33 protein-coding genes are annotated in these 47,168 nt (G+C 70.6%); 11 read left to right on the top strand and 22 right to left on the bottom strand.

Annotated features, from left to right (window positions below; translation table 11 throughout):
• The 4 genes from ACFWX1_RS35440 to ACFWX1_RS35455 form a co-directional block, all read right to left on the bottom strand.
• Positions 1 to 1,151 (bottom strand): DUF222 domain-containing protein (locus ACFWX1_RS35440; protein ID WP_378394153.1); only part of this gene is annotated, 1,151 nt, incomplete at its 3' end.
• Positions 1,152 to 1,439: 288 nt separating this feature from the next.
• Positions 1,440 to 2,306, bottom strand: coding sequence for an ANTAR domain-containing protein (locus ACFWX1_RS35445; RefSeq protein WP_378394154.1), 867 nt, complete (start codon positions 2,304 to 2,306; stop codon positions 1,440 to 1,442).
• Between the two features lie 196 nt (positions 2,307 to 2,502).
• The gene (locus tag ACFWX1_RS35450) at positions 2,503 to 4,164 is read right to left on the bottom strand and encodes an FAD-binding dehydrogenase (RefSeq protein ID WP_378394155.1); all 1,662 of its coding nucleotides are present in this window, start codon (positions 4,162 to 4,164) and stop codon (positions 2,503 to 2,505) included.
• Complete coding sequence (locus tag ACFWX1_RS35455; RefSeq protein ID WP_378394156.1) at positions 4,161 to 4,781, bottom strand: TetR/AcrR family transcriptional regulator; 621 nt, start codon at positions 4,779 to 4,781, stop codon at positions 4,161 to 4,163. The genes ACFWX1_RS35450 and ACFWX1_RS35455 overlap by 4 nt, the downstream gene beginning before the upstream one ends.
• A gap of 341 nt (positions 4,782 to 5,122) precedes the next feature.
• Between ACFWX1_RS35455 and ACFWX1_RS35460 the strand changes: the two genes are divergently transcribed.
• From ACFWX1_RS35460 to ACFWX1_RS35480, 5 genes are all read left to right on the top strand, one after another.
• Positions 5,123 to 6,157, top strand: a complete 1,035-nt coding sequence (locus ACFWX1_RS35460; protein ID WP_378394157.1) for a zinc-binding dehydrogenase — start codon at positions 5,123 to 5,125, stop codon at positions 6,155 to 6,157.
• 34 nt (positions 6,158 to 6,191) lie between these two features.
• The gene (locus ACFWX1_RS35465; RefSeq protein ID WP_378394158.1) at positions 6,192 to 7,115 is read left to right on the top strand and encodes a competence/damage-inducible protein A; all 924 of its coding nucleotides are present in this window, start codon (positions 6,192 to 6,194) and stop codon (positions 7,113 to 7,115) included.
• Between the two features lie 41 nt (positions 7,116 to 7,156).
• A complete protein-coding gene (locus ACFWX1_RS35470; RefSeq protein ID WP_378394159.1) occupies positions 7,157 to 8,056 on the top strand; it encodes an HAD hydrolase family protein in 900 nt (299 codons plus the stop codon).
• Entirely contained in the window at positions 8,050 to 9,285 is a 1,236-nt protein-coding gene (locus ACFWX1_RS35475; protein ID WP_378394160.1) for an MFS transporter, read from the top strand. Before ACFWX1_RS35470 ends, ACFWX1_RS35475 begins: the two co-directional genes overlap by 7 nt.
• 73 nt (positions 9,286 to 9,358) lie before the next feature.
• Positions 9,359 to 12,415: an amino acid adenylation domain-containing protein gene (locus tag ACFWX1_RS35480; RefSeq protein ID WP_378394161.1), complete on the top strand. Its 3,057-nt coding sequence runs from the start codon at positions 9,359 to 9,361 to the stop codon at positions 12,413 to 12,415.
• Here the strand turns inward: ACFWX1_RS35480 and ACFWX1_RS35485 are convergent.
• Positions 12,398 to 12,979 (bottom strand): TetR/AcrR family transcriptional regulator, encoded by a 582-nt coding sequence (locus ACFWX1_RS35485; RefSeq protein WP_378394162.1) that lies wholly within the window; start codon positions 12,977 to 12,979, stop codon positions 12,398 to 12,400. The two genes, ACFWX1_RS35480 and ACFWX1_RS35485, sit on opposite strands and share 18 nt — an antisense overlap.
• Positions 12,980 to 13,094: 115 nt before the next feature.
• On the opposite strand from ACFWX1_RS35485, the gene ACFWX1_RS35490 reads away from it, so the two are divergent.
• Positions 13,095 to 13,979 (top strand): LLM class flavin-dependent oxidoreductase, encoded by an 885-nt coding sequence (locus ACFWX1_RS35490; RefSeq protein WP_378394163.1) that lies wholly within the window; start codon positions 13,095 to 13,097, stop codon positions 13,977 to 13,979.
• 3 nt (positions 13,980 to 13,982) lie between these two features.
• Here ACFWX1_RS35490 and ACFWX1_RS35495 read toward each other — a convergent pair whose 3' ends face one another.
• From ACFWX1_RS35495 to ACFWX1_RS35550, 12 genes are all read right to left on the bottom strand, one after another.
• The gene (locus ACFWX1_RS35495; protein WP_378394164.1) at positions 13,983 to 15,188 is read right to left on the bottom strand and encodes a beta-ketoacyl-[acyl-carrier-protein] synthase family protein; all 1,206 of its coding nucleotides are present in this window, start codon (positions 15,186 to 15,188) and stop codon (positions 13,983 to 13,985) included.
• Positions 15,188 to 15,418, bottom strand: coding sequence for an acyl carrier protein (locus ACFWX1_RS35500; protein WP_378394165.1), 231 nt, complete (start codon positions 15,416 to 15,418; stop codon positions 15,188 to 15,190). Before ACFWX1_RS35500 ends, ACFWX1_RS35495 begins: the two co-directional genes overlap by 1 nt.
• Positions 15,419 to 15,423: 5 nt before the next feature.
• Positions 15,424 to 16,449, bottom strand: a complete 1,026-nt coding sequence (locus ACFWX1_RS35505; RefSeq protein WP_378394166.1) for a beta-ketoacyl-ACP synthase III — start codon at positions 16,447 to 16,449, stop codon at positions 15,424 to 15,426.
• The gene (locus ACFWX1_RS35510; protein WP_378394167.1) at positions 16,446 to 16,925 is read right to left on the bottom strand and encodes an SRPBCC family protein; all 480 of its coding nucleotides are present in this window, start codon (positions 16,923 to 16,925) and stop codon (positions 16,446 to 16,448) included. Before ACFWX1_RS35510 ends, ACFWX1_RS35505 begins: the two co-directional genes overlap by 4 nt.
• Positions 16,907 to 18,592: an aldehyde dehydrogenase family protein gene (locus ACFWX1_RS35515; RefSeq protein ID WP_378394168.1), complete on the bottom strand. Its 1,686-nt coding sequence runs from the start codon at positions 18,590 to 18,592 to the stop codon at positions 16,907 to 16,909. Before ACFWX1_RS35515 ends, ACFWX1_RS35510 begins: the two co-directional genes overlap by 19 nt.
• Positions 18,593 to 18,898: 306 nt before the next feature.
• The gene (locus tag ACFWX1_RS35520) at positions 18,899 to 19,735 is read right to left on the bottom strand and encodes a fructosamine kinase family protein (protein WP_378394169.1); all 837 of its coding nucleotides are present in this window, start codon (positions 19,733 to 19,735) and stop codon (positions 18,899 to 18,901) included.
• Positions 19,736 to 19,800: 65 nt separating this feature from the next.
• The gene (locus ACFWX1_RS35525; protein WP_378394170.1) at positions 19,801 to 21,801 is read right to left on the bottom strand and encodes a WD40/YVTN/BNR-like repeat-containing protein; all 2,001 of its coding nucleotides are present in this window, start codon (positions 21,799 to 21,801) and stop codon (positions 19,801 to 19,803) included.
• An 83-nt stretch (positions 21,802 to 21,884) separates the two neighbouring features.
• Entirely contained in the window at positions 21,885 to 23,495 is a 1,611-nt protein-coding gene (locus ACFWX1_RS35530; protein WP_378394171.1) for an AMP-binding protein, read from the bottom strand.
• A gap of 176 nt (positions 23,496 to 23,671) precedes the next feature.
• A complete protein-coding gene (locus tag ACFWX1_RS35535; protein WP_378394172.1) occupies positions 23,672 to 24,586 on the bottom strand; it encodes a LysR family transcriptional regulator in 915 nt (304 codons plus the stop codon).
• A 4-nt stretch (positions 24,587 to 24,590) separates the two neighbouring features.
• On the bottom strand, positions 24,591 to 25,790 hold the full coding sequence (locus ACFWX1_RS35540) for a glycine C-acetyltransferase (protein WP_378394173.1): 1,200 nt from the start codon (positions 25,788 to 25,790) through the stop codon (positions 24,591 to 24,593).
• 37 nt (positions 25,791 to 25,827) lie between these two features.
• Positions 25,828 to 26,856: an L-threonine 3-dehydrogenase gene (gene tdh / locus ACFWX1_RS35545; protein ID WP_378394174.1), complete on the bottom strand. Its 1,029-nt coding sequence runs from the start codon at positions 26,854 to 26,856 to the stop codon at positions 25,828 to 25,830.
• Positions 26,857 to 27,159: 303 nt separating this feature from the next.
• Positions 27,160 to 27,960, bottom strand: coding sequence for a sulfite exporter TauE/SafE family protein (locus ACFWX1_RS35550; RefSeq protein WP_378394176.1), 801 nt, complete (start codon positions 27,958 to 27,960; stop codon positions 27,160 to 27,162).
• Between the two features lie 88 nt (positions 27,961 to 28,048).
• Between ACFWX1_RS35550 and ACFWX1_RS35555 the strand changes: the two genes are divergently transcribed.
• Together ACFWX1_RS35555 and argG are read left to right on the top strand one after the other, a co-directional pair.
• A complete protein-coding gene (locus ACFWX1_RS35555; RefSeq protein WP_378394177.1) occupies positions 28,049 to 28,825 on the top strand; it encodes an AraC family transcriptional regulator in 777 nt (258 codons plus the stop codon).
• Positions 28,826 to 28,882: 57 nt separating this feature from the next.
• On the top strand, positions 28,883 to 30,328 hold the full coding sequence (argG, locus tag ACFWX1_RS35560) for an argininosuccinate synthase (RefSeq protein ID WP_378394179.1): 1,446 nt from the start codon (positions 28,883 to 28,885) through the stop codon (positions 30,326 to 30,328).
• A gap of 27 nt (positions 30,329 to 30,355) precedes the next feature.
• Here argG and lysX read toward each other — a convergent pair whose 3' ends face one another.
• Complete coding sequence (gene lysX / locus ACFWX1_RS35565; RefSeq protein ID WP_378394181.1) at positions 30,356 to 33,670, bottom strand: bifunctional lysylphosphatidylglycerol synthetase/lysine--tRNA ligase LysX; 3,315 nt, start codon at positions 33,668 to 33,670, stop codon at positions 30,356 to 30,358.
• A gap of 440 nt (positions 33,671 to 34,110) precedes the next feature.
• On the opposite strand from lysX, the gene ACFWX1_RS35570 reads away from it, so the two are divergent.
• The 3 genes from ACFWX1_RS35570 (at position 34,111) to ACFWX1_RS35580 (ending at position 42,471) form a co-directional block, all read left to right on the top strand.
• On the top strand, positions 34,111 to 35,397 hold the full coding sequence (locus ACFWX1_RS35570) for an aldehyde dehydrogenase family protein (RefSeq protein ID WP_378394182.1): 1,287 nt from the start codon (positions 34,111 to 34,113) through the stop codon (positions 35,395 to 35,397).
• A gap of 174 nt (positions 35,398 to 35,571) precedes the next feature.
• Positions 35,572 to 38,721, top strand: coding sequence for a BTAD domain-containing putative transcriptional regulator (locus ACFWX1_RS35575; protein ID WP_378394183.1), 3,150 nt, complete (start codon positions 35,572 to 35,574; stop codon positions 38,719 to 38,721).
• 54 nt (positions 38,722 to 38,775) lie between these two features.
• Positions 38,776 to 42,471 carry a BTAD domain-containing putative transcriptional regulator gene (locus ACFWX1_RS35580; RefSeq protein ID WP_378394184.1) on the top strand — a complete coding sequence of 1,232 codons (3,696 nt, stop codon included), beginning with the start codon at positions 38,776 to 38,778 and terminating at the stop codon, positions 42,469 to 42,471.
• Here the strand turns inward: ACFWX1_RS35580 and ACFWX1_RS35585 are convergent.
• Genes ACFWX1_RS35585 through ACFWX1_RS35600 form a run of 4 tightly spaced genes read right to left on the bottom strand, consistent with a single transcriptional unit; the run spans position 42,426 to position 46,920 of the window.
• Positions 42,426 to 43,844, bottom strand: a complete 1,419-nt coding sequence (locus ACFWX1_RS35585) for a GH1 family beta-glucosidase (protein ID WP_378394185.1) — start codon at positions 43,842 to 43,844, stop codon at positions 42,426 to 42,428. The two genes, ACFWX1_RS35580 and ACFWX1_RS35585, sit on opposite strands and share 46 nt — an antisense overlap.
• Positions 43,837 to 44,673, bottom strand: coding sequence for a carbohydrate ABC transporter permease (locus tag ACFWX1_RS35590; RefSeq protein ID WP_378394186.1), 837 nt, complete (start codon positions 44,671 to 44,673; stop codon positions 43,837 to 43,839). The genes ACFWX1_RS35585 and ACFWX1_RS35590 overlap by 8 nt, the downstream gene beginning before the upstream one ends.
• A 5-nt stretch (positions 44,674 to 44,678) precedes the next feature.
• Positions 44,679 to 45,644 carry a carbohydrate ABC transporter permease gene (locus ACFWX1_RS35595; protein WP_378394187.1) on the bottom strand — a complete coding sequence of 322 codons (966 nt, stop codon included), beginning with the start codon at positions 45,642 to 45,644 and terminating at the stop codon, positions 44,679 to 44,681.
• A gap of 10 nt (positions 45,645 to 45,654) precedes the next feature.
• A complete protein-coding gene (locus ACFWX1_RS35600; RefSeq protein WP_378394188.1) occupies positions 45,655 to 46,920 on the bottom strand; it encodes an ABC transporter substrate-binding protein in 1,266 nt (421 codons plus the stop codon).
• Positions 46,921 to 47,168 lie beyond the last annotated feature (248 nt).

A 47,168-nucleotide genomic window follows, 5' to 3' on the forward strand; every position in this document is an offset into this window, starting at 1 on the left:
CTTGAACTGCTGCGAAAATCTACTAGCCATCCGAACAACCTCCAGTGGTCACCACAACCACTCTGACGGTGTCCGCCACCTCCGGGCAAGCTCACCGTACAACGGTAAGCGGGCGCATCGCACCCCGGGAACGCGCAGCCACCATCGCGGCGGATCAGTGCCCGCCGGATAGCCGGGGTGGCGAGGCGTTGGGCGCGGCCCACGTCGAGGGGTTCGCTGTGCGAGCCCAGCACCATCGGGACGATCTTCGCGTCGCAAGCCAGTCGCCGTGCTTCGGCGGCGGTGATTTCGCCGAGTAGGTCGAGGGTGGCTTGTCCGATTCCGGATCGTAGTTCTTCCAGGCTGACGGTGACGACGATGTGGGTGGCTTCTCCGGCTTGGGTGGGCAGGTCGGGGTGTTCGGCCCACATCCGCACCAGTTCCGAGAACGCGCACCCGCGTCGCTCCCACTGGGTTCGGGTGTCGCGGCCCTCTTCCTCGGTGGCCGGGCGTGGCTTGGCGAGCGGATCCAGCATGGCTTGTAGCCGGGCGGAGGTTTCATCGTCGACGCGGGCTTTGATCTGGTGTCCGCCGTCGCGGTGTGGGGCGATGGAGAACTCGGGTTGGAAGGGTTTTGGTTCCCGGGTTTTGGGCTCTTTCCCGTCGGGGTCGAGCTGGGCGAGCAGGCGTCGTCCGGCGGCGCGGATTTCTCGGGGTCCGGCGGCGCGGGCGAGTTCGGCGAGGATTTTCTCCGCCTGCTCCCGGTCCTGCGCCGACACGGTCTTGGGGAGTTTGTCGAGTACACGGAGGATTTCGTCGATCTGCGCGGCGCCGACCGCGCCCTCGGCGGCGGCCTGCGCGGTCGCGGGCGCAGTAGATGGCTGCTCGCCGGAAGTCAGGTCGCGGGTGCCGTTGAGCGCCAGTGCCCGCGCCGCGCGAGCTTTCGCCTCGGCATACGGGATGTTCAACGTCTCCTGCAACAGTCGCACGAGACTTCCGTATCCGGTGGTGTCACGGATTCCGCGCCGTTCCAACTCGGCCATGACCTCGCCCTGGACAGCGGCTTCGCGGCGCTGCACACACTCGGACTCCAGGAGCCTGTCCAGCAGGCAGCCGACATCCTCGCGCCACCACTCGGTGCGCGTCGCGGAGGTGTTGCTGTCGACTGACATACCTCCACGATACGCCGCCCGATCGAACATGTGTGCTATCAATCGGGTGAACCTCTAGAAGGAACTTTTCCTTGCTGTGTAAGGGTTTTGGCATCTCAACGCGCTTCGGGCGCAAGCTTGCGCGAACCGCCGTGGTGGCGCTCGCCGGGAACGTCTACGCGCTGCTCGGGGACAGCGATCCCGGCTCGCTGACGGCGTCGTGACGTGAAGCTGCAGAACGCACTTTCGTCGCTGTGTAAGGGTTTTCGGCGGATGTCGCGAGTCGCGACGGCGACAGCGCGGACGGCGTTACGCCGGGGGCTGGCGGCTGTGGGAGTCCGCGTCGAGCCGGATCTCTTCCACGGTGGCGGAGCCCGAGAACGCCTGCCACAGCAGAGTCGCGGCGTGATGGGCCTCCGGGCCGGCGACGACGTGGCGTTCGGTGTCGCCGGGTTGTTCGGCCGGCGCCTGGCCGATGTGCTCGACCAGTGCGAGCGCCAGTTCCCGCAGTTTGACGTTGAACTGCTGGCTGGCCCGCCGCAGCACCGCCCACGCCTCGTTCGCGTCGCAGCGCCGCAGTGTCATGAGGGCGCCCTTGGCCTGTTCGATGATCGCCCGCGAGGCGAGCGCGTCGAGGACCCGGTCGGCGTCGTCGGCGTTGCGGCTGGCGATGTCGGCGATGGTGACCGCGCTGGTCACCAGGCGTTCGTGCCGGGCAAGCACCGCGAGGGTGTGCTCATCGGCCGGGCCCTCCAGATACACCGAGAGGACTACGACGCCGTTGTCGTCCCAGACGCCGGGAACCGCGGCCACCCCGCGTACCCGCGAGATCGCCTCGTGGTCCTCGGGTGGGGCCTGCGCGCGGACCGCGTCCTCGGTCAGGTGCGGCCAGCGGGGATCGTGCCACAGGTTCGTGGTGGCGATCGGCTCCTCGGCCGCGCCTACCAGCAGTGACGGGCCCCACAGATGTCCGGTGGTGATCGGGGTGAGGGTCCGTCCCACGCCGGTCGCGGCCAGCACCCGCAGCTGGCCGCCCCCGAGCCGGGACGCGGGGTGGGCGATGCTGACGGCGCTCCCGATCTGGCCTGGCACGTCACGTCTTACCCCGGTCAGCACGTTTTCCAGCAACGTGGTCAGGGGAGTTTCGACCATCTCGGCGGGCTGCATGCCGGTCATCCGATCCCATCCCCCGTCCGTCAGGACTCGGCGCCGCGACAACGGACACGTCATCCGGGTGATGGCAGCGATGACGTCGCTTGTGCTCACCTTGGCACAGATCGTGCGCCGCCCCAAGCCGGTGGGGGGTGTTTCAGCCCTGTGTCACCACGAATCGGCGAACGGCAGCGCACGCAGGCTTTCCCGGCCCTGCCGATCATGACAGCGTCCTCGCCATCGCGCGGCCCGCGGCCCGTCCGGAGAAGATGCAGCCGCCGAGGAATGTTCCCTCCAGCGCGTTGTAGCCGTGCACCCCGCCGCCGCCGAAGCCGGCGACCTCACCGGCGGCGTACAGCCCGGCCAGCGGCGTCCCGTCCGGCCGTCGTACCTGAGAGCCGAGGTCGGTCTGCACGCCGCCGAGCGTCTTGCGGGTGAGGATGTTCAGCCGCACCGCGATGAGCGGGCCGTGCGCGGGATCGAGGATGCGGTGGGGTTTCGCGACCCGCGCGACGCGGTCGCCGACGTAGCGGCGCGCGTTGCCGACGGCCATCAGCTGCAGGTCCTTCGAGTACGCGTTGCCGACTTCGCGGTCGCGCGCGACGATCTGACGCTCCAGCTCGGCGACGTCCAGCACCGGCCCGCGGGAGAGCTTGTTCATCCCGTCCACGAGCTCGGTCAGGGAGTTCGCGACGACGAAATCCACGCCGTACCGCTTGAACGCGTCCACCGGGCCCGGCGCGCCCTTGCCGACCCGGCCGGTCAGCACCTGCTTGAGATCCTTGCCGGTGATGTCGGGGTTCTGCTCCGACCCGGAAAGCATGAACTCCTTCTCCAGGATCGTCTGCGTGAGCACGTACCAGGAGTAGTCCTGCCCGGTGGCGAGGATGGCCTTCATGGTCGCGTTGGTGTCGAACCCGGGGAAGTTCGGCGCGGCCAGCCGCTGCCCGTTCGCGTCGAACCACAGCGACGACGGGCCGGGGATGATCCGGATGGCGTGGTCCGGCCAGATCGGGTTCCAGTTGTGGATTCCTTCGGTGTAGTGCCACATCCGGTCGCGGTTGACGATCGCGCCGCCCGCCTCCTCGGTGATCGCGATCATCCGGCCGTCCACATGGGCCGGGACGCCGGGGATCATCGTGCGCGGGCAGGGGCCGAGCCGGCCGGCGGGCCAGTTGCGCCGGATGAGGTCGTGGTTGTGGCCGATGCCGCCGGACGCGACGAGCACCGCTTTCGCGGGGAACTCGAACTCGCCGACGGCCGTCCGCGACGACGCCTTGCCGCGTTCGAGGTCCGTCGGCTCCAGCACGGTGCCGCGCACGCCGGTCACCGCCTCGCCGTCGATGATCAGCTCGTCGACCTGGTGCCGGAACGCGAATCGCACCAGCCCGCGCTTCTCGCCTTCGAGCACCGGCTCGGCGAACACGCGGACGACCTCGGGGCCGGTGCCCCAGGTGAGGTGGAACCGGGGCACCGAGTTGCCGTGCCCGCCGGCGTCGCCGCCGCGTTCGGCCCAGCCGACCAGGGGAGTCAGCCGCAGGCCCAGGTCGTGCAGGTACTCGCGTTTCTCCGTGGTGGCGAAGCGGACGTAGGCCTGTGCCCACTGTCGCGCCCAGTGATCCTCGCGCTCGCGATCGAATCCCGCGGAGCCCAGCCAATCCTGCAACGCCAGCTCGTAGGAGTCCTTGATCCCGAGCCGCCGCTGCTCCGGGGTGTCGACGAAGAACAGCCCGCCGAGCGACCAGAATGCCTGCCCGCCAAGGTTTTCGCGGTTCTCCTGCTCGACGATCAGCACGCGGCGGCCCGCCTTGACCAGCTCGTGCGTCGCGACGAGCCCGGCAAGGCCCGCGCCGACCACGATGACGTCCGGTTCGAAACTCACTGCTCTCCTCCGGTGCTGTAGGCCGTCACGACCTGGACGGCGAGGTCGGTCCGGCGCTGCCACACGGTGGCGTTGTCCGGCTCCATCAGGCACTGCACGGCGGTGCCGTCGTGCACGGCGATCAGCGCGTGGCCCAGCGTCATCGGATCCGGGACGGCGCGGCCGATCCGGGCGAGCAGGGCCTCCAGGTACGGGATGACCGCGGCGAGGATGGCCTCCTCGCGGGCCGCCATCACCCGTCGCAGGCCGGGATTGCGCAGGGCGTGCGCGGTGAACTCGGCGCTCACGCGATACCAGACGTCGTCCAGCGGGATCGCCGGGAGCAGCCGCTCGACCACCGAGCGGACGTCGCCGGGCTCGGTGTCCGCGAGTTCGCCGAAGGTCGTCCGCATCCCGGTGATCAGCTCCTGGGACCGCTGCTCCCACATCACCAGGAACAACTCGTCCAGCGAGGCGAAGTTCGAGTAGAACGCGCCTCGCGTGTACCCGGCCCGGTCGCAGATCTGCTCGACCGTGGACCGGCCGAAGCCCTCCTCGGCGAACACCGTCAGCGCGGCCTCCAGCAGGCGCTGCCGGGTCTCGGCCCGCCGCTTCGTCACTCGCTTGCCGGTCTCCATGCTCGATACACTAGCGTATCGGATACATCGGTGCATCGAGAGTGGTCGGGTTCGGCCGGCGTCAGTCCATTGTGGATAGTCGACGACGTCGCGACGTGAAGGCGGCGAGCATCGTACTGTCGGCTCCTAAGTGGAACAAGAGCCTCGGCCGGGAATGCACGTACGGATACTTGCTGTGTGAACAAGAGGCAATCGCATAGAGGAGTGGTTGCCCTCCCCATTTCCGGCGTGTGTAATCAGCGGGCCGTGTTCGGAGCGAAGCGAAGAGTCACCACTCACGGTGACGTCATCACGCCCGTCGCAAGCGACAAGCCGAGTTCACCTGCTCCCCTGGAGGGCTGATGTTGGCAACCGTATTGCATGGCCCCGGAGACGTCCGTGCCGAAACGGTACCCGACGCTCGAATCGAACAATCCACGGACGCCGTCGTCGAGGTTCTGCTGAGCGCGGTCTGCGGAACGGACCTGGGTGGTTACCTCGGCGTGGATCCGGTCCGGGGCCCGCAGCGGATGGGGCACGAATTCATCGGCGTCGTCACCGACGTCGGCCGCGACGTCCGCACGGTGTGTCCTGGCGACGTCGTCGTGGCTCCGCTGGCCTGGTCGGACGGGACATGTTCGTTCTGTGTCAACGGATTGCCGACGTCCTGCCGGCATGGCGGGCTGTGGGGCGAGGCCGGCGCCGACGGTTGCCAGGCCGAAGCGGTCCGGGTGCCCCATGCGGACGGCACCCTGGTGGCGGTGCCCGGTCACCCGGATTTCGCGCTGCAGAGCCGATTGCTGCCGCTGGCGGACGTGCTGTCCGCGGGGCATCACGCGGCCGTGACCACGGATGTGCGGCCCGGCCGGACGGTCGCGGTCGTCGGCGACGGCGCGGTGGGCCTGTGCGGTGTGCTGGCGGCACGCCGGCTCGGCGCGGAACGGATCATCCTCATGGGGGCGCACGCGCCCCGCCTTGCCATGGCCAGGAAATTCGGCGTCGACGACATCGTCGTGAGCAGGGACCAGGCCGCGATCGACGAGGTCAGGGAGCTCACCGGCGGCGACGGCGTCGACTCGGTGATCGACGCCTTCGGCAGCGACCAGTCGCTCGCCACCGCGGTGGGGGTGGCGAAGGACGGGGGCGGCGTCTGCCTCGTCGGCGTCACCGGTCAGCCGACCTGGGTCGACGTGAACACCATGGTCCGGCGCAACATCACCTTCCGGGCCGGTGTCGCGCCGACGCGCAACTACGTTCCCGAACTGCTGCCCGCGGTGCTGGCCGGTCAGCTCGACGCGTCGCCACTGTTCGATATGGACATTCCCTTGAGCTCGGTCGCCGATGGCTACGCGGCGATGGGCGATCGTTCGGCGATCAAGGTGCTGGTCCGCCCCTAGGTTCCGGTCGTCCCGGGTAGGCGAGGAGTGCAGAATGACAGGGTCCGCCGCGATTGTCGTCATCGGCAACGAGGTGCTGGAAGGCAGCACGACGGATACCAACAGCGGCTGGCTGTGCCGCCAGATCAGTGGCCGGGGCGGGCGGATCCTGCAGATCTGCACGGTGCCCGACGATCAGGAACGCATCATCGACGCGCTGGCGCGGTCCTTCGCGCTCGGCGCGAACCTGGTCGTCACCATCGGTGGTCTCGGTTCGACCCGCGACGACCGCACGGCGGCGGCGATCAGCGCGTACGCGCGGGTGCCGATGCTGCCGCACGAGACCGCGATCCGGCTCGTCGGCCGACGCTACGAGCAACTGGCCCAGGCCGGCGCCGTGGAGCGGCTGCCTTCGGCGGAGACCAACCGCGCCCGAGCGAAGATGACGCTCCTTCCCGACGGCGCGGAGGCCATCCCCAACGAGGCCGGGGTAGCGCCCGCGATCCATCTGACTGTTGCAGGCGGCGGGATTCTGGCATTGCCCGGCGTCCCTCGCGAGCTGAAGCACATCGTGGCGGACCAGGCGGGCGACGTCTTCCAGCGCTGGCTGGGAGCGGGTCACCTTCGCGGTGCGCGGGTCGTCACTTCGACGAGCGAAGAGTCCGTTTTGGACAGTGCGTTACAGGAATTCGACGCGCAGGGGAACGACGGCGTGTACCTGAAATCGCGTGCCCGGCATTTCGGCAAGGACGTGCGCATGACCGTCACCCTTTCGGCACGGGGAACGGATCTCGACCGGGTGCGCCGCCTGCTCCGGTCCTCGCTCGAACTGTTTCGGCAGATACTCGATCGGCGCGGAATCGAAATCGTCGAGGTGGACTTCGACCCGCCGGAGCAGGCACCTCTCGACGCGGCCGGGCGGAAAGATCCGATCCGCGTCGTGGAGCCGGTCCCCAGCGTCCCCGCTCAGCCCGCGTGATGACAGTCTCGTGCGAGCAGCTCCAAACGCACGCGATCCAAGTGGCGAAGGAGCTTATCGGCGGTGTCGGCCCCGTCGGTGGTCCCGGGAGTGATCGCCCGAACGCACCGCGTGCGGCGGTGGATCTCGCCGATATCCAGGTGCCGGACGGCAGGCTCGTCATCCTGACGGACATCGATGGCACGCTGTTGCGTTCGGATGGCACGGCGTCGGCCCGCACGGTGCGTGTGCTGTCCGCACTCGCCGGGCTCGGTCACGACGTCGTTTTCGCGACCGGCCGTGCCCTCCGTGACCTCGATCAAGTGGGCGCGCTGACCGGTCACCGCGGTCGGACCGTGTGTGCCAACGGCGCGGCCGTCTACGACCACGGCACGCGAAAGGTGTGCCGCACCCGGCCTTTCGCGAACGAACTGCTGCCCGCCGTGCTCACTTTGCTGGCGCGGGCGGTTCCCGAGGTCATTCTAGCGGTGGAAGATCTCCGCGGATTACGATTCGTCGAAGGCTTCCCGTTCACCTCCAGCGTCGAGGAGGGTATTCCGGTCGGTGGTCTCCGTGAATCGGAAGTGTTGCAAATCCTCGCTTGGCATCCGCGGCTCCCGAGCGAGGAAATCGCGGGTGCGCTGGACGTCGCACTCGCCGGAAAGGCGGAGATCTCCTGGGGCAACAGCCTCGGCGTGGTGGAGGTCAACGCCGCCGGGGTGAACAAAGGAACGACCGTCGCCCAGCTGGTCGCCGCGATGGGCCGCACTGCGGACTCGGTCGTCGCCTTCGGTGACATGCCCAACGACCTGCCGGTGCTGAACTGGGCGGGCATATCCTTCGCCATGCAAAACGCGCATCCGCGCGTTTTGGCGGCCGTCGGCAGGCAGGCGCCGGGCAATGACGACGACGGTGTCGCCCGTGTTCTGGAAGGGCTGCTCGGGATCCGGCCGGCGTGCTGACCAAACCGCCGCCGGATTCGTGGCGCCGGACCCGGCGCGTGGTCTTCGTCCATTTCTGTGTGCACGGCGCCATCACCGCGTTGTGGATCGTGGCCATACCCGCGGTGAAAGCCGGGCTCGGCCTCGGCGACGGCGCACTCGGGCTCGCCCTTTTCACGCTGGCCGCGAGCGCGGTTCTCACCGTGCGGATTGCCGGGCCGGTGCTGCTGCGCCGCTTTTCACCGGCACGCGTCAGCCAGGTTTGCGGGTTGCTCGCCGGGCTCGCTCTGGTTCTCCCCGGAGTCGCGAGCACGACCGTGGGACTCGCGATCGCGGTGCTCCCGCTGGGCGCGGGCCTCGGTCTGCTGGATTTGGCCATGAACGCCTACGCGGGCGAAGTCGAGGCCGCGTATGGGCGTCCGGTGATGTCCTCGTTTCACGGTGCGTGGAGCCTGGCGACGCTGACGGCGACCGCGCTCGGCGGTGCGGCGGTGCAGGCAGGCGTGCCGCTGGCCGCCGTCCTGGGGTGCGGTGGGCTCCTGCTCGGCGCTGCCTGCGGGCTGGTGCGGCATCGGTCGCCGACGGAATTCCTTACCCAGCCTCGGAATCCGGTGTCGCGGGTCCGCCGTGCCACCCCTCGGCGGGTGTGGGTTCTCGCCGCGCTGGCACTCAGCGCCTTGATGTGCGAGGGAGCCGTCGGCGACTGGTCGGGAGTGTGGCTGGTCAAGACGTTCGACATCGGACCCGGCCTCGCCGCGTCCGGTTATGGCGCCTTCGCGATCACCGCGACCGCGGGACGTTTTCTCATGGACCGGATCGCGCGCCGGGTCGGGCCGGTGGCGCTGCTCCGGGTCAGCGGAGTCGTTGTCGCGGGCGGCATCGGTCTCGCGATCGCGGCGGCCGCCTTCCCGGTGAGCATCGCCGGGTGGGCGGTGGCCGGAGCGGGCAGCGCGGGGATCGTGCCCCAGGTCTACAGCGCGGCCGCCAGGATGCCGCACAGCGCGGCCGCGGTCGCCCAGGTCAGCTCGGCCGCCTACCTCGGCACCGTGATCAGCCCGCCCGTCATCGCGTGGATCGCGACGACGTCGGGCCTCGGTACCGCGCTGTTGTTCCTCCTCGTCCCCGCGTTGGTCGTGGTGGTCGCGGCCCCGGCGTGCCGATCCGAGGCCGCGGTGAAGAGGTGGTCGTCCAAGGGTGCCTGTTCGGTTCGTTTTTCTGCGCGAATTCCCCAAGAACATCGCAGCCGGTGAACCTCCGCTGCCAAGCTGAACGCGCTCTCGAGGCGAGAATTCCCCACTCCACAACGCATCTGGAGGCTCCTCGATGGACACCCAGGCCGATCGCGTGCCACTCCTGACACCCGCCTCTCCGACCACAGCCGCCGGGCTCGTGCCCGGCCTGCTGGACCAGCCGCTGCCGGACTCGGAAGGCCGGCTCATCGCCGTGGAGGACGGTGAACTGAAGCTCAGTTACACCGAACTGGTCGCACAAGCCGACGCGCTGGCGACGACGCTGCGGCGCGCCGGACTCGGTCCTGGCACGATCATCGGGATTCTCCTCCCGCGTTCCGCGGCGGTCGCCGTCGCCACGCTCGCCGTCCTGCGTGCCGGCGCGGCGTACCTGCCGCTCGATCCCCGTTATCCCGAGCAGCGCCTGCGGCACATGCTCGAGGACGCCGGTGCGCCGGCCGTCGTCACCACCGGGCGTCTGCGGACGCTCGTGGCGGGGCACCCGATGATCATCGAGCTGGACTCGCTCGTGGACGAACCTCCTGTGGGATCCTGCGAAGTCGGCCTTCCCGTCCGCGAGTCCAAAGAGGACGAACTCGCCTACATCATCTACACCTCCGGCTCGACGGGAGCGCCGAAAGGCGTCGAGATGGCAAGGAAAGCGCTTTCTGGACTGCTGTCCTGGCAACGGGAACAACGCTGGGCAGACCGGCCGAGGACCTGCCAGTTCGCGCCGCTCGGCTTCGACGTCAGCTTCCAGGAGATCTTTTCCACCTGGGACCTGCGGGGCACCCTGGTCATCGCGCCGGAGCACGTGCGCGACGACGGCGCCGCGCTGCTGCGCTTCCTGTGCGAGGCCCGCATAGAGCGCCTGTTCCTGCCACCGGTCGCGCTGCAGCATCTTGCCGCCGCGGCCCGGTCCGCGCCCGGGGCGGGACTGGCGCTGCGCGAGGTCATCGCGGCGGGCGAGCAGCTGGTGGTGACTCCGGTGATCCGCGAGTTCTTCGAGCGCACCGGTTGCGTGCTGGAAAACCACTACGGACCGACCGAGACGCACATCGTGACGTCCTTCCGCTTGGTGCCGCCCGCCGCGGAATGGCCGGAGCTGCCGCCGATCGGCAAGCCTTTGCCACACGTCACGGTGACCGTCGCGGACGCGGACGGCCGGCCCGTCGCCCCCGGTGAACAGGGCGAGCTGCTGGTGGGTGGGGATAGCCTGGCGCACGGCTACCGCAATCAGCCCGAGCTGACCGCGCGACGTTTCACCCTCGGCGACCTGCCCGCCGGCCGCCGCTATCACACCGGGGATCAGGTCCGGCAGCGGTCCGACGGGGAACTCGAATACTTCGGCAGGCTGGATCACCAGGTCAAGATCAACGGCTTCCGGGTCGAACTGGGCGAGGTGGAAGCGGTCGTCGGGCGGCATCCGGGTGTCTTCCAGGTCGCCGCCGCCACGAGCACGTCCCCGAGCGGCGTCCGCCGCCTGGTCGCCTACGTCGTCGCCGCCGACGGCGCGTCCGTCACACCGGCCGGTATCCGTGAGCACGCCGCGCTCGAACTACCGCCGTACGCGGTGCCCCGCGTCGTCGTGCCGATGCTCGAACTGCCGGTGACGGCCAGCGGAAAGCTGGATCGCGCGGCGCTTCCGGCCCCGTGGTACGCCCGCGCCGGCGACGTCCCGTATCTCCCGCCGCGCACGCCCTTGCAGAAACAACTCGTCGGCGTCTGGGAGTCCGTTCTCGGCACCGGCGGGGTCGGGGTCGGCGATGACCTCACCGACCTCGGTGCCGACTCGCTGGTCATCCTCCAGCTGGTGGCTCACCTGCGCCACGAGCTGGACGTCCTGGTCGAGCCGGCGGAGTTGTGGCGGCACAGCACGATTCTCGAACTGGCCGACGCGCTGGGCCAGAACATCGCCGGGAAGCCAAAACACCGTCCCCTCACCTCGGGTACCCGCGGCCCGCGCCCCTTCGCGCGAGACCACGCACGTCCGCTGCCCGAGCTGATCCGGGCCGGTGCGCTGCCCCGCCTCGACGCCGCCGCGCTGTCGTACCTGCCCACCTTCGACGCGGACGAACGCGTCCGCTATCAGGACTGGCATCGTGGCGAGCCCGTGCTCACCCACGTGGTCGAGACCGCCGACGGCACGATCGGGCTGCTGGCTCTGCCGATCGAGGCCGGTGATCTGTACACCAGCCCGAAGGCCGACCTGGTCGCCATGAGCACCAGCGCCATCGAGACGGCGGGGGATCTCGGCGCCCGCGCGGTGACCCTGACCGGGCTGCTGGCCTCCGCATTGGACTTCGGGCGGGACCTCGCGCCGGCGCGAGGCCTGCCGCGGGTGACCACCGGGCACGGAGCCACCGTGGCCGCGGTGGTGCTCAACATGGAGCGGCTCCTCGACGCGACCGGACGGACGACGGCGCGGGAGGAGGTGGCCGCCGTCGGCCTCGGCTCGATCGGGCGCTCCGCACTGCTGCTCATGCTCGACGTCCTGCCGCATCCGGCCCGGCTCGTGCTCTACGACCGGTCGCCGATCGTGGGGGAGCGGGCCGCGGCCGAAGTCGTCGAGGCCGGTTACCGCGGTGAACTCGTCGTCGCCACCGCCGAAAACGGCACCGCGCCGCAAGCCGTGTACGACGCGACCTTCCTCATCGGCGCCACCTCGACCGGGAACGCTTTCGACCTTTCGCGGGTCCGCCCCGGCACGGTGATCTTGGACGATTCGTGGCCGCGATCGTTCGACATCGACGCGGCCGTCGCCCGGATGACCACGTCGGCCGACATCATCGCCACCGAAGCGGGCGAACTCCACACTCCCTCGGCCATGACGGAGCACCGCTTTCTGCCGGACGACAGCCTCGTCCCGCTGATGGACCGCGAGGAGCTGATCGCCCTGCGCGCCAACCCGCACGAGGTCATGGGCTGTCTCAGCGCGGGCCTGTTCGTCACGGCCTGGGACCTGCCGACGACGATCGGCCTGCCCACCCGGGAAACCTCCCGCCGCCATTACGACGTGCTGCGCGCACACGGTTTCCGCGGCGCCGACCCGCATCTGACCGGGCACCCCATCGCTCCGGCTGCCCTGCGGGCCTTCCGGGAATCGGGCCACGGCGCCGGGAACGTGACGAAGTCAGTGAGCCTGGCGTAGCCCCGCGATCAGGAGTTCGACCAGCCGCCGCGCGTCGTAGCGGGGATCGTTGTCCGCGCCGATGCAGAGTTTTCCCACGCCGCGCATGAGTTCGTAGGCCTGCACCCCGGAGCGGATTTCGCCGGATTCGGCCGCGGCGTCGAGCAACTGGGCGCCCACCGGTTCGAGACGGTCGATGAAGTAGGCGTGCAGCGAGTCGAAGCCCGCGGCGTCGGACTGCAGCACGGCCGCGAGCCCGTGCTTGGTGACCAGGAAATCGACGAAGCGGTCGAGCCATTTCGCCAGCGCCGCATACGGTGTCGCGCTGCTCGCCAGCAGGGCCGGGCCTGCCTCGGCGAGGGTCTCGACCTGATGCCGGTAGACGGCGATGATGAGATCCGCTCGCGTCGGGAAGTGCCGGTAGATCGTGCCCATCCCGACGCCGGCCTTGGCCGCGATGTCGCGTACCGGCGCGTCCACGCCCGATGCCACGAAAACCGCGGCGGCCGCGTCGAGCAACGCCTTCTCGTTGCGCCGGGCGTCCGCGCGCTTGGACCGGGTCGCGCCTGGATCGTCGTCCTTCACCGCGTTCCTTCCATGGCCGTGGTTGATAAGCGGAACAGTGCTCCGTATAGTTAGCGGAGCACTGTTCCGCTTGGTCATGATGCCAGGCCCGCTCCGTTCCCCGGAAGGAACTCCCATGCCCCCTCCCCGTTTCGGGATCATGACCGCGCCCATGCAGGTCGGCTACGACGACCTCCTGCGGGTCTGGCGCGAGGCCGACGCGATCCCGGAGATCGAGCACGCGTGGCTGTTCGATCACCTCATGCCCATCGGCGGTGACCCGGCGGGGCCGATTTTCGAGGGCTGGACACTGCTTTCGGCCCTCGCGGCGCGGACCGAGCGGTTGCGGCTCGGGATTCTGGTGACCAGCAACCGGTTCCGGCCGCCCGCGATGCTGGCCAAGATCGCCACGACCGTCGACATCGTCTCCGGCGGACGGCTCGACTTCGGCATCGGCGCGGGCTCACGGCCCGGTCATCCGCTGGCCCGCCGCGAGTACGACGCACACGGCCTGCCCTACCACGACGCCGCGCACGCCGTGGCCGCGCTGGCCGAAGCGTGCGCGGTCATCCGTCGCTTGTGGACGGAGGCGGAACCGTTCGACTTCGACGGCGACCACGTCCGCCTCGCCAGGGCGTTCGGCAATCCCAAGCCCGTCCAGCGCCCGCATCCGCCGATCATGATCGGCGGCCGCGCGGCCTCGACGTTACGTGTGGTCGCCGAGCACGCCGATCTGTGGAACATTCCCGGCGGCGACCTCGAAGACGTCGTCCAGCGCAGCGCGCTGCTCGACCGCTACTGCACCGAAATCGGCCGGGATCCCGCCTCGATCACCCGCTCGATTCACCTGCCCGTGTCGTACGACCGGCCCGGCGCCACCCGGGACGCGATCGGCGAAGCGGTCGACGCGGGCTTCGGCCACGTCGTTCTCGGGTTGCCGGCTCCCTACCCTGCCGGCGTCGCGCGGTGGGTTGCCGACGAGGTGATCGGCACCTCGGTCCAGCGCGCCGGACTGCCGTGATTCCTAGGCGCGGGCGATCGCCAGGACCGCGTTCTGCCCGCCGAAACCGAAGGAGTTGCTGAGCGCCAAGGCGATCCTGGCGGACGTCGCCGTGGTGGCCACGTCGATGTCGATCTCCGGATCCAGTTTCTCCAGGTTCGCCGTCGGGGGAATAATGCCGTGTTCGGCGGTGAGCACCGTATAGACGGCCTCCACCGCGCCGGCGGCGCCGAGCAGGTGACCGGTCACGCCCTTCGTGGAAGTGACCAGAGGCCGGTGCGGCAGGAGCCGGGCAAGCAAGGCCGCTTCGGTGCGATCGTTGGCCGGAGTGGACGTTCCGTGGGCGTTGACGTGGGACACCTCGCGTGGGCCGACACCGGCGTCGGCCAGCGCGGCCAGGATCGCGGCCTCGCCGCCGAGGCCGTGCGGTTCCGGCTTGGTGATGTGGTGGGCGTCGGCGCTCGCCCCGTGGCCGACGACGCGGGCGTGCGCGGTGACGCCCCTGGCGCGCGCGTCCGCGGACCGCTCCAGCACGAGCACACCGGCACCTTCGCCTGCCACGAATCCGTCGCGGTCCGCGTCGAAGGGCCGGGAGGCCCGGTGTGGTTCGCCGAACCGCTCGGACAACGCGCCCATCCTGGCGAACCCGGCCAGCGTCAGCGGCGTCAGCATCGCTTCGCTGCCCCCGGCCAGCACGACGTCGCAGCGGTCGAGCGCGAGCAGATCGCACGCCATGCCCACCGCCGTGGCACCGGAGGCGCACGCGGTGGCCACGACCAGGTTCGGCCCTTTCGCGCCGAACTGCATCGCCATCTGCCCGGCGAGCATGTTGGGCAATCGCATCGGCAACAGCAAGGGGGAAACCCGGTGCGCGCCTTCGTCCAGGAACACCCGATGCTGTGCTTCGGTGGTGCCCGGACCGCCGTCGGCGCAGCCGAGCACGACGCCCACGCGGGCGCCGTCCCAGGTTTCCGGGTCCAGCCGGGCGTCCGCGATCGCCTCCGACGCCGCCACGAGCGCGAACTGGACGAACGGGTCCAGGCGGAGCGCACGCCGCGCTCCCAGCAGCTCCTCGGTGTCGAAACCGGGTACCCGGCAGGAAATCCGGGACACTGCCGCGTCCCAAGCGGCGGCCGGCTTTCCCGCGCGGACCGCCGCCCAGTTCGCCGGGACGCCGATACCGGCCGGGGTCACCAGCCCCAGGCCGGTGACCGCCACCTCGGTGCCCATCAGACCTTCGCGTTCCGCTGCTCCATCAGCCGGGCGATGTCGCCGAGCGTGGCCGCCTTCGTGATCTCGTCTTCGCTGATCGCGATGCCGAGCTCCTTCTCCAGCACCATGGACAGCTCGACGATCGCCAGCGAGTCGAGATCGACGTCCGCCGGGCTCGCGCCGGAGCTGATTTCCGCCGCCGGGACCTTCAGCTTGCCGACCAGGATCTCCTGCAATATCTCGAACATACCGATCAATCCCTTCGACTCGGGTGTTCGGACGGGCCCAGAGCCGGGACCGCGGGCCAGGTCAGGGTCGTCGCACCCCAGGCCAGACCGCCGCCGAAAGCGGTGAGCAGTACACGCTGACCGGGTTCCACGCGGCCGTCCGCGGCCGCCTGCGTGAGCAGCAGCGGGACCGAGGCGGAGCCGGTGTTGCCGACGGTGTCGATATTGGACAGCACGTGGCCGGGCGGCAGGCCGAGTTCGTCACCGAGCGCGCCGAGAATGCGGGCGTTGGCCTGATGCGCGGCCAGCCGCTCGACGTCCGCCAGCTGCCAGCCCGCCGCGGTGACGGCCTGCCGGCACGCCTCGGACATGCGGTTCACGGCGTGCCGGAACACCTCGCTGCCCGCCATCCGGAAGTACTCGTCGCCGGGTTCCAGGGGGACGCGTTGCCGGGACCCGCCCGCGGGAATCCGGATCAGGTCGCCGAATTCGCCGTCGCTGCCCAGCACCACGGGCCCCAGCGCTCCCGGCTCGTCGGCGGAGCCCGCCCGCAGTACGGCGGCCGCGGCGCCGTCGCCGAAGATGACGGCCGTCGAGCGGTCGAGCGGGTCGACGATCGAGCTGTACACCTCGGTGGCGACCAGCAGGACGCGGTCGGCGGTGCCCGCCGCGACGAGGCCGGACGCGACGGCGAGTCCATAGAGGAATCCGCTGCACACCGCCGAAACGTCGAAGGCGGGGACGGTGCCGAGACCGAGCCGGGCCGCCACGGCCGGGGCGGTGGCGGGCAGCGGCCGGTCCGGTGTGGACGTGGTGAGCACGACAGCGTCCACTTGCGACACCTCGGCGGACTTCAACGCCCGGGAACACGCTTCGACGGCCAGATCGGAGGCCGCCATCCCGGCAGGCACGGCGTGCCGCTGCCGGATCCCGGTGCGGCGGCGGATCCACTCGTCCGAGGTGTCCAGCCGGTCCGCGAGGTCGGCGTTGGTCACCAGGTCCGGCGGCAGCCACGCCCCGATGCCGGCGAGTACGCCCGTCCGCCCGGTCATCGCCGGGACCGTTCCAGAGCGTCGTCCTCGACGCGTCCCGGTGGTGCCATTCCACGCACCGCGCGCGAGATGGTGGCCGTGATCGCCGCCTCGGCGATGGGGTCCAAAATGGACTCCATACTGGGAATGCCGAAGTCGAAGCCGACCTCGAACCGGACGGCCACGTCGTCGCCTGCGGCGCGGAACGCCCAGCGTCCGGCGAACTCCGCGAAGTCGCCGTCCGTCAACGCGAAGCGGATCTCCTGGTCCTCGCGGTGGGAACGAATCTCTTCGTTCCAGCGCAGCTTTCCGGTGCGGAAGTCGAGCCAGCGCGGCCGGACGCCCGAGGTGACCACCGGCGCGGCGTTCGACGTCTCGCCGTCCCATTCCCAGCTCGACCCGGTTTCGGGAGCGGGCAGCTCCCAGCGGAGCACGGCGTCGAAAACCTCGTCGATCCGTGCTTCGCCGAAGACGATGTTCAGTGCGACCTGTCGCATTTCCGGTTGTCACCTCCGCCGAGGAGCCTGCCGAGGATTTCGCGCTGCGGGCTGACGTCCTGGGCGATGGCCACGCCCTGCAGATGCGACGTCCGGAACATCGGATAGTTGGCCTCGCCGAACGCTCCGCCGGTGAGCCCGGTGCCGCCGTGGCTGGGCAGGTAGGGCAGGAAGCCGATGTGGGAGTCGTTCACCTTGAGCAGCCCGCCGTTGCCGACTCCGTCGACGAACGCGTCGACCACGTCCTGGGAGCGCGTCCACAAGGAGTTGCGCAGCCCGTACTTGTTGGCGTTGACGAACTCCAGCACGCTGTCCAGCAGGGCGTCGCCGGGATCCGGTTCGGGGACGACGATGGGCAGCAGCGGGAAGAACGTCTCTTCGCGCACCACGTCGTGCTCACGCGCGCGGGCGAGCCCGGCCACGCGGACCACGGTGGGTTGCAGGAAGACGCCGGTGTCGGACACGGTGCCGTCCGCTTCGATCCGTTTTCCTCCGCACACCAGGCGGGCACCCAGCTTCGTCGTCTGGTCGAGGAGCTCGAAGAAGCGTTCGGTGCGGCGTACCGGGGAAAGCAGCACGTCCTCGTCGTCGGGGTCGCCGGGCCTGATCCTGGCGGCCTGCCGGGCGACCAGTTCGATCAGCTCGTCGGCGATCGCCGGGTGCGCGACCACGTAGTTGGGCACCATGCAGAGCTGGCCCGAGCCGTAGAAACATTCGGCGATGGCCTCGGCCGCGTGCTCCAGGTTCGCGTCCGCCCACACCACCAGGCCGTCGTTCCCGGCCAGCTCCAGGACCGGCTTCTTGCCCTTGGCGACGCATTCCTGTTCGAGCTTCAGCCCCTCCTCGACGCCCCCGATGTAGAAGATGTCGTTCACCAGCGGGCTGTCCACCCACTGCCGGAGCATCCGGCCGGGGTTGCCGCAGAGCAGGTTGAGCGTGCCCGGCGGCGCGCCCAGTTCGCCGAGCAACGGAACCGCCAGCTCCCGCAGCACGTACATGGTGCTCAACGCGATACTCCGGGGTGCGCGGACCACCACCGCGTTGCCCGCCATCACCATCAGCATGGCCAGCGCGGCGCTCGGTGCCGGCGCGTTCTGAGGCGGATTGAGACAGACGACGCCGTCCGGCCTGCGCCGCACGATGAGGCCGCGTCCGTCGTGGCCGAACTCGGCGTACATGTTGCGCTGGTACCACGAACAGCTTTCCTCGCTGTACACCTGGAGCAAACAGCTCAGTTCCCAGCGGGCGAGTGCGATCGGATGGGCCTCCGCGACCAGCAACCGGAGGAACTCGTCCTCGTGCTCCAGCAGCTTCTTCCGGAAGGCCGCGCCCAGTTCCATCCGGCGCTCCAGCGGCACCCGTGCCCACTCGGGTGCCGCCGTGGCCGCCGCCTCCAGCGCCCGCTCGACGTCCTCGTCACCCGCGACCGCGCAGCGGCCGACGACGTAGGGATGCCGCGCCGCGGCCGAATCGGCGTCCTGTTCCAGTGTCCTTTTGAGACTGATACTGGTGAAGGCGTCGTGCAGCAGCGAACGTGAGCTGACCGTGTAGACCCAGCCGGCACCGTCGGTGTCCTGACCGGACACGTGGAGCGGGTAGCTGAGCAGCGGAATGTCTCTCGAACCATCGAGGTTCCGCGCGGGGGAATCGCCGGCGACGAGACTCATGTGGTTCTCCGGGAGCTCGAGAAACTTCGCCGTCTATTCGCGGGGAGACGAGAAGTTCGGTGGTGACAAGGCCTGACGGTAGCCGGGACGCTACCTATCGCAGTTCCGCGTGGTCCAGCGAGCGCATAGCACAGTGCCCCTTGAGGCAATGCGCCTGCCAAGAAGACGCATTCTTCGTTGACCTGTGCGACGGGACAACGTAGTCTCCCGGGGCGGTCAACGGCCTGTCGCCAGTGCGAAAATGGCGTTGTCCACTTCGGATTTTGCCGGGGGATAACCCGATGATCCCGCGGCGCTGCGGGTCGGTCAGCGGATCGCCCGCGCCGCCGCGACCGCCTGCCCGGCATAGGACCGTCCGAAAAGGACGGTGTGGACCAGTAGCGGGAACAGCTGGTGCGCGCCGATCCGGCCGGCCCAGCCCTCGGCGAGCGGGGTGACCTCCTGATAGGCGTCGAGCAGCCGGTCCAGCTGCGGGCAGCCGAACAGGTGGAGCATGGCCAGATCGGTTTCCCGGTGGCCACCGTGCGCGGCGGGATCGATCAGCCAGGCGCCGTCCGGGGCCCAGAGGACGTTGCCGTTCCACAGGTCGCCGTGCAGCCGGGCGGGTGGTTCGGCCGACGTCGGGAGGCGCTCGCAGGCCTGTTCGATGACAGCGGCTTCCGCGCGGTCGAGGGTTCCGTCATCGACGGCGCGGCGAACGTAGGGCAGCACGCGCTGTTCGGCATACCAGGTGGGCCAGTCGGTTCCGGTCGTGGTGGACATCGGGGCGAGACCGATCCACGCCTCGGCGGGTCCGCCGGGCGGTGCGGCGCCGAAGGCGGGCGCGCCCGCGGCGTGCAGTGCGGCCAGTCCACGACCCAGAGCTTCCGCGGCCGCCAGGCTGGGGCGTCCGGTTTCGACGCGGTCGAGGACCAGCCACTCGTCGTCATCGCCCCGGACCCGGGGGACGGGCACGGTGCCGGGCTCGGCTAGCCAGCGCAGTCCGGCGGCTTCGGCCGCGACGGCATTGGGGCCGTGACCGCGCTTGACCATCACGACGTCCCCGCCCTCGAGCACGGCTTCGGTCAGCGAGCCGGACACGCGACGCGTCCGGGTGACCGGCTGCCCGGTGAGCCGGGCCGCGGCGGTGGCTGGATCTTCCACGGTTTCGGATGGTACTCACAGCCGTACGCCGCGAGCGGGATTGCTCGCGGCGTACGGCTGATCCATCAGTAGAGCGTCAGGCGGTACGCGCCGGACTGCGACGTCCCGGCGAACAGCTTGCCGCCGTCCGCGCTGAGCGTCAGCGAAAGCACCCGGGAATCGGGCATCGCACCGGGCAGCGGCGACCAGGTGCGGCCGAAGTCGGTGCTGCGCAGCACACCGACGCCGTCGTCACCCGCCTTGCCCGCGAACCACACGCGCGGATCGAACGGATGCGCCACGATCCGGGTGAATTCCCGCGGGTTCCCGCCTTCGTGCACCTGCCGGAAGGTGCGGCCGTTGTCGGTGCTGAGCCGCAGGCCGGCGCCGCCCACGACGATGCGGCCCTCGCCCCAGCCGCTCACCGCGATGGCGCTGACCGGTTCCTCCGACACCTGCGTCCACGTCTTGCCGCCGTCGTCGGACCGGGACAGGCCGCTCATGCCGCCGCCCCAGACGCGGTTCGGGTTCCTCGGGTCCCCGGCCAGCGCGAGGAAGCCGGGAGCGTCGGTCCGTTCCCAGTGCTTCCCGGCGTCATCGCTGCGATAGGTGACGTACCCGTACATGGAGAACGCCGAAATCAGCAGCCGGTCCGGATCCGCCGGATTCACCAGGAACGCCTGCGCGGAGCCCTCGTGTCCCTGGCTGACCAGCTGCCAGTTCCGGCCGCCGTCACCGCTGCGCAGCACGTCGGTGTTGAACCCGTTCTTGGTGACCTGCCAGACGACGTCCGGGCGGCGCGGGGACACCGAGAGGTAGGCGTTCTCGTGCAGCCGGTCGCCGGGGTGCGACTGCCAGACCCGGGTCGACGGGGTGATCCTGCCCTGCGGCAGCTGGGTGTTGTAGATCTCCTGCATCCCGGCCGCGACCAGGCTCTGCGGCTGCCAGAAGCTCCCGGTCGTCACCAGCTGGCGCATCGACTCGCCGGGCACGCCGATCTGCTCGTAGCCCGCCTTGCCCTTGTCGGTGTAGACACCCCGGTACAGCGCGGAAATCAGCGTGGTCGCCGGTTTTCCCTTCCCGGCGGGGAGATCGGCGATGTCGGTCACGCCCTCGCCGGGCGAGGGCACCGGCTTGCGAGTCCACGTCTTGCCGGCATCGGTGCTGACGTCGAGGTCCTGGTAGGTGGCGGTGTAGAGCCTGCCGTTGACGAACCGCGGCTCGCGCAAACGCTGTCCGGTCGGGTCGCGGCGCAGCACCGTCCAGGTCTTGCCGCCGTCGTTCGAACCCCGCAGTTCGGTGCCGACGGTGACCACGATCTGCCGTCCGTCGGACGCGACCTGGTTGACGTCGGTTTCCGCCTGGTAGACCCGCTCGGCCTTCGGGTTCGCTCCGGCGTAGCCGCGAATGGCCCACAGCGAGTACTCCGGATGGACGGTGGTGAAGTAGAGATCGTCGCCCACCACGGTCATCCGCTGATCGCCCACCGGCGCGGCGATCCCGTCGCGTGGCCAGGTCCTGGGCACTACGCGCCAGGTCGCGCCGGCGTCGGTGCTGATGCTCACGCCGTTCATCTGCAGCACCGCGATCGTGCGGCCGGCCGGGTCGGCGGTGAGCTGGAACGCGCCCTCGGGCCACCACTCCTGGAGCACCTGCCAGGTCCGGCCGCGGTCGGTGGTGGACAGCAGCTTGCCGCGCCACTGGTCCGGCCTGCCCTCCTGCTTGTTCCCGATGGCCAGCATCCGGTTCTCGTCGGCCGGGTTGGTGACGAAGGCCTGGATCACGGTGTCCTGCGGGAGTTCGCGGCGGACGCTCCAGGAGGCGCCGCGGTCATCCGACAACCACAGCATGGGCGGGGCGGGTTCCATCATGGCGATCTTGTCCGGTGACGCGGACACGCCCAGCATCCCGCCGATGCTGTTCGGGCCGACCGGTTCCCAGCCGCCGCGGGGCCGGGCGGTGGCGTCCACCGAGGAATTCGGTGCGGCAACGGGATCCGCGGTGGCCGTGGCTGCGGGCACGGTGGTGCCGAGCAGGGCCAGCAGCCCGATGACAAGGGTGTGTCTGGTCGCCGATCTCAGTCTCATGCGGACGATCTTGGCGTGCGAACCGGCTGCCGCACAGAGGCATTCGTCCGATCTTTCGGTGACAAACGGACAAGTTTCGGTGATTACCCGGGCAACGCCGCGTCCTCACGCAGCCGATGGCGTTCGAGCTTTCCTGTGCTGGTCCGGGGAAGCGCTTTCAGGAACCGTATCCGGCGCGGGTACTTGTACGGCGCGATCCGCTGCTTGACGAAGTCCTGGAGCTCCCGCACCGCGGCCTCGCCGGGCTGCCTGCCGGGGCCGAGGACGACGAAGGCGCAGACGATCCGGCCCCGGTCGGGATCGGGAGCGCCCACGACGCCGCATTCGTCGACGTCCGGATGCGCGAGGAGGGCTTCTTCGACTTCGGGGCCGGCGATGTTGTATCCGGCCGACACGATCATGTCGTCGGAGCGGGCCTGGTACCAGAAGTAGCCGTCGGTGTCGCGGAGGTACGTGTCGCCGGTGAGATTCCAGCCGTCGCGGACGTACTCGGCCTGTCGCGGGTCGTCCAGATAGCGGCAGCCGGTCGGGCCCTGGACGGCGAGACGGCCGATTTCACCGTCGGGCACGGGGTTTCCCGCGTCGTCGAGCACCGCGGCGCGGTAGCCGGGGACGGGCTTTCCGGTGGCGCCCGGCCGGATGTCGTCGTCGGCCGCGGAGATGAAGATGTGCAGCAGTTCGGTGGCGCCGATGCCGTCGATGAGCTTGACGCCGGTCTCCGCGTGGAAGCGTTTCCAGATCGCCTCGGGAAGGTGTTCGCCCGCCGAAACGCAGCGTCGCAACGATCGCAGTCGTGCTGCCGCGCCGGTGGCCAGCATCGCCTTGTACGCGGTGGGCGCGGTGAAGCAGATGGTGGCGTGGTGTTCCGCGATGTGCCCGGCGAGCTGTTCGGGGGTCGCCTTCTCCAGCAGCAGGCTCGCGGCTCCGGCGCGCAGCGGGAAGATCACCAGCGCGCCGAGCCCGAAGGTGAACGCCAGCGGTGGCGTGCCGGTGAACAGGTCGTCCGCGTCCGGGCGCAGCACGTGCCGCGAGAACGTGTCGGCGATGGCGAGGACGTCGCGATGGAAGTGGAGTGTCGCTTTTGGACGCCCGGTCGTGCCCGAAGTGAAGGCCAGCAAGGCGACGTCGTCCGCCGCGGTGGGGACGTCGGCGAAGCCGGGCGGCTTTTCCGCGCAGCGCCTTGTGAGGTCGTCATCGGTGTCGCCGCCGAACGGCAGCACGCGCAGTCCGGGGACTTGGAGATCGTCGAGAAAACGATGATCGCACAAGGCGAAACCGACCTCGCCGATGTCGCGGATCTTCCGCAGCTCGCCCGCCCGCAGCAGCGGCATGGTGGTCACGGCGACCGCGCCCGCCTTGAGGACGCCCAGCCACGCGGCGACGAGCCACGCGTTGTTCGGCCCGCGCAGCAGTACGCGATTGCCCGCGACGACACCGAGATCCTCGGTCAGCACGCGGGCGATCCGGTTCGCGGTGGCACGCAGTTCGTCGTAGGTCCAGTGTTCCTCCGGCGTACGCAGGCAGGTCCGGTCGCCGCCGTACCGGGCGATCGGCTCGTCCAGCAGCACGCTCGCGCAGTTGAGCCGGCCGGGGTAACCGAGTTCGGACAGCGACGGGAACTCGGGCCACTGATCGGCGGGCGGAAGGTGATCCCGGCAGAAGGTGTCCACGTGCGCGGTCGGCGAGAGCTGCATCAGGAGTCCCTTCCCGGACGCCGTCGAGGCCAGCTCAGTATCGCCCAATCCTGACGACAGTCAAGGGAACGCGATATCCCCGGCGGCTGTCCGTGAAGGCCCCCTTCCCTACCCTGAGCGCTGTGATGGAGGCCTTCACGGAGCTGAGCGCTGTGAAGGAGGCCTTCACGGACCGGTCAGCCGACGGCGGCGGGGGCGGTGGCCGCGGCGTGCAGGGCGTCGAGGACGGGCCGCAGCAGCGGGTGGTCCTCGGTGCCGCAGCGCACGGCGGCGAACACCCGGCGGGTCGCGACGACGTCGTCGACCGGCCGGACCGCCACCTGGGAGAGATCCATGTCGCGCAACGCGGAGCGGGGCACGAGCGCCACCCCGGCCCCGGCCGCGGCGAGCGTGACCACGGCCCGGAAGTCGTCGGAGGAATGCTGCAGCCGGGGTTCGAACCCGGCGTACTCGCAGGCGAGGACCATCACGTCGTGACAGGGGTTCCCGGGATACGGGCCGATCCACGGATCCTCCGCGAGCGCCGCGACCGGGACGGTTTCCGCCTCGGCGAACCGGTGCCGCCGGGGGAGCACGGCGTCGAACGGCTCGGCGTAGAGCGGTACCCGCTGCAGCCGGTCGTCGGCGCTGGGCGCGCCCCGGTACTCGACGGCGACGGCGATGTCGGCGCGTCCGTCCAGCACCATCGGCAGGCTTTCGTCGCCTTCGGCGTCCAGCACCCGGATCCGGATGCCCGGCGAACTCGTGCCGAGCGCGGTGATGGCCGGGGCGAGCACGACGGCGATCCCGGTGGCGAAGGAGGCGACGGTGACCTCGCCGGCGTCACCGGAGGTGTACGCGGCGACCTCGGCCTTGGCGCGCTCCAGCTCGGCCAGCACGACGTGCGCGTGGCGGAGCAGGATCTCCCCGACCGGGGTGAGCCGCATACCGCGCTTGTCGCGCTCCAGGACCTTGTGCCCCGTCTCCTGTTCCAGCGCGGCGATCTGCTGGGACACGGCGGACGGGGTCAGGTACAGGGCCGCCGCCGCGGCGGTCACCGTGTGGTGGTCCGCCACGGCCTGCAGCGCCTGCAACCGTCGGGCTTCGATCACCCCGTCATCCTGCCAGTGCCTTCCTGGCCTCGACGAACGCGGCGATCGCGCGGTCGATGTCCTCGGCCGAGTGCGCCGCGGACAGCTGCACGCGGATCCGGGCCTTGCCCTGCGGGACCACGGGGTAGGAGAAGCCGATGACGTAGACGCCGCGCTCCAGCAGCAGCTCGGCGAGCCTGCCCGCCTCGCCCGCATCGCCGATCATGACCGGCACGATCGCGTGATCGCCGGGCAGGATGTCGAAGCCCTCCTCGGCCATGCGGGTGCGGAACCGCTGGGTGTTCGCGGTGAGGCGCTCACGCAGGTCGCCCGCCGATTCCAGCAGGTCGAGCACGGTGAGCGAGGCCGACGCGATCACCGGGGCGAGGCTGTTCGAGAACAGGTACGGGCGCGAACGCTGACGCAGCAGCGCGACGATCTCGGCCCGCGCGGCGACGTAACCGCCCGACGCGCCGCCGAGCGCCTTGCCGAGCGTGCCGGTGATGATGTCGACGCGGTCCATGACGCCGTGCAGCTCGGGCGTGCCGCGCCCGCCGGGGCCGACGAAGCCGACGGCGTGCGAGTCGTCGACCATGACCATGGCGTCGTACCGCTCGGCGAGGTCGCAGATCTCCCGCAGCGGCGCGACGTAGCCGTCCATCGAGAACACGCCGTCGGTGACGACGAGCTTGCGCCGCGCGCCGGCCGCCGTCGCCTCCTTCAGCTGCTGTTCGAGGTCGTTCATGTCGCGGTTGGCGTAGCGGTACCGGGCGGCCTTGGACAGCCGGATCCCGTCGATGATGGAGGCGTGGTTCAGCGCGTCGGAGATGACCGCGTCCTCGGCGCCGAGCAGCGTCTCGAAGACACCGCCGTTGGCGTCGAAACACGACGAGTAGAGGATCGTGTCCTCCTGGCCGAGGAACGCCGAAAGCCGGTTTTCCAGTTCCTTGTGGACTTCCTGGGTGCCGCAGATGAACCGCACGGACGCCATGCCGTAGCCCCAGCGGTCGAGCGCCGCGTGGCCGGCGGCGATGACGTCGGGGTGATCGGCGAGGCCGAGGTAGTTGTTGGCGCAGAAGTTCAGCACCGCGCCGGGACGGCCGCCCGCGGTGACGTCGACGGTCGCCGACTGCGGCGTGCCGATGACCCGCTCGGGCTTGTGCAGGCCCGCGGCGGTGATCTCGTCGAGGGTGGCCTTGAGGTCCTCGCGGACGGAGTCGAACATGCTGGATTCCCTTGGCAGGTCTCGGATTTACGGGTTGTCAGGCGGCCCAGTCGAGGATGACCTTGCCGCCGCGGCCGCTCGCCGCGTCGTCGAAGGCCGCCTCGAAGTCGAGATGGCTGTAGCGGCCGGTGATCACCGGGGCGAGGTCGAGCCCTCCTTCCAGCAGCACCGACATCGCGTACCAGGTTTCGAACATCTCCCGGCCGTAGATGCCCTTGATCGTGATCATCGACGTCACGATCCTGGCCCAGTCGACGGCGAACTCCTGCGACGGCAGGCCGAGCATCGCGATCTTGCCGCCGTGCGTGAGGTTGGCGAGCATGTCGCGCATCGCCTGGGGATTGCCGGACATCTCCAGGCCGACGTCGAAACCCTCGCGCAGGCCGAGTTCGCGCTGCACGTCCTCGATGGAGCTGTGCGCGACGTTGAGCGCGACCGTCGCGCCGACCTTGCGGGCCAGAGCGAGCCGCTCCTCGCTGACGTCGGTCACGACGACGTGCCGGGCGCCCGCGTGCTTGGCCACGGCCGCGGCCATCAGGCCGATCGGACCGGCGCCGGTGATCAGCACGTCCTCGCCGACCAGCGGGAACGACAGCGCGGTGTGCACGGCGTTGCCGAACGGGTCGAAGATCGCGGCGACGTCCACGTCGACGGGCACGCGGTGCACCCAGACGTTGGAGGCGGGGAGCGCGACGTACTCGGCGAAGGCCCCGTCACGCCCGACGCCGAGGCCGACGGTGGCGCGGCACAGATGCCGCCGCCCGGCCAGGCAGTTACGGCATTTGCCGCAGACGAGATGGCCTTCCCCGCTGACGCGATCACCCACGGTGATCTCGGTGACGTCGCGGCCGACCTCGACGACCTCGCCGACGAACTCGTGGCCGACCACGAGCGGCGCGCTGATCGCCTGCCGCGCCCAGCCGTCCCAGCTGCGGATGTGCAGGTCGGTGCCGCAGATCCCGGTCCGCAGGACCTGGACGAGGACATCGCCGGGGCCGACGGCCGGTTCGGGCACGTCGCGGAGCCACAGACCGGGCTCCGCCTTGTCCTTCACCAGTGCTTTCACCGTTGAGCCTCCTGTACACGTGCGGGCCAGGACCCGCACGGGGAGGTCGGGCGCTGACCGGGACAAGCCCCCTGCGGCCATCCGGGTGAGGTGCTCCCGGGTGTGGTGACGCTGGGTAGAGAACAATCTGCCCCGGCGCCCTGCCCCGAGTCCATCGACGGTTTCTTAACGCCGCCATTAGCCGTGCTTCACACGCCAACTCGCGTACCTGGACGGTCGGCCGGCGTACCCGGACAGTCGGTTCGCGAACCGACCCGGCAGGGGCGTCGGCCGACTCTCTGGGTACGCGAGTTCGCCGGTTCGTCAGCGGGCGAGGACGGCGATGAGGGCGGCGGCGAGCAGGCAGACGTAGGTGATCGCGTGCACGCGGTCGGGGAGGCGGCCGAGGACGCGACGGGCGACGGCGATGGTGGGCAGGGAACCGGCGAGCAGGGCGGCGCCCGCGACGAGGTCGACGTAGCCGATCTGCCCGGCGGGGGCGGGGCCGGACGCGGTGGCGGCGAAGGCGTACACCGCGGTGCCGATCACGGCGACCGGAAGGCTCAGCGGGTTGGCCATCGCCGCCGCGTCGGCCATCGGCAAACCCTTGCGCCGCAACAAAGGCACGGTCATGACGCTGCCGCCGACGCCGAGGAAGCTCGCCACCGCGCCGATGCCGACGCCACCCGCGGTGCTGGTCGCCTTCCCGAGCGTCCGTGGCTGCTCGGCGGAACCCGGTTGGAGAAATCCCTTCCGCAGCACACTGTCCACAATGGTCAAAGCGAGGTAGACGACGAACAGGACGCGCAGGACGGAGTCGTCCGCCACGGTCGCGGCGAGGGCGCCGAGAACCGCGCCGACGCCGATGAAGGCGACCAGCGGCCATACGTATTCCTTGCGCAGCCGCCCGGAACTGAGCTGGGTGGCGGTAGCTGTCGCGGAGTTGACGACCATGACCGCGGTCGAGGTGGCGACGGCGACGTGCATCGCGTCGCCGCCGGAACGGGCCAGTGCGACGCCGTACACGACGGGAACGGTGACGAAGCCGCCGCCGAATCCGAAGAGGACGGTGGTGAAGCCGCTCAGGCAGCCGAAGGCGAGCAACAACAGGATCGAGGTGAGCACTTCGGCAACCGTACGAGCGTCCTGCCGAGGCGTGCAATCGAAAGATCGCCAACTTCTTTCGTGAAATGGACACGGTATCGTCGGGCACATGCACAACGTCCTGATCGACGAAGTGGACGACATCGATCGCGCCGTGCTGGCGATCAGGACGGACTACGCGCCCGACCACGTGGTGGCCTGGCATCGGCACCGGCGAGCCCAGTTCCTCTACAGCGCCAACGGCCTCATGCGTGCCGAGACGGCCGAGAGCAGCTGGGTCGTCCCGGCCCACCGCGCGGTCCTGATCCCGCCGGGCACCGAACACCAGGTCACGATGATGGGCGGTGGCACGCGGAGCCTCTACATCGAACCGGCCGCGGTGCCCTGGTTTCCGCAGCGTTGTCAGGTCGTGGAGGTCTCACCGCTGCTGCGGGAGCTGGTGCTCGCCGCGGTCGACATCGCCCCGCGCTATCCCCGGCGCGGCCGGGACGCGACGCTCGTCTCCCTGCTCCTGCACGAGCTGAGCGGGCTCGCCCCGCTGCCACTCGACCTCCCGCTGCCGCGTGACGAGGGACTGCGGGCGCTGTGCGAGTCCTTCGCGAAGGCGCCGGACGTCCACGATCCGCCCGCACGTTGGGCGGCCCGCCTGCACGTCAGCGAGCGCACGCTGAACCGGCTCTTCCACGCCGAGACCGGGATGAGCTTCACGCGCTGGCGTCAGCGCGCCTGCGTCCTGCACGCGCTGCCGCTGCTGGCCGACGGCCTGCCCGTCGCGGACATCGCGACGGCGATGGGCTACGAGAGCCCCGCGGCGTTCACCACGATGTTCGTCCGGCTGCTCGGTGCCTCGCCCCGGGAATACCGCGCCGCCGCGGACCCCGGATGAAGCGGGGTGCACCCCCGACTTGAATGGTCATGCATGGATGTGTATATACTTCCACCCGTGTCCAAAGTGCTCACCTCCCTGCCTGTCGGCGAACGAGTCGGGATCGCCTTCTCCGGTGGTCTCGACACCTCGGTAGCGGTCGCGTGGATGCGCGACAAAGGTGCGGTGCCCTGCACCTACACCGCCGACATCGGCCAGTACGACGACCCTGACATCGCCTCGGTGCCCGGGCGCGCCCAGGCCTACGGCGCGGAGGTCGCGCGGCTGGTCGACTGCCGTGCTGCGCTCGTGGAGGAGGGCCTCGCGGCGCTGGCCTGCGGCGCGTTCCACATCCGCTCCGGCGGCCGCAGCTACTTCAACACCACCCCGCTCGGCCGCGCGGTCACCGGCACCCTGCTGGTCCGCGCGATGCTCGAGGACGACGTGCAGATCTGGGGTGACGGCTCGACCTTCAAGGGCAACGACATCGAGCGGTTCTACCGCTACGGCCTGCTCGCGAACCCGTCGCTGCGGATCTACAAGCCGTGGCTGGACGCGGCGTTCGTGAGCGAGCTGGGCGGGCGCAAGGAGATGTCGGAGTGGCTGCTCGCGCACGACCTGCCGTATCGGGACAGCACCGAGAAGGCGTACTCCACCGACGCGAACATCTGGGGCGCGACGCACGAGGCCAAGTCCCTTGAGCACCTCGACACCGGCATCGAGATCGTCAACCCGATCATGGGCGTCCGGTTCTGGGACCCCGAGGTCGAGATCGCCACCGAGGACGTCACGATCGGCTTCGCCCAGGGCCGTCCGGTGTCGATCAACGGTGAGGAGTTCGACACCGCCGTCGACCTGGTGCTGGCGGCCAACGCCGTGGGCGGGCGGCACGGGCTGGGCATGTCGGATCAGATCGAGAACCGCATCATCGAGGCCAAGAGCCGCGGCATCTACGAGGCGCCGGGTATGGCGCTGCTGCACATCGCCTACGAACGCCTGGTCAACGCGATCCACAACGAGGACACCCTCGCCGCCTACCACAACGAGGGACGGCGGCTGGGCAGGCTGATGTACGAGGGCCGCTGGCTGGACCCGCAGGCCATGATGCTGCGCGAGTCGCTGCAGCGCTGGGTCGGCACCGCCATCACCGGCGAGGTCACGCTGCGGCTGCGGCGCGGCGAGGACTACTCCATTTTGGACACCACCGGCCCCGCCTTCAGTTATCACCCGGACAAGCTGTCGATGGAACGCACCGAGGACTCCGCCTTCGGCCCCCTCGACCGCATCGGCCAGCTCACCATGCGCAACCTGGACATCGCCGACTCCCGCGCCAAACTCGAGCAGTACGCCGGGCTCGGCATGGTCGGCAGTACCCACCCGACGCTGATCGGCGCCGCGCAGGCGGCGTCGACCGGGCTCATCGGCGCCATGCCCGAAGGTGGCGCCGAAGCGATCGCCTCCCGCGGTCAGGGCGGCGACAACGAATGGCTCGACCGCGCCGCGATGGAGTCCGGCACCGACTGACCGACGCCCGCCCGCTCGTCCTCCCGGTCACTCCGGGCGGACGAGCGGGAAGGCGAGGGTGTCGCGGATCGTGGTTCCGGTCAGCAGCATGACCAGCCGGTCGACGCCCATGCCGAGACCACCCGAGGGCGGCATCGCGTATTCGAGCGCGGTCAGGAAGTCCTCGTCGACCTCCATCGCCTCGGCGTCGCCGCCCGCGGCGAGCAGGGACTGCGCGACCAGGCGCCGCCGCTGCTCGACGGGGTCGACGAGTTCGGAGTAGGCGGTGGCGATCTCGGTGCCGCGGATGACCAGGTCCCAGCGTTCGGCCAGCGCCGGATCCTCGCGATGGGGCCGGGTCAGCGGGGAGACGTCGGCGGGGAAGTCGGTGTAGAAGACCGGCCCGGTCGTCTGTTCCTCGACAAGCCGTTCGTACAGCTCGAGTACCACCGCCCCGCGTGTCCACTGTGGATTGTGGACGATCCCGGCGGCGTCGCACAGCTGGCGGAGCCGGGATTCCGGGGTGGCCGTGGTGATCTCCTCGCCGAGCGCGCCGGAAATGGCGGTGTGCACCGGAATGACGGGCCAATCCCCGCTGAGGTCCAGTTCTTCCTCGCCCAGCGCGATTTCGCGGCCGTGGGCGGCGTGCGCGGCGGCCTTGATCAGCTCCTGGCAGCGTTCGCGCATGACGTGGTAGTCCGCGTACGCCTCGTAGGCCTCCAGCATCGTGAACTCGGGATTGTGCTTGTAGGACACGCCCTCGTTGCGGAACGTGCGGCCGAGTTCGAAGACCCGCTCGACCCCGCCGACGCACAGCCGTTTCAGGTACAGTTCGGGCGCGATGCGCAGGTAGAGCCCCATGTCGTAGGCGTTGATGTGGGTCTGGAACGGGCGCGCGTTGGCGCCGCCGTGCACCGGTTGCAGCATCGGGGTTTCGACCTCGAGATAGTCGCGGTCGAGCAGGGTCGTGCGCAGTGCCTGCACCGCGGCCCCACGTGCCCGGAGCAGTTCGCGGGCCTCGGGCCGGACGACCAGGTCCAGGTAGCGACGGCGGACCCTGGCCTCGGGATCGGTCAGCCCGGCGCGCTTGTCGGGCAGCGGGTGCAGGCATTTCGACGCCAGCTCCCAGTGCTCGACGAGCACGGACAGCTCGCCGCGCCGGGTGGTGATCACCTCGCCCCGCACCGCGACGTGGTCGCCGATGTCGACGTCGGCCCGCCACTCGCGGAGCGTTTCCGCGGTGGTGCCGGGTTCGGCGAGCATCACCTGGAGATCGCCGGACCAGTCCCGCAGCGTCGCGAAGCACAGCTTGCCGTGGTCGCGCAGCAGCATGACGCGGCCCGTGACGGCGACACGCGTCCCGGTGCGGGTGTCGGGCGCGAGATCGGGGAAACGCCGCGCCACCGCGTCCAATGTGGTGTCCCGCGGCACGCCGACGGGGTACGGATCGATGCCGCGGGTCCGCAGTTCGGCGAGTTTGTCCAGCCGGATCCGGGTTTGTTCCGGCACCGGGGCGGCGCGGTCGTCCACGACCTTCGCGGCGGCTTCGGCGTCCTCGATCGCGGCGAGCAGCGCCGTGTCGCCCGCGCGGGCCGGGACGTTCGTGCCGCGGCCGAGGAAACCCTCCGCGATGGCCGAGGCGAGGCCGACCCTGGCCAGGTCACGGCGGTCGCCGAAGATGAGGAACCGGGGTGCCCAGTGCGGGCGGTACTTGACGTTCGACCGGTACAGCGATTCGAGCTGCCACCAGCGGGAGAAGAACAGCAGCAGCCGTCGCCAGACCCGCAGGATCGGCCCGGCGCCGATCCGGGCGCCTTCCTCGAACACCGCGCGGAACACCGCGAAGTTGAGCGAAATCCGCCGCACGCCGAGCGCGGGGGCGCCGGCGGCGAGCGCGGCGACCATGAACTCCATCAGGCCGTTGCCCGCGTTCCGGTCGCGGCGCATGAGATCGAGCGACAGCCCGGCCTTTCCCCACGGCGCGAACGAAAGCAGGGCGCGGACGTGCCCGTCGGCGTCGACCGCCTCGACGAGCACGCAGCGTCCGTCGACGGGATCGTTCATCCGCCCGAGCGCCATGGAGAACCCACGCTCGGTGTCGGTGTCGCGCCAGCGTTCGGCCAGTTCCGTCGCGGCGGTGAGCTGGTCGGCCGGGATGTCGGCGTGCCGCCGGATCCGCGCGGTGTACCCGGCCCGTTCGATCCGCGTGACGGCCTGGCGCACCGGGCGCATGTCCGGCCCGGTGAGGGTGAAGTCGGCGACGTCGAGGATCGCCTCGTCACCGAGTTCGATCGCCTTCAGCCCGGCCCGCACGTAGGCCTCGGCGGCCTCTTCGCCCGCGCCCATCACCGCCGGGCTCCAGGTGAACTCGGCGCACATCGCCAGCCAGCGGGAGATCGCGCCGTCCCACGCTTCCGGGTCGCCGATGGGGTCGCCGCTGGCGAGGCAGACACCGGCCACGACGCGGTAGGTGACGGCGGCTTCGCCGGACGGCGCGAAGATCGCGGCCTTGTCCCGCCGGGTCGCGAAGTAGCCGAGGGAGTCGCGTTCGCCGTGCGCGGCGAGCAGACCGCGGATGGCGACCTCGTCGCCGGCGGTGAGCATCGACGCCGTGCGCTGCGAACGCAGCGTCCACAGCAGCGCGGCGAACATCGACACCGCTCCGAACAGCGACACGATCACGGCCACCCAGCCCGGTGCGTTGCCGACACGGGTGATGTCCAGCCGGATCGCGCCGCCGATGACCTTCTCGGCCGCCCAGCTCCACCGGTCGCTCGCCGAGCGCAGCGAACCGGGGAAGACCTGGACCAGCAGGCCGCCGAGCAGGATCGAGATGCCGAGCAGTCCCGCGAACAGCAGGATCGCCTTGCGCAGCGCGGCTTTCCTGGTCCGGCCGTAGAACTCGCGCCGCGCCGCGATCAGCACCCCGACGGCGAGGACGGCGATCACGAAGGACTGCCACAGCGACCAGGTGTCCCAGCCCGACAGCGTCAGCGGCTCCCCGTCGTCGTCGACCAGCTCCTCGTCCGGCGCCAGGGTGAACAGCAGGATCGTCAGCGCGGTGAGCGCCGCCTGGACCAGCAGCAGGCAGATCATGATGGTGCGGGCCGCGCGCTTGCGGCGGGAGATCGCGCCCGCCAGCACCGCGAGGAACAGGCCGTAGGCGATGTTCGCCGGCGCGGGGAAGATCGCTTCGTCGATGAACTCCCGCACCGGCTGGACCCCGCGGCCGACGGCGGCGTTGAGCGCCGCCAGGACGCAGAGTGCCGCCAGTACGCCCAGCGCGACGGCGAACACCTTGGGCACGGCGCTCAGCCGCGAGCTGTGCCGCGGCGTGGCGGCGGGTACGGAGATCTCAGTCATGATGTCGTCAGGCTGGCCGACCAGGGTGAGCAGCGCAACCGCACGTCGAGGTCGCCGCCTGGGATGAGGGCGAAGCGAGGGTGGCGCCGGAGCCGCGAACGCTCGGTCGGGGACGGTGAACGTCCTGAACGGAGCGTTCGCGGCACTCGGGCCGTGACGGTCCCGTCGCGTCGATTCGTCCTTTGTGGACACTGTGGTGCCGAAGGGAGCTTTCGGCGCGTCCAGTGCCGTGAAGGAGGCCTTCACTGCATCCGGTGGGCCGCGGGTGTGGCTCGCGGGGAGCGGGCGGTTGCGACGAGGGCGTCCCTCGGTGCGTCGGGTGCACCGGGGGCGTCCCTCGGCGCGCTGGACGCACCCGGGGCGTCCCTCGGTTCGGGCGCCGCGCCGGGCAGCGGGCGAGCGGAGGCTACGGTGGGGAACTGGAACCGGGAGGGCAGCGCATGAGTGACGGCACGGGGTCCCCGCTCGGGCTCGCCGCCGAGCTGACGATCACGGTCGACGGCGCGGCGGGTGACCACGACGGGGAGTTCGGCGTCATCGATCCGGCCACGGGCCGGGTGTTCGCCATGGCGCCCGAGACGACGGCCGAAGCGCTCGACACCGCCGTCACCGCGGCCGATCGGGTGTTCCGCACGGAATGGCGCACCGGCGAGGAGTCCCGGCGCGCGGTGCTCGGGGCGATCGCGGACACGCTCATGGCGTCGGCGGGCGAGCTGGCCGGCGTCCTCTCCTCGGAGCAGGGGAAATCGCGTGCCGACGCGCTCGACGAGGTCGCCGTCGCGGCGCGATACGCGCGCTACTACGCGGAAAACCCGGCCGAGCGCGAAGCCGCGGGGCCGGTCGCGGTCATCACGCCGTGGAGCTTCCCGCTGAGCATCGCGTTCGCGAGCATCGCCCCCGCGCTGCGGTCCGGGAGCACCGTGGTGTGGAAGCCTTCGCCGCACACCCCGCTTTCCGCGCTGCTGGCAGGGGAACTGCTGCGTTCCGTTCTCCCGCCGGGCGTCCTCAACGTCGTTTCCGGCAGTGACCCGCTCGGCGCGCGGCTCGTCGCGCATCCGCTCGTGCGCGAGATCGGCTTCACCGGCTCCACCGCGATCGGCAGCAAGGTCGCCGCGCTGGCGGCCGGGAAGCGGCTCACCCTCGACCTCAGCGGCAACGACCCGGTGCTCCTGCTCGACGACGCGGACCCGGGGCGGGCCGCGGAACGGGTGTTCGCGGCGGCGTTCCGCAACCTCGGACAGGTATGCGTGGGGCCCAAGCGGGTGTACGTCCCGGCTTCGCTCCGGCAGCCGTTCGTCGAGGCACTCACCGAACTCGCCCGAGCCGCCGGTTCCGGCGGACTCGCGCCGATCGGTACCCGGGCGCAGTTCGACCGCGTCGCCGACCTCGTCGCGGACGCCCGCGCGCACCAGGCGGTCGTCACGGCCTGTGCGGGGAAGCCGGACAGTCTCGGCTATTTCCACGGGCGGACGATCCTCGCCGACGTCACCGACGGCGTCCGCGTCGTGGACGAGGACCAGTTCGGGCCCGTGCTGCCGGTGATCACCTACCACGACATCGACGACGCGGTCCAGCGCGCGAACGTCTCTTCGTACCGGCCGGGCGCGTCCGTGTTCGCCACGGATCCCGACCGGGCGCTCGCCGTGGCCGGCAGGCTCGAGGCCGGGACGATCTGGCTCGGTACGCACGGAACGCATCCGCCGGAGGATCCCGCGCCGGTGCGGTGAGACGTTCTCGGAAAACGTCTTATCCGGTGGTTCCTGTCCTGCGGGACAAAACCGGAATGCCATGCCGCGCCAGGGCATTGCACCAAAGGTGCCGGTAGTCTGCCCCGGTGAACCATCGCGCGGTACCGGCGGGGTTCGCCACGGCACCGTTATTCGGTACGACGGAGACAGGGAATGGCTGACGCGGGAACCGGGTTGCGAGTGCAGGTCCTCGGCCCGGTCCGCGCCTGGCGTGCCGGCACCGAGCTCGACCTCGGCTCGGCGCACCGGCGCGCGGTGTTCGCCGTGCTCGCCTTTTCCGCCGGCGACACGGTTTCCCGGCACGAACTCGTCGACGCGCTCTGGGGGGACGAGCCGCCGGACAGCGCCAGCGGCAGCATCTACACCTACGTCTCGGGCCTCCGCCGGGCCCTCGACCCCGGTCAGGCGCCTCGGTCCGGCGGCGGAACGCTCGCCTCGACGGGGTCGGGCTACTCGCTGCGGATCGACCGGGACGGCGTCGACGTGCACCGGTTCGACGCGTTGCGGGCGGACGCGGTCCGGCACCGCAACGCGGGTGAACCCCTGGCCGCGGTGGCCGATCTCGACGCGGCTCTGGCGCTGTATTCGGGCGACGTGCTGTCCGGGGTTCCCGGGCCGTTCGCGCGGGCGCACCGGGCGAGGCTCGCCGAGCTGCGGCTGACCGTCGTGGAGAGCAGGGCGGAGATCCTGCTCGAACTCGGGCGGCACGAAGAGCTCGTCGACGAACTGAACGCGCTTTGCCGCGAATATCCGCTTCGGGAGAAACCGCCCGCCCTGCTGATGCGGGCACTGGCCGACGGCGGCCGGACCGCCGAGGCACTCGACGTGTTCGAGACCACCAGCACGAACCTCGGCGAGGCGTCCGGGCTCGAGCCGGGGCCGGAGCTGCGCAGGCTGCACGAGCAGCTGCTCGGCGGGCACGCGGTTCCCGAGCACACGGCGTTCCCGGTGTGGCGCCCCGAACGGCCGGACTTCCTCGTCGGCCGGGAACAGGAACTGGACCTGCTGCGGACCGCGGTCGCCGAGGTGCTCGGCGGGCGCGGGGACACGGTGTGGATCGAGGGCGAGCCGGGAATCGGGAAGTCGGCGTTGCTCGCCGAGGCGCTGGGCGGTGCGCTGCCCGGCGCACCGCGGCTGCGCTGGGCGGCCGCCCACGAACTGGACAGCCACATCCCGCTGCGGCTGATCAACGACTGTCTCAGCGAGGACGCCGGGCCGGGCGGGCTCGACGCCGGGCAGGTGCCCGAGGTCGTGGCGCGGCTGTGCGGCGAAGGCCCGCTCATCCTCGTCGGCGACGACTTCCAGTGGGCCGACGAGGAGACCGTGCGGGTCTGGGAAAAGCTCGCCGAACTCACCGCGCGGCTGCCGTTGCTGCTGATCGCCGCGGGCAGGCCGGTTCCGCGCTCCGAGACGCGCGAAGGGCTGCGGCGGCGGACGGCCAGTGGCCGGACGCTGCGCCTCGGCCCGCTTTCCGGACCAGACGGGTACCGCCTCGCGGGGCGGCTCGCCGGCGCCCCGGTGCCGGCCCGGCGGCGGAAGCTGGTCGACTCCGCGGGCGGAAACCCTTGCTACATCACGGAGATCGTCGCCGACTTCGCCGAGCCGGGAGCTCATCCGGGGCGACGGCTCATCGGGTGGGTCAGCGACTACCTGACGTTCCTGTCCGCGCCTGCCCGCTCGGTCCTGCAACGGGCGGCGGTGCTCGGGGCGGGGTTCACCGTGGGGGAACTCGCCGCGACCACCGGGCTGCCCACCGATCTGCTGGCCGAGCGGATCGACGAGGCGCGGGAGGCGGGCGTGCTGGACGCGGCGGGCGACGCGCTGTGGTTCCGGCATCCGCTGGTGCGGACCGCGTTGTACGAGAAGACGCCGGGGGCGATGCGGGTCGCGCTCCACCAGCAGATCGCGGAGACGCTCATCGCCTCGGGCGCGTCCGCGGTGCGGGTCGCCGAACAGCTCGCCGCGGCGGCGCCCGCGATGATCCCGTGGGGCGAGGCCTGGCTGACGGACTACATCGGCGCGGTCGCGGAGGAGCGGCCCGAACTCGCCATCGAACTGTTGCGGCCATTGCTCGGTCTCGGTTCGCTGCCACCCGACGCGCAGGAGACGCTCACGGCGATGCTCGCGCGGCTGGTGCTCTGGCTGGGCCGGGATCCCGGCCCGGAGGCCGGCGCGGTGCTGGCCAGGACGGCCGACCCCGAGCTGGCCGCCGAGATGCGCTGGATCATCGGGTACGTCGCCTATCGACGGCATCAGGTCGACGAGGCGTTGCGGCAGGTGACCGACGCGCTCAGCGACGACCGGGTCCAGGGGCGATGGCTCATCCGGCACGAGCGGCTCCTCGCGCGGCTGTCCGACGAGCCGCATCCGCGGACTCCGCCGCGGGCCGTCGGCTGGGCGCATTCGTATTCGGGCTCCGTGGCGCCGGGTATCACCGGGTTCCGGCTCCTCGACGACGAGTCCGTCACCGAATTCGGCGCCCCCGAGTTCATCGACGTGGCCGCCACCTGGCGGATGGCTCCGTATCGGGCCATGCCCGCCGAGGTCCACCGGGTGAACGCGGGGCAGCTCTACTGGGCGGGCGACTGGACCAAGGCGGCGGGCGAGGCGGAGGCACTCTTCGCCGAAGACACGGCGAGGCCGTCGTACGTACTGCATTACAGCGCGGGGGTGGTGTACGCCTTCGTCGCGATCCTCGCGGGGCACCGGGAAGACTGGGAAGTCGCGGAGGAGTATGAGCGTCTCGCGTCGGGCGTGTACGTCGCGGACGACGACAGTTTCCTGCAGGCGCTGCTCATGGCGAGGTCGATGCTGGCCGAGCAGTTCGGGCAGATCCGGGAGGCCATCGACGTGCTTTCGCCGGTCGCGGGCCGGTTGTTCCCGTGGTCGCGGTGGCTGCCGCGGCTGGCGGGGCTTGCCGTCCGGTGCGGCGACCGCGCGCGGCTCGACCGGGTGCGGCTGCTCGTCGGTTCCCGTCGCGGCGAACGGCTCTCCCCTGAACAGGAGATGTTGCGCGAGTACTGCTTCGGGCTCGTCGACGAGCTCCCCGACAAGGTGCGGAACGCCGCTGCCCGGTGTGACGCGATCGCCGGGATGGACCTGCTGGCCGCCCACGCCACCGCGGACGCCGCTTGGCTGCTGGCCAGGCACGGCCGAGCCGACGATGCGGCCGACGCGTACGAGGAGGCCGTCGAGCGCTACCGCGTCATCGGCGCGGAGTGGGACATCCGGCGGCTCGGCGAGGCGATACGCTCATCGAGCGGCTACCCGGACGCTCCCGCCACGGATGGTCGCGCAGGGTAGTGCCAGGACGAACCAGGCAGCGCGGAACCAGACCACGTGCGACAGGGACGGACAATGCCGACCAGCGGTGACGGACTGCGTGTCGGGGTGCTCGGGCCGGTGAGCGCCTCGCGCGGGGAGACCGCGCTGACGCTCGGCCCCGCCCGCCAGCGCGCCGTGTTCGCCGTCCTCGCGCTGCGGCCGGGCAGGCTGGTGACCCGTGCCGAACTGGTGTCGGCGGTCTGGGGCGAACAGCCGCCCGCGAGCGTCAACGGCAGCGTGCACACCTACGTTTCCGGGCTGCGGCGCGCGCTCGAACCCGATCGCGACCGGTGGGCGGCGAGCGACCTGCTGACCAGCGGGCCGAGCGGTTACACGCTGCGTATCGAGCCCGAGAGCGTCGACGCGCTGGAGTTCGAGCGGCTGATCGGCCGCGCGCGGGCCGGAGCGGGCGTGCAGGACGCGGTCGCGGTGCTCGACGAGGCGCTCGCCCTGTGGCACGGTGATCCGCTCTCCGGCGTGCCCGGCCCGTATGCGGAGCAGGAACGGAACAGGCTGGGCGAACTCCGGCTGGTCGCCTACGAGCTGCGCGCCGAAGCGTTGCTGGAGCGCGGTGACAGCGCCGGTCTCGGCGCGGAACTCGGTGCGCTCGTCCACGAGTACCCCCTGCGCGAGCGGCTCCGGGAACTGCAGATGCTCGCGCTCCACCACAACGGCCAGCACGCCGAGGCGCTGGAGGTGTTCCGCGAGGCCCGCGCCCGGCTGATTGAGGAACTCGGCGCCGAGCCCGGTCCCGATCTCCAGCGGCTGCACGCCCGGATCCTGGCCCAGGATCCCGAACTCACCGGTGCCAGGGCGGCAGCAGGCGCCCCGGCGGCGGGACCCGAACGGCTGCTCGTGCTCCCCGCACGCGTCGCCCCCCGGTCCGACGCCGGCGCGGAGGCCGTTTTCGTCGGCAGGGAAGAGGAATTGGCCCTGCTGCGCGGGCTGGTCGACGACGTCTGCGACGGCAGGGGCGGCGCGGCGTGGATCGAGGGGCAGTTCGGGATCGGCAAGTCGGAGCTGCTGGTGCGGGCGTTCGCCGACGTCCCCGCCAGGGGAAGCCAGATCGGCTGGGTGCAGGCGGACGAGCTGTCCGGGCGGATCCCGCTGCAGGTCATGCTGAGCTGTCTCGGCGTCGACGCCCCGTCGCCCGCGCTGTTCCAGGAGCGGCGGGGCGCGTGGGGCGAGCCCGATCCGGCGTCCGCCACGGTCGGGCGGCTGCTGGCGTTGATCGACGAGCTGTGCGCGCGGGGCCCGCTGGTGCTGGTGGTCGACGACATGCAGTGGGCCGACGAGGCGAGTGTCCTGTTGTGGCACCGGTTGACCGCCGCGACCCGGCAGCTGCCGCTGCTGCTCATCGCGGCGGCGCGCCCGGTGCCCCGGACCCCGCAGCTCGTGCGGCTGCGCCAGGCGGTCGAGGCCAGGGGCGGGATCGTCCTCGACCTGCTCCCGCTCACCGGCGAGCAGAGCATCGAACTGGAGAAACGCCTGCTGGGCGCGGAACCGGGCCCCCAGTTGCGGGATCTGGTGGAGCGGACCACCGGGAATCCGCTCTACATCACCGAACTCACCGGCACACTGGTGCGCGAGGACGTGCTGCACACGGTGGCCGGGGTGGCGGATCTGGCCGACAGCGGCAGTTACACGGCGCCACGCGGCCTCGTCGACACGATCCGCCGGAACCTGGACGTGCTGTCCGCCGAGACAAGGGAAATGCTGCGCTGGGCCGCGGTGCTGGGGGCGGAGTTCACCGTCACCGACATCGCCGCGGTGGTGGGCAAGCGGCCGTCGGAGCTGGTCGCGGCGTTCGAGGAGTCGGTGGCCGCCAACGTCATCGTCGACTCCGATACGCATCTCGCGTTCCGGCATCCCTTGCTGCGCCAGGCTTTCTACGACGGGATCGCCGCGGGGGCGCGCGCCGCGCTGCACCGCCAGGCCGCGGAGGCACTGTCCACAGTGGGCGCTTCGGTGACGCGGGTGGCCGAGCAGGTCGTCGCCGCGCCCGTCCCGGACCCGTGGGTCCTGCAGTGGCTGGTGGACCACGGCGCGGACGTCGCCACCCGCGCGCCGGAACTGGCCGCCGAACTGCTCTCCCGCGCGCTGGAAGGCTGCTCGTTGCGGGATCCGAGGCGCGAGATCCTGGCGGCGACGCTGGTCCGGGTGTTGTTCCGGCTGGACCGGCATCCCGAGAACGAGGCGAGGGCCGCGCTGGCCATCACCACCGATCCCCACCGTGCCGCGGAAATGCACCACCTGCTCGCCGTGCTGCGGTACCGCGGTGGCGACATGGCGGACGCGACCCGGATCGTCGCGTCGGTGCTCGACGACCCGGACGTCCCCGAACTCTGGCGCCGCCGTCATCGCCATCTGCTGGCGAACTTCCGGCGCGGCGGTCTCGACGATCTCGACGCCGCCGAGGAAGCGGGGCACAAGGCGCTGGCCGCCGCGGGCGGCGACCGGTATCTCACCGCGCACGCCCGGCAGACGCTGTGGCTGGTCGCGTCCGTCCGGCGTGATCACCGCGCGGCGCTGGCCCATATCGACCGGGCGATCGGCGTGATCGAGGACGCGGAGGACTTCGCCGAACTCGAACTGGACCTGCTGGACAACCGGCTGTTCACGCTCCAGAACATGGATCTGCTGGCCGAGGCCGACGACACCCTGCGCACCGCGCGGCGGATCGCGATCAGCCACGCGCTGGGCAACGAGCTGCAGGTCGCGGCCGCGGTGCACAGTTACTGGATGGGCCGGTGGAACGAGGCGCTCGCCGAGCTGGACTCGGTGACCGAGGACGACCCGGCGATCACGTTCTTCGGGCTGCGCGAGTCACCGGCGGCGGCGTTGCTGCTGCACGGTGTCGCGGCCTACATCGCGGGCAGGCGCGGCGACCGCATCCAGGCGTCGGGCCATCTCAACGCCGTCGAGGAGTACGCCCCGGCGACCAGCGCCGAACGGGAGAACATCGACTTCCTGCTGATCGCCCAGGCGGTGATGGCCGAGCAGCGCGGGGACACCGCACGGGCGCTGAAAGCGCTGGAACCACTGCTGAATCCGCAGTTCTCCCCGATGATGCTGCGGCATCAGTGGCTGCCCCTCGTGGTGCGGCTCGCGCTCGAGGTCGGCGCGAGCGCCCAGGTGCGGCGGGCGATGTGGATCTGCGAGGAGGAGGCGTCGAAGGAACGTCCCGGCGCGCGGGCCGCGGCCGCGGCGCAGTGGTGCCGCGGTCTCATCGACGACGACCCGGAGCCGGTGCTGGCCGCGGTCGGCCACTACCGCCGGGTCGGCAGGGTCGTCGAACTCGCCACCGCGCTGGAGGACGCGTCGGTGTTGCTGGCCCGGCGTGGCGAGCGGGAGGAAGCACGGGAGGCGTTCGCCGAGAGCGCGGACCGCTACGCGGACCTGTCCGCGGCCTGGGACCTCGAACGCGCCACCAAACGCCTCGCCGTCTTCGGCATCCACCGCGACCTGACGGCGCCGCGGCCACGGTCCCGCCGTGGCTGGGAATCCCTTTCCCCGGTGGAAATCGACATCGCGCGGCTCGTCGCCGCCGGGCACTCCAACCCGGCCATCGCCATGCGGCTCGGCCTGCCGCGCCGCACGGTGCAGGCCCACGTCGCCCGCCTCCTCGGCAAACTCGGCACCGCTTCGCGGGACCGGGTCGCCGAGGAGATCGGGCAGCTCGGTCAGACCCCGGCGGGGACGGCGTTGCGCGCGATCACGTCGCGGTAGAACAGCGCGCTGTCCTTGAGCCTGCGCCGCTGCGTCTCGAAGTCGACGTGCACGATGCCGAACCGCTTCGAGTACCCCATCGACCATTCGAAGTTGTCCAGCAGCGACCACACCAGGTAGCCACGTACGTCGGCGCCGCCGTCGATCGCGGCGTGCACCGCGCGGAGGTGCTCGGCGAGGTAGGTGACCCGGTCCGGATCGTGGATCCGGTCGTCCGGGTCGACCGAGTCCTCGAACGCGGCGCCGTTCTCCGCGACGATCAGCGGCAGGCCGCCGGTGTGCCAGTTCAGCCAGCGCAGCAGTTCGGTCAGCGAGCCCGGCGTCTGTTCCCAGCCGAACGCGGTGAGCCGCCCGCGCGGCGGCAGCACGTCCATCCCGCGCAGCCCCGGCAACGGGCAGTTGCTCGGCGCGTGCGGGTCGTCCAGTGGCGCGACCCGCGTCGGGGCGTAGTAGTTCACCCCGAGCCAGTCGATCGGCGCGGAGATCGTCGCGAGATCGCCGTCCTGGATGGCCGATTCGAGGCCGCCGACGTGCGCGACGTCGGCGAGGACGTCGTCGGGATATCCCTTGCCCAGCACCGGGTCGAGGAAGAACCGGTTGTGGATCCCGTCGAACTTCCGTGCTGCCTCGGCGTGTTCCGGCCCGTGCCCGTCCGCGAGCGCGGGCGAGAAGTTGAGCGCCAGGGAGAATTCCTGGCCGGGCGCGGACTGGGCGCGCAGCTCCCGCATCGCCTTGCCGTGCGCGAGCAGCAGGTGGTGCGCGGCGGTGAGCGCCGCGGCGGGGTCGGTGTGCCCCGGCGCGTGGATACCGCTGCCGTAGCCGAGGAACGCGGCGCAGAACGGCTCGTTGATCGTGGTCCACTGGTTCACGCGGTCGCCGAGCGCCTGGTGCACCGTGGCCGCGTACGCCGCGAAGTGGTCGGCGGTCTCGCGGGACCGCCAGCCGCCTTCGTCCTCCAGCGCCTGCGGCAGATCCCAGTGGTACAGCGTGAGCACGGGCTCGATGTCCCGGCCGCGCAGCTCGTCCACCAGACGGCGGTAGTGGTCGAGCCCCTGCTGGGACACGGTCTTCCCGTCCGGCATGACCCGGGACCACGACACCGAGAACCGGTACGCGGGCAGCCCGAGGTCCGCCATGATGGTGACGTCCTCCGGGTACCGGTGGAAGTGATCGCAGGCGACCTCCCCGGTGGCCCCGTCCTGGATCTTCCCGGGAAGGCCGGTGAACACGTCCCAGATCGACGGGCCGCGCCCGCCCTCGGTGACCCCGCCCTCGACCTGGTAGGACGCCGTGGAGGCACCCCACAGGAAGCGTTGCGGGAAGTTCAGCACACCGGTCGCCTGCCCCCAGATTTCAGGCTTCCCGTCAAGCATGCAATCTTCCTCCGATCATGCCGTCTACCACCCGCCGCGAAAGCAGCAAGAACAGTGTTATCACTGGAACCGCGCCCAGGGTCGCCCCGGTGAGCATGAGCGAGTAATTAGTGAAACGACCGCTGGCCAATTGGGAAAGAACAACCTGCACAGTAGGCGACTCGTTCGGGTTGAGCACGATCAGCGGCCAGAAGAAGTCGTTCCACGCCGTCATGAACGACAGCATCCCGAGCACCGCGGCCTGCGGGCGCAGCGAGGGCACCACGACGTGCCAGTAGACCCCCAGCAGCGAGCAGCCGTCGGCGCGCGCCGCGTCGACGAGCTCGGCCGGCACCGCCTCCTCGCAGGACTGCCGCATCCAGAACACACTGAAGGCGCTGACCAGCCCCGGCACGATGACCGCCTGCAGCCTGCCCGTCCAGCCGAGCTCGCCGACCAGGATGTACAGCGGGATCACGCCGAGCTGGGCCGGCACCATCATCGAGCCGATCACCACGAGGAACAGCGAATTGCGGCCGGGGAACCGCAGGCGCGCGAAGGCGAACCCGGCGAGGCTGGCCAGCACCACATTGGACACGGCGACGGTGCCCGCCACGATCAGGGAATTCCGGATGGCGCCCCAGAAGTCGACCGTGTCGAACACCGCGCTCAGGTTGTCCAGCAGATGGCCGCCGGGCAGCAGCGCCGGGGTGCGATCGCCCACCACCGAGTTGTCGCTTGTGGACATCACGAACGACCAGTACAGCGGGAAGACCGACGCGATCGTCACCAGGGTGAGCGCGAAGTAGGCGGGCAGGGTGCGCCAGTGCCGGGCGGTGGTGGAGTCCATGCGCCTCACGCTGCCCTCACGAACTTCCGCACCAGCTGGACGTTGACCAGCGCGAAGATCACGCACAGCACGAACACGACCCAGGAGATCGCGGCCGAGTAGCCGGCGTCCAGATTGCCGATGCCCTTTTCGTACAGGTACATCACGATGGTCTGGAACTGGCGGTCGTCCCCGCCGGTCCCGGCCGTCCCGGAGGCGTCGAACAGCTGCGGTTCGGTGAACAGCTGGAGGCCGCCGACGGTCGAGGTGAGCACGGTGAACAGGATGGTCGGCCGGATGCCGGGCACGGTGACCGACCAGAACGTCCGCCAGCGGCCCGCGCCGTCCAGCGCCGCCGCCTCGTAGAGCTCCTTCGGCACCGCCTGCATCGCCGCGAGGTAGATCAGCGCGTTGTAGCCCGCCCACCGCCAGATCACCATCACCGCGATCGCCAGATGCGAGGACCAGACCGAGGCCTGCCAGGAGACCGGGTCGATCCCGGCGAGGCCGAGCAGCCAGTTCACGATGCCGTAGTCGCGGCCGAACAGCTGGCCGAACACCAGCGCGACGGCGACGACCGAGACGACATTGGGCAGCAGGATCCCGGTCCGCCAGAACCGCCCGCCGCGCAGCGGGCGGTTGAGCAGCGCGGCGATGCCGAGCGCCAGCAGCACCTGCGGGACGGACGCGGTGAAGAAGATCCCGACCGTGTTCCCCAGCGCGTTGTAGAAGTTCGGATCGGACAGCAGCGTCAGGTAGTTGCCGAGCCCGGTGAAGCCCTTCTCGCCGTTCACCAGATGCCAGTCGTGCAGCGAGATCCACGCCAGGAACACCAGCGGCAGAATGCCGAAAACGGCGAGGATCAGCAGGAACGGGGCCACGAACAGCAGCGGCGCACCCCGGCGCAGCCGCACGCCCCGAGGTGTTCGGGGCCGTGCGGCAGGCGGCGCCGGGGTGCGCTGCTCGAGGTTTTCGGAAACCGGGGCCCGCATCGCGGCCAGGCTACTTGAGCACGCCGCGCGCGCCCTGCACCGCTTGGGCCCAGGCCTCGTCGGCGCCCTGCTTGCGGCTTTCCACCCTGCCGAGCGCCCTGCCGAACTCCGGGGCCACGTCACGGTCGCGCAGGCCGCGGTAGTTGGGCCGGAGGTCGTCGGCGGAGCTGGCGAAGATCCGGCCGGTCGGGGCGTTGCTGAAGTACCCGTCGGTCTTGTTCAGCACTTCGGGATCGTGGTAGACGGACGGCTCGCTCGGCAGGATGCCCGCCGAGAGGAACAGCTGCTTCTGCTGCGCGGGGGCGGTGAGCCAGGCGGCGAGTTCGTACGCCTCCTTGGGGTGACTGCCCTGCTTCGGCAGGGTGAGGAACGACCCGCCGTTGTTGCCGCTGCCGCCGGGCACCGTGGTCACGTCCCATTTGCCCTTGTTCTGCTCGCCGCCCGCCTCGCTGATCTGCTTGAGCTGCCACGCGGGGCAGGCGATCGTGGCGAACGAGCCCTGCTTGATCGCGACGTTCCACTCCTGGGTGTACGGCGTCACCCCGGCGGTCTGCCCCTTGGCCCCGATGGCGCCCGCGACGTCGAAGGCGTGCTTCAGATTCGGGTTCTTGTCGGCGATGAACGAGTCGTCCGCGCGGGCGAAGTAGTTCTCCGGGGCCTGGTTGATCATCGCGGTGTAGATGGTGCCCGCCGAGTCGGCGAACTTGGCGCCGGTGTTCGCCGCGGTGAACTTGTCCGCGGCTTCGGCGTACTTCTCCCACGTCGGCCAGAGTTTCGCGACCTGTTCGCGAGCGGTCGGCAGTCCCGCCTTGGCGAGCAGATCGGGCCGGTAGCACATCGCGAGGCCGCCCATGTCGGTGCCGAGGCCGAGGACGAACCCGTTCTTGGCCACGCCCTGGTCCCATTTCCACGGGGCCCACTGGGAACTGAGCTGCTGCGCCCCGAAGCTCGCGAGGTCGACGAACTTGTCCGGGGACTGCCGGATGACCGGGATGTACTGCTCGTCGACCGCCTCGATGTCGGCCGCGCCGCGCCCGCTCGCCAGCGCGGTGACGAGCTGCTTGTTGTGCGCGTCGAAATCCGCGACCCGCCCCTGGACACGGATGTTCGGGTGATCCTTCTCGTACTGCTTGAACAGCGGTTCGTAGCCGAACTCGCCGAACGTGGCCACCGTGAGCGTGACCTTGTCCTCGGACGGCGAGCTACAGGAACTCGCGAGCACGGCCGTCGCGGCCGCGAGGGCGAGCACCGGGAAGAACGCGCGTGTGCGGGTCATCGGGATCCTTACCTCGGACGGGTTCAGCCGGATTATGGTGGATTACCGCGAACAGCCCTCGTCCGCCATTCATCCTGCCCGAACGTCTTCGCGATCGTGCCCGAACGCTCATCGCGGCTCTCGGCGGTGGTGGCCTCGTGTCCTGAATGGGACGTTCAACGTCCTGAAGGGGCCCTTGGGGACATCGGCGCGGCTCGGCGCGCGGTGGGCATGTCGCGAACGCTCCGTTGGGGACGTTCAGCGTCCCC

Source organism: Amycolatopsis sp. NPDC059021 (assembly GCF_042739895.1).
Taxonomy (GTDB): Bacteria; Actinomycetota; Actinomycetes; order Mycobacteriales; family Pseudonocardiaceae; genus Amycolatopsis.

What these genes read in the sequence shown, in the direction of transcription:
- ACFWX1_RS35530 (WP_378394171.1), bottom strand. Translation starts at nt 23,495, where the DNA reads ATGCAGCTCTCGCCGACCGCGCACGTGGACACCTTCTGCCGGGATCAC.
- ACFWX1_RS35445 (WP_378394154.1), bottom strand. Translation starts at nt 2,306, where the DNA reads ATGACCGGCATGCAGCCCGCCGAGATGGTCGAAACTCCCCTGACCACG.
- ACFWX1_RS35515 (WP_378394168.1), bottom strand. Translation starts at nt 18,592, where the DNA reads ATGAGTCTCGTCGCCGGCGATTCCCCCGCGCGGAACCTCGATGGTTCG.
- ACFWX1_RS35585 (WP_378394185.1), bottom strand. Translation starts at nt 43,844, where the DNA reads ATGCTTGACGGGAAGCCTGAAATCTGGGGGCAGGCGACCGGTGTGCTG.
- ACFWX1_RS35455 (WP_378394156.1), bottom strand. Translation starts at nt 4,781, where the DNA reads ATGGAGACCGGCAAGCGAGTGACGAAGCGGCGGGCCGAGACCCGGCAG.
- ACFWX1_RS35500 (WP_378394165.1), bottom strand. Translation starts at nt 15,418, where the DNA reads ATGTTCGAGATATTGCAGGAGATCCTGGTCGGCAAGCTGAAGGTCCCG.
- ACFWX1_RS35490 (WP_378394163.1), top strand. Translation starts at nt 13,095, where the DNA reads ATGCCCCCTCCCCGTTTCGGGATCATGACCGCGCCCATGCAGGTCGGC.
- ACFWX1_RS35495 (WP_378394164.1), bottom strand. Translation starts at nt 15,188, where the DNA reads ATGGGCACCGAGGTGGCGGTCACCGGCCTGGGGCTGGTGACCCCGGCC.
- ACFWX1_RS35480 (WP_378394161.1), top strand. Translation starts at nt 9,359, where the DNA reads ATGGACACCCAGGCCGATCGCGTGCCACTCCTGACACCCGCCTCTCCG.
- lysX (WP_378394181.1), bottom strand. Translation starts at nt 33,670, where the DNA reads ATGACTGAGATCTCCGTACCCGCCGCCACGCCGCGGCACAGCTCGCGG.
- ACFWX1_RS35555 (WP_378394177.1), top strand. Translation starts at nt 28,049, where the DNA reads ATGCACAACGTCCTGATCGACGAAGTGGACGACATCGATCGCGCCGTG.
- ACFWX1_RS35595 (WP_378394187.1), bottom strand. Translation starts at nt 45,644, where the DNA reads ATGCGGGCCCCGGTTTCCGAAAACCTCGAGCAGCGCACCCCGGCGCCG.
- ACFWX1_RS35465 (WP_378394158.1), top strand. Translation starts at nt 6,192, where the DNA reads ATGACAGGGTCCGCCGCGATTGTCGTCATCGGCAACGAGGTGCTGGAA.
- ACFWX1_RS35510 (WP_378394167.1), bottom strand. Translation starts at nt 16,925, where the DNA reads ATGCGACAGGTCGCACTGAACATCGTCTTCGGCGAAGCACGGATCGAC.
- ACFWX1_RS35580 (WP_378394184.1), top strand. Translation starts at nt 38,776, where the DNA reads ATGCCGACCAGCGGTGACGGACTGCGTGTCGGGGTGCTCGGGCCGGTG.
- ACFWX1_RS35600 (WP_378394188.1), bottom strand. Translation starts at nt 46,920, where the DNA reads ATGACCCGCACACGCGCGTTCTTCCCGGTGCTCGCCCTCGCGGCCGCG.
- ACFWX1_RS35590 (WP_378394186.1), bottom strand. Translation starts at nt 44,673, where the DNA reads ATGGACTCCACCACCGCCCGGCACTGGCGCACCCTGCCCGCCTACTTC.
- ACFWX1_RS35575 (WP_378394183.1), top strand. Translation starts at nt 35,572, where the DNA reads ATGGCTGACGCGGGAACCGGGTTGCGAGTGCAGGTCCTCGGCCCGGTC.
- ACFWX1_RS35540 (WP_378394173.1), bottom strand. Translation starts at nt 25,790, where the DNA reads ATGTTCGACTCCGTCCGCGAGGACCTCAAGGCCACCCTCGACGAGATC.
- ACFWX1_RS35525 (WP_378394170.1), bottom strand. Translation starts at nt 21,801, where the DNA reads ATGAGACTGAGATCGGCGACCAGACACACCCTTGTCATCGGGCTGCTG.
- ACFWX1_RS35505 (WP_378394166.1), bottom strand. Translation starts at nt 16,449, where the DNA reads ATGACCGGGCGGACGGGCGTACTCGCCGGCATCGGGGCGTGGCTGCCG.
- ACFWX1_RS35570 (WP_378394182.1), top strand. Translation starts at nt 34,111, where the DNA reads ATGAGTGACGGCACGGGGTCCCCGCTCGGGCTCGCCGCCGAGCTGACG.
- ACFWX1_RS35460 (WP_378394157.1), top strand. Translation starts at nt 5,123, where the DNA reads ATGTTGGCAACCGTATTGCATGGCCCCGGAGACGTCCGTGCCGAAACG.